The sequence below is a fragment of the Helicobacter sp. MIT 14-3879 genome (assembly GCF_003364125.1).
Map to the genome: position 1 here is coordinate 173015 of NZ_NXLP01000002.1, position 57671 is coordinate 230685.

Consider the following 57671-nt stretch of genomic DNA (forward strand, 5'->3'; position numbering starts at 1 on the left):
TTTATTCCTGTATTTACCCCAAGCATTAAAAAATGTCTTTTTATTTTTGGTGGTTTGCCTATTCTAATTAATGCTTGATTATTAGGAAGTATGTCTTTTCTAGTATAGTCAGGTTTTTTTTCCACTCTTGCTGGACGGCTTTGTTTGTATATTGATGATGGGTGTAGCACTTTTTTCTTTTCTATTGGCTCTGGTCTATCATCTAGTTTTTTATATGAGCTATCATAATTATCTAGTCTATAATAACTATTGGCTCCAAATATATTTATAAAAAAAATACATAATATAAATATAATTTTTATAAAATTCATATTTTATTAAAGTTTCCTTTATCTAAGTGTTACCCTATGTGTTTGGACAATTTTTAGTATTAGAACCTTCTATAATACCACCTTTAGAAATACATATTATAGCACTTTGTCCTCTTCTGTTTAATTCTATCATAATAGGTCCTGTTAGTTTTTTAGGAGGTGTTTTTTGTGCTGAACCAACTTTACAATATGGTATTCCTGTGCCATCAAAATGAATAGCAAATGATTGTGAAGGGTTATATTGGCAGTCTATTGAGATTATGTTTGCAATTGTTGTTTGATAAGTCTCTTGCAATTTTACTTCTTTTGCAAAATTATTTTCACATTCTTGTAAATTTGATAGAGAATACCCACTAAGACAAGCTTTATTTATAGGGTCTCTAGCTATTAAGTCTCCACTATTTGGTATTCCATCAAAGTCATTAGTGTTACCATTTTTTGCTTGATCTGCATAAATTGTATAACTATTGCTTGCACTTGTATTTCCATTTCCTCTATGGAATTGTAGCTGCCATAATCCAGACTTCCAATTTTGGATTTGTGAGCTTATTTTAGCTTGGTCTTTTTTGTCAGGTATATTATCTGACATTGTATAATATCTATCATCGAGTTGTGCTAGGGTTTTTGTGTATTTTAAATTGTTTATTAAATATTCTGTTGCTTGTTTTAGCTCTGTTCTTGGCAGATACCATATAGCCGTTACTGCCATAATACTGATTATAACCATTACAAATATAAGCTCTATCATACTAAACGCTTTTCTCATTCATTCCCCTTTTTTTACTATTTTATTAAGGATAGATAAATTTTAATATATTTTATTAACTTTTTATTTATTTTTATATTAAAAATAATCTATTTTTCATAGCCACATAAATAAAAATTTTATAATTTTTATCATAGAATTAGAACTCTATTTTAAGTTTTTAAGGATAGCATTTTGCTTACAAAAGAAAAATTTATTGAACTCTCTCAAAAATATTCTACTCCTTTATATGTTTATGATTTTGATATTATAAAAGATAATGTCAATGCTTTTAAAAAAGCTTTCTGTGCTAGAAAGTCTATAATTTGTTATGCCTTAAAAGCCAATTCTAATCTTTCAGTTTTGAAATATCTCTCATTGCTTGATTGTGGTTGTGATTGTGTATCTATAAATGAAGTAAAAAGAGCTATTCTTGCTGGAATCCCTAAATATAAAATCATATATAGTGGGGTTGGAAAAAGTGAAAGTGATATTAAAGAGGCTTTAAATTTAGATATTTTGTTTATAAATTTAGAAAGCATTGAGGAAATGTTAAAAGTAGAGCAAATTGCAAAAGATATGAATAAAGAGGCAAGGATTAGTATTCGTGTAAATCCAAACATTGATGCCAAAACTCATCCATACATTTCAACAGGGCTTAAAGAAAACAAATTTGGTGTTGATTTAGATTCTGCAAAAAAAATGTATATTTATGCAAATAATTCTAAATATCTCTTACCCATTGGAATCCATTTTCATATAGGTTCTCAATTATTGGAATTAGAGCCATTAATTTTAAGTGCTAAGAAGGTTGTTGAACTTATTTGGGGGTTATTAGCACTTAAGGTTGATTTAAAATTTATAGATATTGGCGGAGGACTTGGAATTTCTTATGGAAATGAAGAGATTATTGACCTATATTCTTATGCACAAGGAATTTTATCTACATTAAGTGGTCTTGATTTAACAATTATTTGTGAGCCCGGAAGAAGAATAGTTGGGAATGCAGGAAGTTTGGTATCTAGCGTTTTATATGAAAAACAAAATGAAAATAAAAGATTTTGTATAATTGATGCTGCGATGAATGACTTAATTCGTCCATCTTTATATAGTGCAAATCATAGAGTTGAATTCATAAAGTTAGCTTTGACTAATATTGAAATTCCGCCTTTATTGCTAGATTCTACTCCACTACATAGTAGAGCGGATATAGTGGGACCTATTTGTGAGAGCGGAGATTATATTGCTAAAAATGTTGAGATACCAAGAATGAATAGTGGTGATTTAGTGATTATTAGAGATGTTGGAGCTTATGGGTTTAGCATGTCAAGTAATTATAACTCAAGGTTTAAATGTGCTGAAGTTGCAATAATTGATAGCAAAGATAGGCTTATTAGAAAAAGAGATGATTTTAATGATTTAATATCAAATGAAATTGAGTTTTTATAAGAATTATTAGAAGTAAGATAGGGGATTAAATGGCAAATAACCTTAATAATTTAAGAGATGAAATTGATTTAATTGATAATGAAATTTTAAAATTGCTTGATAAAAGAATGGGAATAGTAAAAGAAATAGGGTATTTAAAGCTACAATCAAATACCGCAATATATCACCCAAAAAGAGAGCAAGAAATAATTAAAAGATTAGTAGAATCTAGTAGAGTAAATATTACATCAAGTGGCATAAAAGCAATTTACCAAGAGATATTTGCAACAAGTAGATATTTAGAATTACCAGAGAGAGTTTCTTATTTAGGACCAATTGGGAGTTTTACCCATCAAGTTGCTGTGAATAGGTTTGGACAAATTAGCGAGTATATATCTTCTATAAATATAGAGTCTATCATAAAATCTGTTGCTAATAAAAGCGTAAAATATGGTGTTATTCCAATAGAAAATAATAATAATGGAATAGTTGGTGAGAGTTTAGATTTTTTAGCAAAATATGATGTTAAAATAGTTTCTGAAAGTAACCTACCAATTCACCATAGCTTTGCTTCTAACGAAAAGTTAGTATCAAATATTAAAAAAATATATTCTAAAGATATTGCTTTTGGTCAATGTAGAGAGTTTTTAAACAATTATTCACTTAAAAATGCAGAGTTAATACCTCTGGATTCTACGGCAAAAGCAGCAAGTATTGCCTCTATTGAGCCAAATAGTGCAGCTATTTGTTCAAATATTGCTGCTAGTTTGTTTAACTTGCCAATTATGTTTGAAAATATACAAGATAGCAATGATAATATCACTAGATTTTTTATTATTAGTGATTTTAAGACAAATATAAGCAATAATGATAAAACTTCATTTTGTGCCTTTATCAATGATTCTAATAAGCCCGGAGCTCTTGCAAATTTATTAAATGACTTTAGTAAAAAAAATATTAATTTAGTAAAACTAGAATCTCGACCAATCCATAATACTAAGGGTTTTAGCTATTGGTTTTATATAGAGCTTGAAGGGCATATCGATGAATCTAGTATAAAAGAAATTTTTGAAGAAAAACAAGATAAATTAAAGTGGCTTGGGAGTTATCCAAAAGATATAATTTAAAACTTTGTACTACTTAATAACTATTACTCTAGGCTATCTTTAAAATTTAATTGATTTGAATAAATTTTTTTAAATTTGCTAAATTCTTCTTTTATATCTTTATTTCCATAAAATGTTATAGCAATTGCATTTTGATTAATTACATTTGGCATAGACATTTCTACTAATCCATAGATATGTGCCTCATTGTTTAAATTTGATAGCCTTATAAAGTCAGCAAAAACCTCGCCAATTAAGATAACATCGCTTTTCTTTTGTATTTGAAAATCATTTATAATAAAATTTTGAATATTATTGCATTTTAAAATATTTAGATAATTTCGTATTGCCTTTGGATTAGAGTTTTTAATAAAAGCAGAATCTATATTTACCCCAAACATAAGACTTTTATCATTATTTATTTTATATATATTATTTTCTTCATCTTCATTAATATATGTTGCAAAAAGTGTTAAAAATTCATCCAATCTTTTACTTAAAGATTCTACATCGTTTTTTAGAATCTGTTGAGTTTGTCGTTCATTTTTTAGAGCATCTTGTAATGTTTTGATATTAAATTCTAATTCATCTATATAATCACTTTTTTCAAGCACTTTTATATGTTCTTTTAATTTTATAATCTCTTCTTGCAAGCTTTGATTTTCATAATTTAGTTTTTTATTGCTCTCTCGCAAGTCATTTGTTAGATTTGCTAAATAATTTTCCACTACTTAAATCCCTAGCTAAATTTAATAATTAGAATCGGTTATATTATGTTTAATTTTATGATAAATTTGTCTTATATCAAAGAAAAAGTTAAAATTTATGTTATTTTTATTTTTTAAATTTAACATAAGGAGAATTATTATGGGAAAAAGAGTAGAACACGATTTTATCGGTGAATTAGAAATTGCTGATGATGTGTATTATGGAATTCAAACTTTTAGAGCAGTTGAGAATTTTAATATTTCTCATGACAGATTAAAAAATTTTCCTAGATTTGTTAGAGCATTATCTAGAGTTAAAAAGGCTGCAGCAATGGCTAATTATGAACTTGGACTTTTAGATAAAGACAAAGAAGAAGCCATAATAAAAGCTTGTAATAAGATATTAGAGGGTGGATATTATGAACAATTTGTAGTTGATATGATTCAAGGTGGTGCTGGAACTAGCACGAATATGAATGCTAATGAAGTTATAGCAAATATAGGACTTGAAATTATGGGTCATAAAAAAGGAGAATATCAATATCTTCACCCAAATGATCATGTTAATCTTTCACAAAGCACAAATGATGCTTACCCAACAGCACTAAAACTTGCTTTACATGATTACTTAAGTGATTTAGCGAAAGCTATGGAGCATTTAAAAAAATCATATGAGAAAAAAGCAGAAGAATTTAAAGATATTTTAAAAATGGGTAGAACTCAACTTCAAGATGCTGTGCCTATGACATTGGGAAGAGAATTTAAAGCTTTTGCAGTTATGATAGATGAGGATATTCAAAGAGTATTAGAGACTAGAAAATTAGTGCTTGAGGTAAATCTTGGTGGAACTGCTATTGGGACAGGAATTAATTCTCACCCAGATTATCCAAAGGTGGTAGAGAAAAAATTAAGAGAAGTTACAGGTTATCAATATACTGTTGCTGAAGATTTAATAGAGGCTACTCAAGATACAGGTGTTTATGTTCAAATTAGCGGAGTTTTAAAGAGAGTTGCTACTAAATTATCAAAAGTATGCAATGATTTAAGATTACTTAGTTCAGGACCTACTTGCGGATTAAATGAAATTAATTTGCCAAAAATGCAACCGGGGAGCTCTATAATGCCGGGTAAAGTAAATCCCGTGATTCCAGAGGTTGTAAATCAAGTTTGTTTTTCTGTAATTGGTGCAGATGTAACAGTAACTTTTGCGTGTGAGGGTGGACAACTCCAATTAAATGTATTTGAACCAGTGGTTGCATATAGTTTATTTAACTCTATAATTATGCTTGAGAATGCTATGAATACCCTAGCAGATAAATGTATTAATGGAATTACTGTAAATGAGAAAGTTTGTTCAGATTTTGTTTATAATTCTATTGGTATTGTTACTGCATTAAATCCATATATTGGGTATGAAAAGTCAGCAATTATTGCAAAAGAGGCATTAAATACAGGGAAAAAAGTATATGATATAACTTTAGAGAAAGGATATTTAAGTAAAGAAGAGTTAGATAATATTTTAACTCCACAAAATATGTTAAATCCTCATGTGATTTCTAAGAAATAAATGGATTTTTACTATGAATATTATGTTAATTTTACAAGTAATAGTCCTTTTAGGTGCTATATTTATAGGAATTAGACTAGGAGGTATGGCAATAGGTTATGCAGGTGGTGCTGGTGTCGTTGTGCTATGCCTCATTCTTGGAATGAAGCCGGGTGATATCCCTTGGGATGTTATTTTAATTATTATGTCAGTTATCGCAGCTATTGCTGCAATGCAGCTTGCAGGTGGGTTAGATTATATGATTCAAGTTGCAGAAAGGATACTTCGAAAGAATCCAAAATATATTAATTATCTTGCACCAACAGTTACTTATTTTTTGACTTTTTTAGCAGGCACAGGACATACTGCTTTTTCTATGATTCCAGTTATTGTTGAGGTTGCTAAAGAGCAAAACATTAAGCCCTCTGCACCACTATCTATTGCGGTTGTTGCGTCTCAAATTGCTATTACGGCTTCTCCTGTTAGTGCGGCAGTAGTGTATATGACAGGAGTATTAGAACCATTTGGTTGGAGTTATCCTGCACTTCTTTTAATATGGCTAGTTACTACATTTAGTGCTTGTATGCTAACAGCATTTATTGTAAGTAAGTTTTTTCCTCTTACTTTAAATAAAGATTTGATATATCAAGAAAGGCTTGCAAAGGGTTTTGTAAAAGCCCCTATGGGTGCATCAAATATACAGCTAAAAAAAGGAGCAAAACTTTCTGTTGGAATATTTTTAATTGGAGTTTTTTTGGTAGTAATATATGCTACTTCTATTTCAGATATTGTTAGAAAGCCTATGCTTAATGGTGTTAATAAGTTTATTCCTGTATATATGGATAAAGAAATTGATACTATTAAAAAAGACGCATTAAATATTATTAAACTTGATGATAAAAAACTTTTAGAAGACATACAAAATAAAATTAGTGCTCCACTTGATGAAGCAAAAAAAGTTTTCTTAGATTCTAAAGATACATTTAAAAAGGATAGTTCTTTAATTTTAAACTATAAACAAACATTAGATGCGGCAAGAGTAAAAATTTCTAGTTTAAATCTAGGAGATGAAACAAAAGAGGCAATTTTTCATATAGAATTTAATCTTAATGACTTAAGTGCTAATTCAGAATCTATAATTACAAATTGGATTAAAAAAGATGGCTTTGTAGCAGAAGTTGCAAGTATTATTAAGAGCTATATTGACCCTATTAGATTACCTAGAGATGGTGCAATTATTAGCTTTATGCTTGCTATTGCAACATTTATTGCCATTTTTTGTAAAATAGAAACAAGTAAGCTTTTTGAAGCTAGTACTTTTAAGGCAGGTATGACAGCTTGTGTGTGTGTGCTTGGTGTAGCGTGGCTTGGAAATACATTTGTTGGTGGGTATAAAACACAAATTGGTAATTTAGCAAGTAGTTTAGTTAGCGATTATCCTGCACTATTAGCAGTGGCATTATTTTTTGCTAGTATGCTTCTTTACTCACAAGCAGCTACGGCAAAAGCAATTATGCCTGTTGTTATAGCAGCGCTTGGAATTAATGCAGTTAACCCCAGTGACTCTTATATTATTGTAGCTAGCTTTGCTGCTGTATCTGCACTATTTGTGCTTCCTACATATCCTACACTTTTAGGTGCTGTTCAAATGGATGATACAGGTTCAACTAGAATTGGTAAATATGTATTTAATCATAGCTTTATATTACCGGGTATTATTGCTATTGTATTATCTGTGGCATTAGGATTTTTAGTTGCTTCGTTTTTTTAGGCATAAAGCAGGTATAAGTTATGTTAGAAGTTGATATTTTATTAATATTAATTTTAGTTGCTTTTATTGCAGGATTTGTGGATTCTATTGCTGGAGGTGGAGGAATAATAACTATTCCTGCATTACTACTAGCTGGAATCCCACCTCATTATGCACTTGGAACAAATAAGCTTCAGAGTAGTTTTGGGAGTTTTTCTGCAACAATTCACTTTTATAGAAAAGGGCATTTAAAAATTAAAGAAAATTTGCCTTTTATAATAAGTGTTGGAGTTTTTGCTTCTATTGGAACAATATTAATACAATTTTTTGATGCAAATGTTTTATCAAAATTTATTCCATTTTTATTAATTATATTTTCAATTTATTTTTTATTCTCACCAAAAATAAAAGAGGAAAATTCTATTGCAAAGTTAGGAAAACTAGGTTTGGCATTAATTCTTGGAGTGATTGGTTTTTATGATGGGTTTTTTGGTCCAGGAACAGGGTCTTTTTTAATGTTTGCATTAATTTTATTTGGTGGTTTTGGTATAAAAGAGTCCTTAGCTCAAGCAAAATTATATAACTTTACTACTAATATTGCTTCAGTGATTTTTTTTGCTATTGGTGGTCATATTCTGTATAAAATAGGACTTGCTATGGCAGTAGGGCAGTTTTTAGGTGCATACATTGGTTCTAAAGTAGCACTAAAATATGGAATAAAAATTATAAAGCCATTGGTAGTAATAGTTTCTATATTAGCTAGCATTAATTTATTATCAAAACAATATTTTAATAAATCATTGCTAGAAATAATTATATTTAGTTTTTAATATTACAAAATTCTTTTATCTCATTAACCTTGTCTGTTTTTTCCCAGCTAAATTCAGGTATCTCTCGCCCAAAATGTCCATAAGTTGCAGTTTTTTGATAGATTGGACGCAATAAGTCTAAAGATTCTATAATACCTTTTGGAGTTAGGCGAAATATTTTTTTAACACATTCAGTTAATTTAGAATCTTCAACTTTACCTGTGCCCTGTGTATCAACAAGAATTGAGATAGGCTCAACTACTCCGATAGCATAAGCTACCTGCACTACTGCTTTATCACAAACTCCGCTTGCAACAAGATTTTTAGCTACATACCTTGCTGCATAAGCTGCACTTCTATCAACCTTGCTTGGGTCTTTTCCGCTAAAAGCTCCACCTCCATGAGGACAGCTTCCACCATAGGTATCAACAATAATTTTTCTACCTGTAAGTCCTGCATCACCCTGTGGTCCTCCTATTACGAATTTTCCTGTGGGATTTACAAAGTAGCGAATATTATCATTTAAATATTTTTTAGGTAAAACTTTTTGAACTATCTCCTCAATTACAGCATCTCTTAAATGAATTTGACTAGTTTCTGGGCTATGTTGTGTAGATATTACGATTGTATCAATGCTAATAGGAATACCATCTTCATATCTAACAGTTACTTGTGCTTTACCATCTGGACGTAAAAAAGGCAGAGTTCCATCTTTTCTTTTTAATGCTAACCCTTCAGTTAAACGATGAGATAGCCAAATTGGAAGTGGCATAAGAGATTCTGTCTCTTTGCACGCATAACCAAACATAAGCCCCTGATCCCCTGCTCCTATTTCTCCATCTTCTCTATCAACACCTTGGTTAATATCTGGGCTTTGTTCTCCTATACCATTTAATACAGCGGCAGAGCGGTAATCAAAACCATATAGTGCATCTGTATAACCTATATCTTTTACTACTTTTCTAGCTATTTCTTGCATAGGTGCATATACGTTTGTTTTTAATTCTCCTGCAACTATACAAAATCCATTGCTAACTAATGTCTCACACGCAACTCTAGCGTTATTATCTCTTTGTATTATATAATCAAGCACGGCATCACTAATTTGGTCAGCCATTTTATCTGGATGACCTTCAGTAACAGATTCTGAAGTAAAAAGGAATGATTTTTTCATATATTCACCTTGTATTTATTTTTTTTTGAAATTGTAACATTAAAATACTAATTTTTAATATAAGTTATTAGAAATTAATTTTAGCCTTTTAATTGCTCTAATCTTTCTCTTTTTGTTCCTATCTCTGTGATTTGCACTCCAAAATTTCCATCAATTATTACAACCTCACCTTTTGCAATAACCTTATCATCTACTAATATCTCAAGGGGGTCATTTGCAAGCTGGTTTAATTCTACAACACTTCCTATATCCATAGAAATTACATCTTTAAGTAGCATTTTTTTCTGCCCAATTCTAACTCTAACTTGCATTTTTACATCAAGCAACATAGCAATATTTCTAATTTCAGAATGGTTTAGATTTGTAGATTCTGATTGTTTTTGATTATTTATTTGGTTATCAGAATGTTGTTTTGGGTTGAATTCATTTATTAGATTTTGTGAAAAAAGTATAACAAATTCAGAATGTAAATTATCTAAGTTAAATTTAAATAAGCAACCCTTATCAAAACCATCAAAATTTTCACTTTCTTTTAAAATATCAGCACTAACTACCTTAAATTCCATAATAGGAAGAATCTTTTGTCCCTTTAGTGTTGTAGAAACAGCCCCAAATATATTTGATGTAATTTCTTTTATAGCATCTAAATCATCAGAAGATATGTCAGTATTTGCTACTGTGCTAAATCCATTTCCACCAAGCATTAAATCAGATAATGTAGCAGCTAAGATGCTAGGTGTAATAAATATAATTTGAGATTTTGAATTATTTTCTAAAATAATTTTTATAAAAGGAGTTTGTATTGTAATTTGAGATTTATCAACAATGCTATCATTTATTATATTTGGCTTTCTTCCTGTGAGACCTTCTATTGTGGATATACTTTCACTTTGAATTAGATTTATAAAATCATTCATTTAGCTTGATCCTCTTCTTTTATGTTTTCTACACGATGCTTACGATTGTTTTCTAACATCTCTAAAACTTCTTTTACTTTGTCTTTTTCAGTTTCAATTATATCTTTTATTTTAATTGTTTTTCTATACCTTTGTAGTCCAATTTCACCAATGTATTTATCTCTATCATCAATATTTACTATTATTGTATCATCAGCCACCCTATCTAGTCTAACAATATCTCCAACCCTAAGGTCTAAAATATCTTCTAGTGTTAATTTAGCACTGCCTAACATTGCAGAGACATTTACTAATGCTCCTCCAATTAAAACTTGAAGTTCTTTATTTCTACTTTTTTTAGAGCTAGTTTCACTTAACATTAAATCTCTACTTGCAAGGCGAGAAAGTACAGATTCTAATGATATAACAGGATAGCATATATTCATCATTCCATTACTATGTCCTATTATTATTTCCATTACAACCATAATTACTATTTCATTTTGTGCGACAATTTGAATAACACTAGGAGAGCTTTCTTTAGCATCAACGCTAGGAAAAATCTCTGTTATAGGAGCCCAAGCATCTTTTAGATTTTGCATAATATGACGCAATATAGTATCAAGTAGGCTAAGTTCAATATCGCTAAATTCTCTAGTATTTTCATATGGCTCACCATTACCACCAAGCAGTCTATCAATCATAGGAAAGGCAATGCTAGGATTTATTTCTAAAACTCCACTTCCATCAAGTGGTTTCATAGAAAATACATTAAAACTAGTTGGGCTAGGTAAGCTCATTAAAAATTCACCATAAGTCATTTGATCTACACTATGAAGTTGAATCTCAACAATACTTCTCATAATTGCAGAAATTTGCGAGCTAAGATTTCTAGCCATTTTATCGTGTATTCCACGAAAAGCACGAAGTTGCTCTTTGCTTACTCTATTTGGACGTTTGAAGTCATATAATGTAACTTGTTTTTTATGAAAAATATCACTATTTTCAAGGTTAGACTTATCACTTTCATCATCTTCTACAACCTCAAGTAGTGCATCAATTTCTTCTTGACTTAAAATATCAGCCATTTATATTTCCTACCCTAGAGCGAATCTTTTTGATTACTTCCTTGTGGATTTGAGAGATTCTAGAGCTTGTAATATTTAATATATTGCTTATTTCATTTAGCGATAATTCTTCAAAATAATAAAGTTGTATGATTGTTTGTTCTCTTTTTGATAGTGTTGATAAAACATCTTTAATAATATCTACCAACTCATCTTTTTGCAATTTTTCTATAATATTATCACCACCAATTGCATTATATTGTTCATCTATCGGAATAAGAGAATAAATATCTGATGCAATTCTTGCTTCTTTTATTTTTTTAATATCTTCTCCTAAAATATTTGCCAAATACTCATCACTAGGTTCTTCTTCATATTCATTAAAATATTTTGAAACTTCTTTATCAATTAATTTTATTAACTTTCTGCTTGAACGAGAAACAATATCAAGTTCTCTTAAATAATCAAGCATTGAGCCATAAACACGAGTTTTAGCATACCCCCAAAAAGAATCATTTATAGAACTATCATATCTTCTTGCTAACTTTATCATCTCTTCGGTTCCAATAGATATTAAATCATTTATATCAATGGAACTAGGAAGTCTTTCTTTCAATCTAAAAGCTATTGCACGTAATGCTGGCATATATTGTAACATTAATGAATCTTGAGAATGTTTTAATTCATTAGTGTATTTCTCAAGAGGTTTTTTATCCATATTTATTCCTCTTTTTCATTTATAGAGCTTATGTGCTTTAGATAATTTCTAATGCTAAAAGTTTCTTTCTCTCTTTTATCAAACTCTTTTAAATAATAATTAAGCGTAGAATCTAGTTTTTTGATATTCATCTTTTTTTTCTCATAATCAATAAATTTCATATAAAAAGAGGCAGAGCAAAGAGCTATTAAATAAACTATAACCGTCCAAACAATAGTCCATAATATTATTAATTCAGGTTGATTAAACTTTATAATAGAAGATATAAGTCCTATAAAAAACCCAACAACAATACTAAAACTTATGTAATTATCCTGTCTCAATGTATTCCTTTAGCTAAAAGCGATACAATATATTCCTTATGAATTTATTAAACTTACTTTCATCTAAAAGCATATTTTGTTCCATACTTGAGAGCAAATTTCTTGCAATTATATCAATGCTTGCACTAGGTGGTGATTGTGGAAATAGCTTTGTAAATAATTTTCTTTGCCTATTAGATTGTATGATTAAGTCACTAGATGATATTTTACCTAGCAATTCTAGCGATAGGTTTGGTATATTTTGTTTTGCTACATTTGAGATTCTGTCAAATATTAATTGAGATTCTTTTACACCTCTAGTTTGGTTTATTATCATATATATTTTATCTTTATGCTTGGAAGCTACTTTTATAGAAGCATAAGCATCAGTTAGTGCTGCTGGGTCTGGCATAGTAATTACTATTAGATATTTGCTTACATTCAAAAATGTCTGAACATTTTGATTAATCCCCGCACCTGTATCAATTAATAATAAATCAAGAGAATCTAGAATTTCATTTTGTAAATCCATTTTATCTAAAATATTTAAATCATATTTTAAAATTTCCTCTCCCGTATAACCTGGTATAAGATACAAGCCACTTTCAATATTTATTATTATATCATCTAAGCTTGCATTTCCTTTTAAAACATCTAATAGATTGTATTTAGCATTTACTCCAAAGATTAAATCTAGGTTTGCTAAGCCAATATCTGCATCAAAGATTCCAACTTTATAGCCCATATTCCAAAGAGAATATGCAAGATTTGCACTTATGGTTGATTTTCCAACACCACCTTTGCCGCTTGTAATAGCAATTATTTTAGTTGAGTTATTAGCATTTTTTTCTAATTCGTCTTGTATTAACTTATCTAACCCTGCAGCTTGATTTTTCATCTTATTATCTCATCTCTATTAGGCTTTGAAAATCCATTGATTATACAATCTGCTAAATAGTCATTTCTAGCTACTAAAATGTCTTCTGGGACTTCTTGTCCTATGGTAAAGTAACTAACAGGTTTTTTTGTATCATAAATTAGTGAAAATATATTTCCAAAGCCTTTGCTTTCATCAAGCTTAGAAAAAATCAATGTATCAATATTTAAAATCCCAAAGGAGTTATAAATATCTCTTAAATCTTCATATTTTGTTGTAGCACAAAGCATTAAATTAATATCAATATTGTAATCAGAATTTGCATATCTTTTTAAAATATCTAATTTTTGCTTATCGTGTTGAGAACTTCCAATAGTATCAATTAAAATATAATCACAATATTTTAAATCTTCTAATGCTCTGCTAAATTCTGCTGTATCACTTACTTGATTGATAGATAATTTTAACTTTTTAGCATAAAATGCTAATTGCTCATAAGCTCCTATGCGATAGCCATCAAGGGTGATTAAACCAACTTTATATTTATGTTTCATTGAATAATGAGTAGCAAGTTTTGCAATAGTAGTAGTTTTACCAACGCCAGTAGGACCTACTAACATTACTATTCTTTTTCGCTTCATATCTATATTTTCTGCTCTACAAACTATCATTTTTCTCAAAACTTCCCTAAAATATCTTTTTATTGTATTGCTATTTTCACGCATATTTATAGGCATGAGATTCTGCGATAATTGCATAATTTCATCCAAATGTTCATTTTTCATTCCACTATTTTTACATATTCTATAAATCTCTGCAAATTCGTGTGGTATGCTGTTAGCATTATTTTGCACCCTTACTCCTATGTCATTCCAAAACATATTTTGCAAAAGCTTCATTTTATCATCTAGTTTTTCTATTGATGATTTTATATATTTTAACTCTTTTAGTTCATTAGCATTTACTTTTGCTAACATTTCTCTTGTTTGATGCACGGGATTATATTTAGTTTCTTCGTTGTTTTCTTTATTAATTTCTCTTGGCTCTAGTCTAGCTTTTGTGGGTAGTTGCGCAATTTTTGTAATTTCTTTTACAGCATTAGATAATTCTACATTAATATCATTGTTTAATTTTCTTTTATTCTCTCTTTTCTTTTCTATCTCTCTTTGTGCTATTTCTTCTAATCTTCTTGCTACGCTATTGCTTGGTAAATCATTTTCTTCTTTTTGTGTTTCTTGTTTATTTTCATCTTCTTTTGGAGCTGCAATTACTAATTCATATATACCATTTTCTAGTAGAGTTTTTTTCTTTACTTCTTTTGAACTAACAACAAGCGCATCTTCACCATGTTTTTGTTTTGCTAATTCCATTGCTTCTTTATAAGTTGGTGCTGTATATGTATATAATTGCATATCTTAAAAACCTTTATAGTTAACTTGATATATTAATGGGATTAAAATGCTTTCTCTTTCTTGCCAATGCAAATGAGGTATATTTAGCTTTTTGCTTCTAATAAAGCTATCATTGAAAAATAAAATATCAATATCTAAGATTCTTGGGGCATTTTTGAATGCCCTAATTCTATTTCTGCCAAAGATTCTCTCTAAATAAAAAATTAATCTATAAAATTCTAAAAGATATAATTTAGTGCTAATAAGCATTGTAGCATTATAAAAATCATTTTGTTTTTTATATCCAAATGGAGGATTTTTATATATTGGAGAGGTTGATATTATATTAATATTATTATTTTTATAAAGTTTTCTAAATAGCCTTATAAATGTATTAATAGGATTTTTTAGATTCGCTCCTATGGAAATTATTACTAGATTCTTATGTTTTAATGTTTTTTTCATTGGAAAAAATTTATTGCAGACTATTTCTCTCACCATAATCCTTTTGTAGAATTTAGCACTTATAAAATCTCCGCTTTACCATCTTTTATAACTACCAAGTCTTCAATTCTAACACCAAATTCATTTGGTAGGTAGATTCCCGGTTCTATTGAAAATACCATACCATCTTGTATAAGCATATCACTAGTTGTAGAAATTCTGGGTAATTCGTGTATATCAAGCCCTACTCCATGTCCTGTTGAGTGTGTAAAAAACTTTCCATACCCAGCTTTTTCAATAATACTTCTTGATAGAGCATCAACTTCTTTTGCCTTCATCCCACTTCTTGTATTTTTGATGGCGGTTTCTTGCGCTTTTATCACTATATCATATATTTTTTGGATTTTATTGCTAAATTTTGCAAATTTATCAAAAGTGATATTTTCATCTACAAGGCTTGTTCTAGTCATATCAGAACAATATCTTTTATATTTAATTCCAGCATCAAATAGTAATAAATCACCTCTTTTTAGCTTATCTTTTAAAGGTAAGGCGTGCGGTTTAGCCGCATTTGCATTTAAAGCAGTGATAGGATTAAAACTAAGATTGTTTTTACCTTTATTTTCTAAAATTTTTTTAGCATTAAAATTTAAAAAAATCTCATTAATATCTTTATTTAAGCATTCTTTTCTTAAGAATTTAGCAAATTTCTTAAAAGCCTTTTTGTTTAGTTTTTGAGATTTTTTTATTAACTCTATTTCAAAATCTTGTTTTATAGCTCTAATTTTTTGATGAAAGTTTGGATAAGGAGTTATAGATAATTTTTGGCTTATTTGATTAAAAGATTCTACGCTTAAAGAGGTGGGGTCAAAAGTGATATTTTTGATATTTTTTGCAATTTTTATAAAATCTTTTATTAAATCATTAGATTCAATTATTTCAATATTTTTTATATGTTTTGTAGCTTCCTTTGCTTCTAATGTATATCGACTATCAGTTATAAAATATAGTTCTAAATTATTTTTAAATAATATTGCATTATCACAAGAAAAGCCACATTCATAATACATAGCATTTTCATTACTTGTAAAAAATGTTTTTACTTTCATTTTTGCTCATTTTTCTTTGCTAGATTTATTTCAGTAATTATTTGCATTATAGATAATAGCCCTATATGATAACCAAAAGGTCCAAATCCTGCTATCACTCCTGCACATAGAGCACCTGTTATAGATTTTTTTCTAAAGTCATCTCTAGCAAAAATATTACTTAAATGAACTTCAACTACGGGAATGCCAACTAAAGATATTGCATCTGCTATTGCTATTGATGTGTGTGAATATGCTGCTGGATTGATTAGGATTCCATCTGCTGTGCCTACGCATTCTTGGATTCTATCTACTATTTCTCCTTCAAAATTACTTTGGAAAAATTCAATCTCAAAATTATTTTGTTTTGCTAGGGTTTCTAAATTTTTATGTATTTGTTCTAGTTTCATATTACCATAGATTCTAGGGTCTCTATGCCCTAACATATTTAGATTTGGTCCTTGGATAACAACAATTTTCATAGTAAAACTCCTTTTTATAAATATCAAGGTTTTAAAGATAATTTTAGCAATTTTTACTTTGTATAAAATTATTTCTAATTTTTAAAAGCTTGTAATTAGATTTGTTTTAATGTTATGCCCTGATTCTATAAAATCTCTTTGAAATTATATCAAAATAAACGCTATAAACTGCTAACTAGAATAATTTATTATATTATAATTAAAAACCATTTACCTTTTACTTGCAATAAAACCACGATAAAAATTTGAATAGTCTTTATAAAACTCTATAAATTTATATTTAGTTAAATATTGCTCTATATTTTTTTGGTTATATCCAATTTCACAGCACAAATAACTAGAATCTAATTCTATAATTTTTCTTATTATCTCATCTCCATTTTCCCCGCCAAAAAGTGCAACTTGTGGCTCAAAAGTTAGATTCTTAGGAATTTTGTAATTATTTCTTATATAGGGTGGATTGGAGATTATTAAGGAATTTTCTTTTATCTTTTCTCCATCAAGTAAATTTGTATGGACTAACCTTATTCGATTTTGCAAAGTAGAATCTAACTCTGATTTTAAAACTATGTTTTGCTTTGCAATTTCTAGGGCTTTTTGTGAAATATCACTTGAAGTAATTTTTATATCTTTTTTTAAAAGACATAATATTATGCTAATAACCCCACTTCCAACCCCTATTTCATATATATTTTTAATATTATATTTATCTATTAAATTTATGGATTTTTCTATTAATATTTCTGTTTCAGGACGAGGAATTAGGGCGTTTTCATTTATAAAAAACTCTTGTGAATAAAAGCTAACCTTATTTGTTATATATTCTATTGGGTAGCCATTATTCAATAAATTTATTTGTTTTAATAAGCTATCTAAAATATCTTTGTCTATTACAAAATCATCATATAAATGCAAAAATATTCTATCTTTGTTTAATAGATTTGATAGCAATATTTCACATTCTAACGCACTTCTATTTCTTTTATGATTCTTTTTAGCTAAAGCTAGAACTTCTTTAATAGTCATTTATAATTAAAATTTAATGCTTTTAGCCTATCTAAAAGCGGAGGGTGAGACATATAAAAGAATGTAAAAACTTTATGTGAATATGGAAATGCTTTATTTTCATTGATAAGCTTTACTAAGGCATTCCCTAGGTCAGTCTTATTGGTTAGGTTTGAGCCGAATTCATCAGCTTTGTATTCTGCCTTACGAGAGAAATAATTAATTAATGGCATAAAGTAAAATGAAATTAGAGAGGATATTAAAATTAATATACAAATTTTCATAGAAGCATTGTTTGGGATATTTTCAAATAATGCTTTTGGTAAGTTTCCTGCAATAAAAAATAATACAAAAAGCACAAATCCTATAATAAAAATATTTTTTATTAAATCTTTATGTTTGAAATGTGCTAATTCATGTCCTAATATTGCTAAAAGTTCATTGTGGCTAACTTTGCTTAGTAATGTATCAAATAAAACTACCCTTTTACTTTTGCCAAGCCCTCCAAAATAGGCATTTAACCTACCATCTCTCTTGCTTGCATCCATTATAAAAATACCATTTGCTTTAAAACCAACTTTATTCATTAAATTAGCTATACTATTTTTTAGCTCTTCGTCATTTAGTGGGGTAAATTTATTAAAAAGTGGTGCAATTATTGTAGGATAAATTAGATTTGCAAGTAAAACAATAAATAACATAAGTATAAAACCATAAATCCACCAATTTAAAATATTATCTATTAAGTATATTAATCCAGCACAAATTAACCCTCCAAAAATAATTAGCATTGCAAATGATTTAATAAAGTCTATTATATATAGCTTTATGTTTATTTTGCTAAATCCAAAGCTTTTATCAATAATTAGTGTTTTGTAGGATTCCAATGGTAGATTTAAGATTGTATTAATTGCTAAAAATGTAACTACAATCACTATTTGAGCTGTAAAGATGTTATTAAATACTACTATTTTATTTAGTAATATTAATCCAAGATTAATCCAAAAAATAAATAAAACACCGCTAAAAATTGCCTCTACAATACTAAAGTATTGATTTATCAAGGCATAGTTTCTAGCTGTGATAAAATCTTTTTCATTTAGTATTACAGCTTTGTTATTTGTTTTAATGTGTCCTATTTGAAGCATAGCAATAATACATATTGGAATTGTGTAGAAAAATATAAATATTGCACTTAATATTATCATTTTTTATCCTTTAATTATTAAATTTGTGCTTTTTTAATTGATAATTTGTGTATAAAGATTAAGAATATTATTGAAGCTATTAATGTTATTATAGATAAAATTTGTCCTGTTGAGATACCATAAAAATATCCCATTTGAGAATCTGCTTCTCTAAAAAATTCAACTATAAATCTAGCAATGGAATATAATAGCATGTAATAGCCTATTATTTCTCCTTGAAATTTTACTTTTTTTCTAATAAAAAATAATATTATAAATACACAAAATCCCTCTAAAAATGCTTCATATAGCTGACTTGGATGGACTAATTTATCATTTACTAAGATTCCAATAGGAAGTGTAGTTTCTCTACCTACTAATTCTTTATTTAAAAAGTTACCAATTCTTCCTAGTATATACCCTAAAGGCATTGCAATTGCTGCAGAATCCATAAGTAAAAGAATAGATTTTTTATTTCTTTTTGCACAAAGATAACTCCCTATAATAAATCCAATTACAGCTCCGTGATAACTCATACCACTAATTCCTATAAATTTACCATTTACAAATGGATTAAATATCTCCCAAGGATGTGTAAGAAAATACATAGTATTTGTATCATATATAAGTATATAGCCAATTCTAGCTCCTAAAATAATGCTAATTTCAGCATATATAAAAAAAGATTCTAGTTCTTTGTTTGTTATTGGATATTTATCTTTAATGATAAAATACTTTATTGCAATAAGTGCGATTATTAATCCAGAAGCATAAGCTAAACCATACCAATATACATTAAATCCAAGTATATTAAAAGCTACTCTATCAAAGTTTTCATAAATCAGATTCCATTTATTCATATTCACTACTTAATTTTTCAAATAATTATACAATCTTTGATTAAATTATTTTTGCTTTAAGTTTCTTTAATTTTTATATCAAAAAATTTATTAAACTCTATATTCCTTAAGAAATTATATAGCTTTGAGCTACTAACTACTAGATTAATTTCAATTTTATCAATTTCATAGAGTTTTAAAATATACCCCAAAATTGATGTGTCAATTGAATTTGCATTAATAAAATATAGATTTAGTTTATTATCCTGTAATTCTTTTTTTAGAGTATTTTTAAACTCAATATATTCATTATAACTCTCAAGCTTACCATTTAGTTTTATTTCTTTTATATTATGATTTAATCTAGTAGATATTTCCAAAAGTTCCCCCTAGATGCACAGAATTTGTAATTAAAAATATTGATTTTATAAGAATGTAACATTAATCTTTTATATGATATTCCGCCATATACACTATCTCCTAATATTGGATGATTTATTGAGCTAAGATGTATTCTTATTTGATGTGTTCTTCCTGTGGTGATTACTACTTTAAGAAGAGTTTTTTTTCCATATAACTTTAATGGAGTTATTTTAGTTATAGCACTTTTACCATTTTTAAAATCAATTTTACTTTTTGCATAGTGATTTTTAAATGTAGAAATAGGTTTATCAATAGTTATTTCTTCAGCCACTATTCCAGAAACTAAAGCCAAGTATTCTTTATATACAGCTTTATTTTTAAATTCATCTACTGCTTTATTGTAAAAATTAGAGTTCTTTTTAGCTAATAATATAACACCACTTGTTGGTTTATCAAGGCGATGAAGTAGGGAATAATCACTAAATTTTTGCTCTAAAATTGAAGAATCTACAATATTTGGTTTATTTAATGCAAGTATATTGGAATCCTTAAATAATACCTCAATATCTTCTATTTCTAGTATTTTTAAAGGAATTTTATTAGAGATTATATCGCTTGCACGTATCTTTTTGCCATTGCTATATACAAGCCCAGCATCAAGTAAATTTTTTGCTTCTCTATTTGAGATATTTGACTTTATAGATAGAATCTTATATGCTTTATCATTCATAGATTTTCCTTAAGCTATCTAGCATTAAGTCTAGTTTATGTTTTATTATTTTAGTATTTGAGAGTTTATCCATACTTGATAATATGTTTTGCAATTCTTTGCTTTGAGTGATTTTATAACCTTCTATTAAATCAAATAGAGCGTATTGATTAAAAATATGTATCCCACTAATTAGTTTTGTATTAAAAAACGCACATTCAAATGGATTATGCCCACCTAATTTAACAAAGCTTCCTCCCAAAATTACACAATCTGCAATACTATAAATATTAATTAACTCTCCTAATTTATCAATTAAAATTACTTCATAGCTAGAATCTAATCCATTTTGACTATATCTAGCAGATTTTATGGGATATGTTTTAATCATCTCCCATACTCTTTCAAACCTCTCTGGATGGCGAGGGGCAACTAAGAGAGTGTAATTTTTGTCTTTTTTTGCATTTAAAAAGCTATTAATTATAAGTTCTTCTTCGCCTTGATGTGTGCTTGCTGCAACTATGCAGTCAAACTTGTCTATTTTTTTAGTTATAATTGGCTTAATTAGTGCTTTTATGTTTCCTATAACCTCTATATTTTTTGCCCCAAGAATTTCTAGCTTTTCTTTATCTGTTTCTTGCTGGCATAGAATTTTTTCAATATTTTTAAAAATCTTTTTATAAAACCACATACTTTTTTTATATTTTGGAAATGATTTAGAAGAGATTCTAGCATTTAATAAAATTGTTTTAGCAGCTCTTTTTTTAGAGCAATGAAATAGCATATACCAAAGTTCTGCTTCTAAAACTATTAGCTTTTTTATGGTTTTTGGCAATATAAATGGGATAAAAATCTCAAAAGGAAGATAGCAAATTTGGATATTATTTTTATCACCAAAAAGATATTTTGCCCTTTCATAGCCGGTATTTGTTATTGTTGAGATAATAATTTTAGAATCTATTTTATCAATAAAAGATTGTAGTGAATTTATTTCACCCAAAGAGCAAGCGTGAATCCAAACTTCACCATTAAATTTTATGTTTTTATATAAAAAAAATCTTGCTGGGATTGATTGTCTATATTTTGGCTTTAAGATAGTTAGGATAATTAGAATTGGCAAGATTAGGATATATCCTAAAAATATGCAAATCCAATAAAAAATACCAAACATTATAGAGTTTTATTGCTCTATAAATAGGATTCTACCGCAGTGTGGGCAAGTAACTATGGAATCTGACTTGCTTAATTCTGAAAATACTCTATCATTTATTTTTATATTACAGCCACTACAAGCTTGCTTTTTAACAGGCACTACACTAGTATCTTTAGCCCATTTGCGTATTTTCTCGTAGAAAATTATTATTTTATTATCAATAGTTTTTGCTATTTTATTTTTATTATCAAATATATTATTAAGCTCATCTCTAATTACTGAAGTTTTCTTTTCAACACTAACTTTTGTTTTTTCAATCTCATTTTTTAATTCTTCAATTTTTTTTATATTGATCTTTTCTTTTTCTTTTAGATTTTCAATCTCTTTTTCTATATTTGCTATAGTCTCATTTGCAAATGTTATTTTTTCCTTTGCTAGTCCATTTTCCGCATCAAGGGCTCTTAGCTCTCTTTCACTTTTTGCCATTGTTATTTTTTTATCAATTTGAGATATTTTTTCACTATTTTCTTGTATTAAAAGTTCGTTATTAGAAATATCAACTTTTGCTTTTTTAATATCATTTTTAATATTTTCTATTAAAGATTCTAGACTATTTAGCTCTTTTACTTTTAAATTTAACTCTTCTTCTATCGCAGATATTTCTGGCTCTTTTGCTGAAGCTTCCTTGTCGATTTTTGATATTTGTATTAGGTTTTGTAAGTCTTTATTCATAATCTTAGCCTTTAATGAAATAAAATGGATTTTGTGAATCTAATATTATAGCGTTATAGTTAATGTTTTTCAAATTTTTATATATTAATTCTGCAAAATGTCGTTCAGAATCATAATGCCCCACATCAATAACGCTAATGCCTAAACTTTTTAATTTCATTGCATCGTGATACTTCACATCACCTGTAATAATACAATCAAAATCTTTTATTTTTTCTATTGCATTAAGTCCTGCTCCACAAATAATTGCAATATTTTTTATATAATCTTTGCTTCGTGTTATTTTTAAAACACTTCCCTTTAGTTTTGAATTAAGCATAGTAATTAAAGAATTAAATTTATCTTCAAAATTTATACTGCAAATTAGATTTTGTTTATTTATATTCTCAAAACCTAAAATATCTCTTGCAAAGCTCTCATTTAAGTGGCTTAAATCAAAATTTGTGTGCATAGCAATTAATGAAATATTTTTTTGAATTAGCATTATTATTAAATTACTAGGATATTCATTGAAGATAATCCTATTAAGAGGCTTAAATATAAGTGGGTGATGAGATATTATCAAAGAATCTTTAGTTGCACTATTGATTATATCTTTTGTAACCTCTAAGCACACGAAAATATCTTTTACTTCATTATTGCTATCTCCTATGAGAATTCCACTATTATCCCATGATTCTTGAGTGTTGAATGGTGATATTTCATTTAAATAATTATAAATTTCTTGTATTTTCAAAGATTTCTCCATATTTATAGTTTGTGAATTTTATATTCTTATACTTTAGATTTTTCATATTTAGTATCTTATAAAATATATACACATTTTTGTCATATTGGAATTTATGAGAGTATTAATATGAGACATAGCCAAAATATCTTTTTTAAATTCTTTAAGATTTTAATAATCTCTTTTCTCTATCACTTTCTTGTTCTTTATACATAGTGGCACACAGTTTTGCTAACTCCCTAATTTGTAAAATATAATTTTGCCTTTGTGTAACTGAAATTGCTTTCCTTGCATCTAGTATATTAAATAAATGTGAGCAAAGCATAGTGTAATCATATGCAGGAAGAGGAAGTTTATGTTCTAATATTCTTTTTGCTTCATTCTTATATTCATTAAACATTGAATTTAACATTTTTGTATCTGCTATTTCAAAATGATATTTTGAGAACTCCCATTCACTTTCTTTATGCACATCTGCATAAGTTACTATATTATTATTTGTATTGCTAAATTCTATATCAAAAATAGATTCTTTATTTTGTATATACATAGCAAGTCTTTCTACCCCATATGTAATTTCAATGGGTGTGGGGTAGCAAGAGATTCCTCCTACTTGTTGAAAATATGTAAATTGCGTTATCTCCATACCATCAAGCCATACTTCCCAGCCAAGCCCCCAAGCACCAAGTGTAGGGCTTTCCCAATTATCTTCAATAAATCTAATATCGTGAATTTTTGTATCAATACCTAAAACTTCTAAACTATTTAGATATGTTTCTTGAATATTATCTGGACTGGGCTTTATTATTACTTGAAATTGATAGTAGCTTCCAAGTCTATTTGGATTCTGTGCGTATCTACCATCTGTTGGGCGACGAGAGGGTGCTACATAAGCTACATTCCAAGCCTTAGAATCTAAACTTCTTAGCAATGTTGCAGGGTGAAACGTCCCTGCTCCTGCAGGAATATCATATGGTTGTAACAGCAGACAACCCTCATTTTTCCAAAAATTCTGTAACTTTAATAAAATATCACAAAAACTAAGCATATTATTCCTTTTTAACTTTCATTTGGAACTAAGATACGGCATTTCTTATTTAATTCCTTCAAAACTACATAATCTTCTACTTTTGGAGTATCATCACAACCTATAATTATAGGTTTATTCTCATTTACAAATTTTATAAATTTTTCCTTTATATCAGGCATAAAACTCTTTCTATCATAGAATTCATAGTAGTATGGGAATTTATGTGCTAATACAACATTGTCTTTTGTAAAAAGCAAAGCTAAAAATTGATTTATAGATTCTAATTCTCCATCAAAGATTATCTTTTTATTTGGATGTTTTTCTTCATATTCTTTTAGAGAATCTACTAAACTTATTAGGTAATGTGCCCTATCTTCTTTTAATATTGAGTTTGCATAAGGAGTATCTTTATCCATTCTTATATGATTTATTCTTGTGCTTATTAAAACATTAAAATAATTAATAGCGAGTTTATCTAAAAACTGCACTAATTTTAAATAATTTATTGATAGACACACTATGGCTATTGTAATAATTGAGAATGTTTTTATTCTCTTATCATAAAAAAGAATCATTAAGGCATCAACAAATAGCCAAATTCCTATACCAAATTGCACTCTAATTCTTGCTTCTTCATTAATTGGATAATTAAAGATTATTGTAGAGAGTGTGAGAGTTGCTGCAATCATTTTAATAGAATCTGAATTTAAAATTACTTCTTTTGTAAAATATAATCTGAATGGACGATATATGTAATAAAAGCAGGGTAAAATCACAATAAACCAATATGATAGAAATCTCATAAAAGACCCATTATGCCAATCAGAACCATTTTCTGTATAGTTTAATATGGAAAATAGCACTTTTTTAAGATCTGCATTATATTGAAAAGATGGTTGAGCCATGCCTACTAAATGTGTTAGTGATGAATTTAAAATCTCCAATCCCTCAAATCCATTTCTAAATAATATAAATAATATAAATAATATATTTGCACTAATGAAAGATAATACAATATTTTTTATCATTGATTTGTAAGCAGATTCTGGTATTGCTTTAATATAATATAAAACCATAGGTAAGATAAAGAAGCAAAATACCATAATTAGCCCTTGCTGTCTTAGATAAGGTAATATAAAGCAAATAACTCCTAATACAATTAGTTTATACCTTTTTTTATCATTGATATAAGATGCTAAGAAATATATTCCCATTGCTACAAAAAGCATAATAACATCATTAAACCAAGGTAAATCTCTCCCTTGTTGGGTAAGTAGTAATATTGCAATAGCAAATTTTGCAAATACATTTGGCATAACAAATCTTGCTGTTTTATATACAAAAATATAAGTTATAAATACACATATACCGATAGATATGGATAGATTGATTTGATTAATACCAAATATTTTTAAGAAGATTCCCGTAATTAAAGGTATGAAAACAGAATGTGGAGAATAAAAGTCAATTCCTGGCAGTATTCCATTTGCCGCCATTCCACTAAGATATAAAAAAAAAGCTAAATGATGGTCGTGAATCTCGTCATAGTGAAAAATATTTGCAGCGGCAAAATAGCTTATATAAATCACTATAAATACAATAATCCAAAATACTAAATTTAGCATAATAAGAAATATTGATTTTGCTAAATTGTCATATTCACATAGATTTTTAAGATAGGATTTGAGATTTATCATTTTCTACCTTTTTGTATATAACTTTGGTTTAAAAAGGTTTATTTTATCTAAAAAATATTGCTACTTTAAAGATAATTTAATATAGAATAAATGCAATTTAACAATATAAGGAGATTAAAAAATGGCAATTATAGATTTTGAAGGGAAATTACCAAAGATTCATAATAGTGTTAGGATATTTGATAATACAAGTATTATTGGTGATGTCGAAATTGATGAGGATTCTAGTATTTGGTTTGGCAGTGTTTTAAGAGGTGATTTAAGTAGTATTAAAATTGGCAAACGAACTAATATTCAAGACCTTGTAATAATACATACATATCAAAAAGATTTACAGTTTCCAAATGGTATTGGAGTAAGGGTTGGAGATGATACTACCATAGGGCATAGAGTTACTTTGCATGCTTGTAATATCGGCAATAGATGTTTAGTTGGTATGGGTTCAATTGTAATGGATAATGTTATAGTAGGTGATGATTGTTTTATTACTGCTTTTAGTGTCCTTCCAAAAGGGAAAAAATATTCACCTATGTCATTAATATCTGGCAATCCAGCTAAAGTAGTTAGACCTTTAAGAGAAGTTGAAATAGAAAACATCAAAAGAGAAGCCAAACTTTATATTGACCTAAAAAATAGATATAAATGATATAATTTTAGACTATTTTATAGTGAAGGAGTATATAAATGGGCAGCAATGCTAATAGTTGGAATAGAGGGGAAAGCAGAGGCTTTTATCCAAAATGTTTAACAAAGCCAATAATATTATTTATAATAGTTATAGTTGTATTATTTATTATTTCACTGGTCTTATGCTCATCTTGTAGGGTTGTAGAGGTTAAGTCTCCAGAATTAATTACAATACAAAAAGAAATTATAATTGAGCCAGAAACTACCATACAGAAAGTAGAAGCCATAGCTACGCCAGAACTTAAAGTGGTAGAACCTGTAGTAGATATTATAGAGACAATCAAATCAGAGTTTTTAAATAATGGAATTATTGATGATAGCTTTATTTTAAAAGATAGTATATTTTTTAATAAAAATAGTTCGTTTATGACACAAAAAGAAAGTAGCGATTTAATAAACACAATAAAAGATAAAATTAATTCTGCTAAGCTAATTATTCTTACAGGACACGCTTGTGATTTAGGTAATGCAACATATAATAAATCTTTAATTGAAAAAAGAATTAATCGTGTAGTTGAGGTTGTAAAAAAACAAAACCCAAATATAGAAATAATTACTTCAAATGATGGACAAACAATATCAACAAAAAGAGAAAAAGAACGTAGAGTGGATATATACTTTTATTAATAATATAAAAGAGATTTTTTAAAAAATCTCTCAAACATTTTATGCTAACACAATCAAATAAACCTATTGTTTAAGGCTTTTATAGAATTAAAATATAAATTTCATATTATTATCAAAAATTCTATTTACTTTATAAGCATTCTAGTTATCTTCCTCTTGATTTGTCTCTTCTAATTTTGTTATTTTTAGCTTTTTAATTCTCATTCCATCAACTTCTAAAACTTCATACATAAAATCACTATCAATCACGCTATCTCCAACAATTGGTTCTTTGCCTAAGAGATTAAATACATATCCACCTATAGTTACTTGCTCAACATCTTCTTCTTTTTTAAAGCTTATATTTTCACTTAAGCTATCAATATCAAGCATTCCATCAACTTCATATACATTTTGGCTGATTTGTTTTATTTCATCACTTTTCTTGTCGTGCTCATCTGATATATCACCCATAATCTCTTCTATAATATCCTCCATTGTTAAAAGTCCAGCTGTTCCACCATATTCATCAACAACTAATGCAGTATGAATTTGTTTTTTATTCATTTTCATTAATACACTAGATATAGAGTTATTTTCAGGGACTATTATTAGCTCTCTCACAAGCTTAGATAAATCTTTTTTATTGTTGTTAATAATTGCTTGCAATAGGTCTCTTATATGTATCATTCCTATTATATTATCTTTGCCATCTTTGCAGTATGGGTATCTTGTGTGATTAGTCTCTTTTACAATAGCAATATTTTCTTCATAACTGTTATCTTCAAAAAGACATACTATATCTTTTCTTGGTGTCATTATTTCCTTTGCAGTAGTATCGCTAAAATCAACAGCATTCTTTAATATTTCACTCTCAATAGAATCTAAATATCCACCTTTTAAACTCTCTCCAATAATGATTTTTATTTCTTCATCAGAATGAGCATCATTATTTTTTGCAGGTTCTATTCCTATTCTTTTTAAGAAAAATCCGCTTATCATTTCAAATACTTTAATTACAGGAAAAAATATATTTCTAAATAAGTGCAATGGTCTTGCTACAAGAAGTGTTGCCTTTTCTGCTTTAGCTATGGCTACGGATTTTGGTATTAGCTCCCCAAAAACTATGTGTAAAAATGTTATTAATGTAAATGCAATTACAAAACTAATTGAATGAAGCAATATTGTATTATTTTCAAAGAAACTTGCAAATACTTTATTTAACACTTTTGCAATAGCTGGCTCTCCAATCCAACCCAATGCAAGTGAAGATAGTGTAATTCCTAATTGAGTAGCTGACAAATATGTATCTAGTGATTTTGTGATTTTAAGTGAGAGTTTTGCATTTGCTTTATTTTTCTTAGCTAATTCTTCTAATTTTGAACGTCTAACTTTAACAATCGCAAATTCTGATAAAACAAAAAAGCCATTTAACGCAACAAAAACCAATGCTAATATTATCATTAACAACTGACTCGTCGAACTATCCAAAATAATCCTTTTTGGTGCAATTTTTGATATAAAATAGAGATTATAACCTAAATAATAAAATATTAACTTAAAAATTATTAGAATCTATCCTTAATGATTTTTAAAGAGGTAGATTTATGATTATTATACCAGCAAGGCTTAAATCAACTAGATTACCAAATAAACTTTTGTTACCACTTAATGGAATTCCTATTATTGTCTGTGTTGCAAATATTGCAAATAAAGTAGATAAAAGTATTGTGGCTTGTGATGATGCAAAAATTGTTAAAATATGCAATGAATATGGTGTAGATAGTATTTTAACCAGCTCTAAACATACTAGTGGAACTGATAGATGTGCTGAAGTGGTAGAGAAGTTAGGATTAAATGACGATGAGGTTATAATTAATCTTCAAGGTGATGAGCCATTCATAGAAACTAATATAATAGAAAATCTAAAAAAAACTATGGAAAATAAAAAGAATGAAGTCTTTATGTCTAGCTGCTATAAGATAATAGATTCTAATAAGGCTAGTGATTCAAATATAGTAAAAGTAGTTTTAAATAGCCATTCTTATGCAATGTATTTTTCAAGAAGAAAAATTCCATACGATAGAGACGATATTAAAACAAGTTATTTTGGACATCTTGGAATTTATGCTTTTAGTGCAAAAAGCTTGAGAGAATTTTGTAAATTACCACAATCTCCACTAGAAGAGGTAGAAAAACTAGAACAACTTCGTGCGTTGTGGCACAATAAAAAGATATTTATGTTAGAAGTTAGCACAGATTCTATTGGAATAGATACATTAGAGGATTACCAAAATGCTAAAAATAGAAGTGAACTTTGTTAGGAGGAAAATATGAATATAGTTAAACTAGAACCACTTAATAATGAAATGTTAGAGGAAATTGGATTAGAATGGCATACAGATAGCGATAATACACCATATATTCAAGATGAAGCAATAGGAATTACTAATGATGAGGCAGAGGCATTTTATGAAGCCGGAAATGAATTATATGATATGTTTATTGAGGCAGGAGAATATGTAATAAAAAATAATTTATTTTTTGAGCTTGATATTCCTACAATATTGATTGATACAATCAAGCAAAGCTGGGAAAATGAGGTGCATTGGCATATTTATGGTAGATTTGATTTTGCTGGTGGGATTGATGGCAAACCTATAAAGTTATTAGAATTCAATGCTGATACTCCAACATTACTTTATGAGAGTGCATTAGTGCAATGGGCTTTATTAAAACATAATGGAATGAATGAAGATTCTCAATTTAATAACATATTTGAGGCAGTTAGTAATAACTTTAAAAGAATGATAACTTTAGGAAATGATATAGAACAATTTGATGAGATATATGAGGGTTGGAGTGTATTGTTTTCTAGTATTAGAGGGAATAGTGAAGAGGAGAGAACTACTAGATTTTTAATGGAATGTGCACTGAATGCAGGATTAAATAGTAATTTTTGCTATATTGATGAGATTGTTTTTAATGAAGAAAATGGAGTATTTTTTAATGATAAGCAATATGAATTTTTATTTAAACTACTTCCTTGGGAGATAATATCTATTGATGAACCCGAACTTGCATTAATCATAAATAAAATGATGGAAAATAAAAATACTATTTTTTTAAATCCAGCATATACATTGCTATTTCAAAGCAAAAGAATGTTAAAAATATTATGGGATTTATTTCCAAGTCATCCATTGTTGCTAGAAACTAGCTATGACAAACTGAATAATAAAAAACAAATAGAAAAAGTTTCTTTTGGAAGAGAGGGGGCAAATATAAAAATACTAGATAATAGTGGTAAAATTTTAGAACAAAAAGATGGTGAGTATGGCAATTATAAAAAAATTTATCAAGAATTTTATGAACTAAATTTTTATAATGGATTTTATTATCAACCAAATGTATTTTTTGCTTATGAGAGTTGTGGGCTTGGCTTCCGTAAAGGTGGTGGAATAATGGATAATATGTCAAAATTTGTATCACATTTTATAAAATAATTTTATTTATTTCTTTTTATCAAACCTACAATGTTATCAGCTATCATAGAATGCCCCTCTTTATTTGGGTGTATTTGATCCACCTTTAGACTGCTACTTTTTAGAATCTTTGGCATAGAACTAGATTCTAACAATACATTATATTTATTAGCAATTTCATTATAAATTGGCGATACATTACCAACTATGCTTCCTAATACTCCATCAGGAACGCCAAGTAGAACTACACAGCTTGTTTTTTCTTTAGCTTTTTTTACTATTAGGTCTAAATTTTGTTTTGTCTTTTCTTTGTTAATATTTCTTAAAATATCATTTCCACCTATTGATATAATAATTGCTGCTATATTATTTTTATTTAACTCGCTGTCTATTCTTTGTAATAACCCACTTGTAGTTTCTCCATCAATACCCCTCTTTGTGGCATTTTTATTTAATTTCTTTGGAATTTGGATAGCAAAACTATCTTCATTATTGATACCAAAGCCATTTGCTAAACTATCTCCTATGGTAATTATGTTTGTATTATTTAAGGGACAAATAGATTTTTTAGAAGTTTTTTGATTAAAGAAGAAAAATCCCCCTGCTATTATAATAATAACAAGCAGTAGAATCTTCACAAATTTAATCTTGTTGTTGTCTTAGAAATGAAGGGTAATCTAAGTCTATGTTAGAATAATCTCTATTACCACCCACTACTTTTTTTAGTTTAATTTTTTGTTCAAGCGATTTTATATCTGTATTTTGTGTTATATTTTCTTCTATCTCTGGCGTAAAATCATTTTGTAAAACTTCTTTTTCAAAACCTGTAATAACCAATGTAACCCTTATTTGAGTTGGATTTAAATTATTGTTAAATGACCACCCTTGTTTTAGGTTAGAACCTTTATCTAAATGTTGACTTACCATATCTGCTGCATCAGCTATCCTAAACATAGGATAATTTTCATTTATTTCAAAATGAACTAATGCTCCTTTTGCACCTTTTATACTAACATTATCAAAAAGAGGGGATTCTATAGCTTCTTTAACTGCTTCTATCGCAGAATCTTCTCCCTCTTTATCTCCTATACCAATTAAGCCTAGTCCTTTAAATGCCATAACTGCATTTAAATCAGCATAGTCTATATTCATACCACCATTACTATCACTTAGAATGAAAGATGAAATACCTATTACAGCCTGTGCTAGCACATTATCAACAATTTTTAGGCTATCTTTCATTCCTAAACTTTTATCAATGATTGATAGTAGTTTTTCATTTGGTATTACTATTATAGTATCAACCTCTTTTTTAAGCTCTTTTAAACCCTCTTCTGCTAGTTTTTCTCTATTACTACCTTCGTATGCAAATGGTTTTGTTACAACTGCTATAACCAAAGCCCCAATTTCTTTTGCAGCTTTTGCAACTATCGGAGATGCACCCGTTCCTGTCCCACCTCCAAGTCCTGTAGCAATGAAAACAATCTTAGAGTCTATTAATTCATCTTTGATTTTATCATAGCTTTCTTCAGCACTTTTTTTACCTAGGTCAGGTTTCATACCCGCTCCCAAGCCTCTTGTAGTTTTTTCACCAACTTGAATTTTATTGTGTGCCAACACTGTTTTTAAATGCTGTGCATCAGTGTTTAGTGCTATTAGCTTGATACTATCATGAACTCCGTGAGTTATTAGATGATTTATTGTATTGCTCCCTCCTCCACCTACACCAACTACGCTAATTTTAATTTCATTTATTGGTTGTAATTCTTCTATATTTATTTCCATTTAACCTCCTTCATTTGCCTATAATTAAAACATTTTTTTAAAGAAATCCACAACTTTTTCCGTAACGCCATTTCTCTTTTCTTTTATCTTTTTTATTCTAATATCATCTTCCTTATTTTTTATTACTTCAAGATCTGTTAAATCGTTTTCCTTAACTTCTAAATCTGATAAGTTTGATTTTTGAGAAGAGCGGGCATTTTGAGTATGTTTTAATTTCTTATTAGAATCTAATTCATAATTTGTAAATTTCCCAGAAGCATATAGTATCAAACCAACAGCAGTAGAATAGGAAGCATAGGGTGTATCTCTTGATTTTAGTAATTTAAAAGATTCATTAACTTCTTTTGGCTCAGCTATTCTTATTGGTAGATTCATAAATACACCTTTAGCTAATTCTTTTAGACCATTCATGTATGCCATACCACCGGTTATGACTATACCAGCACCCATATTATTCCTAAGACCACTTCTTTCTATGGATTGTTCAATTATTTGTAATGTTTCTAACACTCTAGAGAATACTATGCTATGCAGTATTTCAAGTGAAACTCTTCTGCTATCGTCAGTATTTGTTGGAATTTCTAGTGTAGAATCCAAGTCTTCAGGTGTTAATTCATTTAATGTTGCATATTTAATTTTTATCATATCAGCTGCAGGTATTGGCGTATTTAACCCTAATACAATATCGTTTGTTATATGTCCAGATCCAACTCCTAGAAAATCATCATATTGCATAGAATTTCCATGGTGTATCATAATATCACAGCTACTTGCACCCATATCAATGCAACCTACCCCCATTTCTTTTTCATCGTTATTAAGTACAGCAATTGATGAAGCATAGGCATTTAAAACTATTCCTATTACCTCTATTCCAGCATTTTTAACTACTTTTTTTAGATTATCTAGTGCTGATTTTTGAACATATACTATATGCGTAGATACTTCCAGCCTAGCACCGCTCATACCAAATGGGTCATCTACATATTCTCTATCATCAAGTTTAAAAAAATATGGCAATACATGAATTACTTCATAATTGCTAGGTATCATTGATTTTGCATTGTATAGGGCAGTCTGCATTACTCTATTTATTTCTTGAATTCCTATATCATTATTTGGGTTATTAATTATCCCGCCCATATTAGTGCTTTTAGTGCAAGCTCCAGATAATGAAATATATGCTTGTGATATGTTTGTCCCTGCCATTCTTTTAGCTTCATTAACAGATTCCCTTATAGCACTACTAGCTTGTTCTATATTTGTTATTGTACCCTTTCTAACACCTCTTGATTGCTGAACTCCAACACCTATTATGTGCGGAGTTCCATTTTTTAGATCTGCAATTAGAGAACATATTTTTGAAGAACCTATATCAATGGCAAGAATTAATTGCTCCACTTTATGAATCCTTTTTGAGGTTATTTATTATTTTGTATTTTTGGGATAAGAACTCAAACATACTTTGTTCTAAAATCATTGTTTTAAAATTATCTAATATTCTTGCATTATAATCATTTTTCAGCACTTTTTGTTCCAAAATATTATATAAAATTACTTTATTTCCAAGTATTACATAGCCATTTTTATCATTTTTATTAAAGATTTCTGCTATTACTTGTTGGCTTTCAAGTTGATTTAAATTTGGGATTGTCTTTTGGCTGTTTATACCATAAAAACCTATATTATTACCTTTAAAAACATTTAATCTAGATTTTGCTTCTTTTATCATAGCCTCTCTTTGTGCTTTTGGGTAATAGTCATTTTTGACTTGCTCTTTTACACTAGAAAACTCCTTTATCTCTTGAGGATTTTCTTTTATGACTTTTACTATCCAATAAGTTTTATCAAGTAATATAGGCTCTATTTTATTGCCTATATTTTGTATGGCATTGATAAGCTCTTTATTATCTTTTTGAGATATTATTGTTTTTTTACCTTCTATCTTAGAGTCTCTTAGCTTCACACTAGTTTCTAAAGCATTTCTTTTTGCTCTCCAATTTTTATAATCATCTTTAATTTGCTCTTTTATTTCATCAAAACTTTTTCTAACACCATTATTTGTATAATTTTGTTGATTTTGCTCATAATATGCTTTTATATCATCTTCATTTGCGTTAATATCATCTATATTATATTTTATCATTTCTACTTCAAAGCTTTTATCTTCTTTATAGGATTCTTTATTTTTTTCATAGAATTCTTTTAGCTCACTATCTGTTATATTTACTTTTATATCTTTAGAATAAATTATTTGTATTGATAATTTATCTTGTAAGTTTATCGGAAGGCTCATTACATCTTTTTCTAGCGGAGTTGCGATAGCAGGAAATGCTGATGAGATTTTTTGAACCAATAATTTCTTTCTAACCATTTCTTCATATTCAAGTGGCTTAATTCTATTTTGTTTTAAAATTTCTTTATAAAGCTCTGTATCAAATACACCATTTTTTTGAAAACTAGAGGTATTGCTAATTTGTTTTGATACCTCTTCATTGCTAATTCTAAGACCAGAATCTAGTGCAAAATTTTCTAATAAAGCTTGATTGATTAGCATTTGTATAGCGATATTTTCTACACCTAGCATATCAGCTTGTTCTTTATCTAATGTTTTTCCTTGTTTTTCTTCATAATTATTTAAAATATTTTGATATTCTAAATTTAGTTCATTAAAGCTAATATTAATTTTCCCTACTTTTGCCACAGCATTTTGAGAAGAAGAGAAGTTATAAGCACCCCAACCTAGCATACCAGCAGCTATAAATGATATTGCACTTATCCAAATAGTTATTATTAAGTACTTTTTGTTTTGCTGCATCCAAGTTATCAAAGATAAATCCTTTATTTAGAAAAAGTTGAAGTATAATTTTGCGATTATATCAAACTAAAGCAAATAAAGCTATATAAAAATACCAAATTTTGAAGGAAACTTATGAATATAGAATTTAAAATAAAAAGCCTAATTTCTAAGGATTTGGAATTTATTTGGCACCCTTGCACACAGATGAAAGATATGCAAAATTTTCCTATTATGCCAATAAAAAGGGGCAAAGGAGTGTATCTATATGATTTTTATGATAAGCCTTATGTTGATTGTATTAGTTCGTGGTGGGTAAATCTTTTTGGTCATAGTAATGATTACATAAACTCTAAGTTAAAAGAGCAGCTAGACTTAATTGAGCACATAATTTTTGCAGGATATACCTATGATGGAATAGCTAATTTTTCTAAGAGACTTATTTCAAAGCTCCCTTTGGATTTAAATAAGTGTTTTTATGGGGATAATGGAAGTTCTGCTGTTGAGATAGCTCTTAAAATGAGCTACCATTTAAATGCTTTTAAAGATAAGTATAAAAATATTTTTTTATCTCTTAATAATTCCTATCATGGAGAGACCATTGGGGCTCTTAGTGTTGGAGATATTGGAATCTATAAAGACATTTATAATAGAATTTTACTTCATAATATACAAGCACCTTTGCCAAAAGATTTTTCGATAGATTCTATTAAACAAGCAATAGAGTCTTTTAAAAATATAATAGTAAATAATAAAAATAATATTTGTGCATTTATTTTAGAGCCACTAGTTCAGTGTGCAGGTGGAATGAATATCTATTCAAGTGAATTTATTAAAGAAGTATGCAAAATTGCACGAGAGAATGACATATATGTAATTTTTGATGAAATTGCAGTTGGTTTTGGAAGAAGTGGAGAGATGTTTGCTTTAGAAGAATGCGATTTTGTGCCAGATTTTTTATGCCTTTCTAAAGGGATTACAGGCGGTTATATGCCTCTTTCTGTGGTGGTTACTAGTGATTTAATTTATAATGCCTTTTATGGTGAATATTCTAGGGCATTTTTGCACTCTCATAGCTACACAGGGAATCCTCTAGCAATATCTTGTGCAAACGCTGTAATGGATATATTTGAGAATGATAATATTATAGAAAATAATAAGATTCTAAGTAAATTTATCTTTGAAAAGTTTTTAGAATTAAAAGAATTTAATATAGTTAGCAATATCCGCCATAAAGGAATGATATTTGCCTTTGATTTAGTAGGGGAATTTGATAGAACTATTAGCCTAAAGTTTGCTAGACTAGCTTTGAGAGAGGGATTGATAATTCGTCCTCTTGGTAAAGTAGTATATTTTATGCCACCATATATTATAAGCAAAGAGCAAGTTTCTTTTGTGATTGAGGGCTTAAAAAACATTCTAAAATCACTATGCTAAAGTATTTTGTTAAAATCTACAAATTTAAAGAATATAATAATGCAAAAAGGAGAATAGATTGCAAAAAGAATATCAATTAAAAGAAATTACTATCCCTATAATGTTTTGCTTTGATAAAAATTATGCAATTCCTCTTGGTAAAGTAGTATATTTTATGCCACCATATATTATAAGCAAAGAGCAAGTTTCTTTTGTGATTGAGGGCTTAAAAAACATTCTAAAATCACTATGCTAAAGTATTTTGTTAAAATCTACAAATTTAAAGAATAAAATAATGCAAAAAGGAGAATAGATTGCAAAAAGAATATCAATTAAAAGAAATTACTATCCCTATAATGTTTTGCTTTGATAAAAATTATGCAATTCCTGCGAGTGTAGCATTCTATTCACTGCTAAAGAATGCCAATAGATTCTATGAGGTAGATTCTACCTACGGGGGGGGGTAGAAACTGCTTGTTCTAAATCTGAATTTAATAATAGAGGAGAGGAGGTAGGTGATTTAAAAACTACTTGTTCTAAATCCACCTTTTACTCTAAGTCTCTTTCTGCTTCTCTTAATCATCTTAATCATTTTGATTCCATTTGTCATTATGAAGGAGGGCAAAGCACGAGCAAAGAATCTCTATTAGAATCTAATGAAATATCTAAATTAGAATCCAAAAAAGAATCTCATTTAAATTCATATCAAACCTCTCATTTTTCTTCGCTATGCAATAAAGCACCTAATGCGAGTGTTTCTTCACTTTCAAGAGTGGAATCTAAGGATTCTACAATGCAAGTTTCCTCACTTGCTATGCAGGTACATAAAGAGAATATTTCATCTTTTGCTATGCAAACTCAATATGACAACATTAAAATTAATAATACAAAGCACAAAAGCACAAACTTAAATCACAAACAAAAAAGTCAAACCTGCTTAGATACCCTAGAACAAAGTTTCAATCCCTTAAACACAAAAGAACAAAACTATGACTTAAATCACACAGAGCAAAACCACACTCTAAATACAGAGCAAAACCACGCCCTAAATACAGAACAAAACCACGCCCTAAATCCCATAGAGCAAAGCCCCACCTTAAACCCAGCAATATTAAGCCCTGCTTTAATAAGCCCCCTAAATCCAAACCTTGATTTGTGTAAGGATTGCTATGATACCACAAAGCACACCAACCACATAAACCCAATAAATCTAACCAACCCAAATAAAGATTGCTATGCCAATCCCACAAGTCAAACAGAGCTAACAAGTCAAACAAGCCCAATAAATCCACCTAACATAAAAGAGCCAAGCTCCCTAAACCCTACAAATAGGGCAAAGCTTTTTTACAAGCTCTATGTTATCCACAATGATGTTTCAGATGATTTTCAGAATCTCTTAATAAAGAGTATCGCAGAGTTTAGCGACTTTGCAAGTTTGGAATTTATTAATGCAAATGATACCTTTAGCACAGAGTGGGAAAGTTTAGGCTTGCAAGCTCATTTTTCAAAAGAATTTCTCTATAAATTATTGCTTGATAGCTATTTTAGAGAGTATGAAAAAATCATTATCTCTGATGTTGATGTGGTCTTTTTGGGCGATGTATCAAGGAGCTTCTTAGCCTTTCAAAGCGATGCTTATATCGCAGGAGTGAGGGCGAATAATCCAGATTGCATATACCCGCTAGAGGGGTGGAAGAGTGGTTATAAGAAGTTTAGTGAGAGGGAGTTTGAGGCTATTAAATATGGCGTTGGTGGGGGCTATTTGATAGCTAATTTAAAGGCTTGGCGAAGAGATGGCTTGGAATCTAAGCTCATTAATTACCTAAAGGCTAATGCCTCTAAGCTTGTCTTAGCCGAACAAGATGTGCTTAATGTCGTGTGCTACCCGCATATTGCGACACTTAGTCCTGCCCATATCGTGTGGAATGGGGCGTGGGAGCATTATGGAGAGCATTGGGAGGGCTACATTCCAGAGGTTTATAGCAGGGAGGAGCTAGATAATGCGAGGCTCTCTCCTATCCAGCTTCATTATATTGGCGATAATAAGCCTTGGAAGAAGCCAAGTGTCCCAAAGAGTGAGATTTGGTATAGCTACCTTGCTAATAGCCCATTTATGAGACTGCATTTATTATCGATAGAGAGGGCGATTATTGATGATTATATCAAAACGACTATTATGTATCGTATAAAAAGGCTATTTAAGACTAAACCATTGTTTATGTTTGATGTGAGATTCTACCTTAAGCTATGCAAAAAAATCTATAAAAAAACAAAGCAGAAACTATCAAGAAAACGATAAAGATTTAATAAAGATTAAGAAATTGCTAAAAATATAAGAAAGCAAGAAAATGCTGGATTTTAAAAGATATAAGGAGTAAAAACTAGATAACACAATTAAAGGATAAATTTATAAGGAATTTAAGAAATATAAGAAAATCAAAGGAGAGATTATGCAAAATATAGGGGAGCAAAAGGCAGAGGAAATATTTTCTAGTGGTGGGGAGTTTTTAGAGATAAGTGATAATATTGTAGTAGATTCAGAGCTTATTTTTAAACAAGAAAATCTAGCTAAAAATCCAAAATTTAGCATTGCCATTCCTACCTACAATAGACTAGATACCCTAAAAGAAGCACTTGCATCTGCATTCAATCAAGACTTTAGAAATGGGGGGCAGAGTAATTCTAGTAATAAAAATAGGGAGAATCTAAGTCATTATGAGATATTAGTAGTTGAGAATACAGATGATTTTAACTCCATATCACAAACTCAAAAATATTTAGAGGAGAATTATAAAAATAAAATCACATATTATAAAAATCATAAGAATTTAGGGCTTTTTGGTAACTTTAACTCTGCTATTGCCCTATCTTGTGGAGAGTGGGTCTGTATCTTGCACGATGATGATATTTTACTTCCAAATTATTTATCAGCTATGAATGAGGCAACAAATAGGGTAGATGAGAATACCTCCCTTATTTCAAGCCGTGCAATCTACTTTGGCAATCTAAGTTTAATAGGTTATGAAAAATATAAAGATTCTAAATTAAAAGCTTTTGTTAAAGCTTATGCCTATCCTTTATTTAGTGTTTTGAAATATCTAAAACATACTTTTATGAAAGGCATAATTTATAAGGTATTGAGGATTAAAACATATAAAAAGCTAGATGTTAGAAGTTGTGATTATGTAGCAAAATACAATCCCTTTCATCCATCAGCACTTCTTCATCATAGAGAATTATTTTTTAAGATAGGCGGTTATAACAATAGATTTTACCCTAGCGATGATTGGTTTTTTCATATTAGATGTGCTAGGCACTCAAAAGTATATCAATTAAATGAATTTTTAAGCAAATATCGCTATTTTAATAATGCTACATTTAATAAAAATACTATGCTTTTAGGTTCTATTGTTGATTATCTTCATTTAAGGGATAATATAAATATTAGCAAACAAATGAAAGATATTTTATTTCAAAAGAGATTAGAGCTTATATCAAAAATAGATGATATAGAATTAAGAGAAAGGATAATTACCTTTATGCAGGTAAAGCCACGAAAATTAAATCTATTAGAAAAGCTAATGTATAAAATATATATAATGAATGATGTAGAGTTGTACAAGGCAGAATCTTAAATTTAAACTTAAGCATAGATTTAAATTTATAGCCAGATTAGTTATTATTAAATTTAAGGATTTAAAAGAATTTTATCCTATCTATCCAAAATAGGATAGATATATTTACATTTTTTCGTGGAAAGTCCTTGAGATTACATCTAGCTGCTGTTCTCTTGTGAGCTTGATGAAATTTACTGCATATCCACTTACACGGATTGTTAATTGGGGATATTTTTCTGGATTATTCATAGCATCTTGTAGCATCTCTCTTTGAAGCACATTGACATTTAGGTGATAGCCTTTATCACTAAAATATCCATCCATTAGATTTACTAAGTTGTCTTGCTGTGTTTTGCTATCATTTCCTAAGGCACTTGGCACTATGGAGAAAGTATTTGAGATTCCATCTTTTGAGTATTGGAAGGGGATCTTTGCTACTGAACAAAAGCTTGCAACACAACCACTAGTATCTCTTCCGTGCATAGGGTTTGCTCCCGGTGCAAATGGCTCTCCTGCTTTTCTACCATCTGGAGTTGAGCCTGTTTTTTTACCATAGACAACATTAGAAGTTATTGTTAAAACACTCATTGTAGGAATAGACTCTCTATAAGTATCGTGCAGAGATAATCTTTGAGAGAAGGCTTTTACTAGCTCTACTGCAATTTCATCGACATTTTCATTATTATTGCCATATTTTGGATAATCTCCTTTTATTTCAAAATCAATTATTAAGCCATCTTCATTCCTAATTGGTTTAACTTTAGCATATTTGATTGCAGATAAGGAATCTGTAATTACTGATAACCCCGCTATTCCCCCTGCCATTGTTCTTATGACTTTCTCATCGTGTAGAGCCATTTGGATTCTCTCATAGCAGTATTTATCGTGCATATAGTGTATTACATTTAATGTGTTAATATAAAGTCTAGCAAGCCAATCTAGGACAATATCTAATTTTTCTCTTACTTCTTTATAATCTAAATACTCTGCTTTAATAGGAGAAATACTTGGTCCTACCTGAAGTCCTGTTTTTTCATCTTTACCTTCATTTATAGCATATAAGAGGGCTTTTGCTAGATTGCATCTAGCACCAAAGAATTGCATCTGTTTTCCTATTTTCATAGGGGATACGCAACAAGCAATACCATAATCATCGCCAAACTCTTCAAGCATAATTTCATCACTTTCATATTGAATAGATGATGTTTTAATACTAACTTCTGCACAAAATTTCTTAAAATTTTCAGGTAGTCTAGTATTCCACAAAATTGTCATATTTGGTTCTGGAGCTGGTCCTAGATTATATAGTGTATGAAGAAATCTATAAGACATTTTTGTAACCATATGTCTTCCATCTACACACATTCCTGCAAGACATTCTGTAACCCAAGTAGGGTCACCTGAAAATAGTTCATCATATTCTGGTGTTCTTAAAAATCTAATCATTCTTAATTTCATTATAAAATGATCCACCATTTCTTGTATTTGTCCTTCGCTAAAAGTTCCATTATTCAAATCTTTTTGTGCATAAATATCTAAGAAAGTTGAGATTCTTCCAATACTCATAGCAGCACCATTTTGCTCTTTTGTAGCAGCTAGGTATGCAAAATATAGCCATTGAATTGCTTCTTTTACATTTGAAGCTGGTTTTGATATATCAAAGCCATAAGATAAAGCCATTTCTTTAAGCTCATTTAGGGATTTAATTTGTTCGCTTAATTCTTCTCTATCCCTTATTGTGTGAGAGTCCATTACATCAGGTATCATTTTCTTTTTAGCTTGTATTTTTTCTTCAATTAGTTTATCCACACCATATAGAGCTACTCTTCTATAATCTCCAATAATTCTTCCTCTACCATAAGCATCTGGTAATCCTGTGATAATACCCACTTTTCTTGCTAAAAGCATTTCATCTGTATATGCGTCAAATACCCCATCATTATGAGTTTTACGATATTTAAATACATTTGCTACATTTGGGTTTTCAGTTTTGTTGTATGCTTTTAGCGATGTTTTCACCATTCTATATCCACCAAAAGGCATAATAGATCTTTTTAGAGGCTCGTCTGTTTGAAGTCCTACTATGCTTTCTAAATCTTTATCAATATATCCGGGCTTATGTGATGTTATAGTTGAGATAATATCAGTTGATACATTATAAACGCCATTTCTCTCTCTTTCTATTTTCATGAGAGAGCAAACTTTATCCCATAGAATTTTAGTATTTTTTGTAGGAGGGCTTAAAAAACTACTATCACCATCATATGGGGTGTAATTTTTAACGATAAAATCTCTTACATTTATTTCATCTTTCCACAATCCACCTTCAAATTCTACCTTAGTAACAAAATTTTCTGCATTACTCATTATATCTCCTTGAAACATTATCTAAATAGTTGTTTAAATTAACTATTTAATATATTATAAGACAATCATCAATAATAAATATTAAAATTAGCTTAAAAAGCTAAAAAAATCTACATAAAAACTATAATTTCTATAAAAACTTTTAAAAAATTATTAAGTTTTGTAAAAACTATATAGATTTATAAATTTTTTAATATATTTTTATTGATAATTAATGTTTTTTATGAAAGGTAATGCTAATTTAAAAATTATTAAATATAATCATTTATACTTTATTAATGCGGTAGCTATTGCATAGTCTTTATCGTGGCTTATTGATATATTTATTTTTTTTACTTTAAATTCTTTTTTAAGATATTTTGTTAATTTTATATTTGGAGAATTGTTAGAATTTTTTTGTATTTTTATATGATGAAAATTTAATCTAGCACCTATCCCACAACCAAAAGCTTTTGATAAAGCTTCTTTTGAGGCATAGAAACCAGCAATTCTTTGTATGTTATAACCATTGTTTGTGGATACTAAATTTATTTCACTCTTATTTAAAAATCTTTGTAAAAATTTTTTTTGATATTTTTTTACTAGATTTTCTATTCTATCTATAGATACTAAATCAATCCCAATCATTGTACTGCCATATCTGTTAGGAATGTATTTCTTATTTTTCCATCTACAAGTATTTCATTAAGTCTTTGTGTTATTTCATCTTTAGTTTTATATCTTCCCCTTGTTGTTCCTATTTCTTCAGCAGATTTTGAGGATAGAATATCAATTATTATATCCCTAATAGGAGCCCTTTTTGATGTTAATTCATTTTCTAATTCTTTTGTAGTCATTTCTAATTCTACATTTACTTTTAAATATCTTCTTCCATTTTGATTTGCTAGATTTACAATAAATTGGTCTAGTTTAAATATAGGTCCTATTCTTATATATTTAGCATTTGTTTGTGTTGTTGGCGTATTGTCTTCTTGTGGTATTGTAGGATTTTGCTGTATTTTCTCTTCTGGTACTTTAACCATTAAATAAAATGCTATTCCTATAGCTATTAAAAGTATCAATAATACTGATATTATAATTATTATAGTTTTGCTCTTGTCTTTTTTTTCTTCTTCCATTAAACTATGCTCCTAAATTTTTTGTGTCATTTTATCAAAAATAATAGCTAATACTAGTCCTTCCGAATCTTTTTTGTTTAATTAAGGTTATATTTTGTATTCCTAGAGCTTGTGGCATATTAAAGCTAGAAATATGTTCAAAAATTATAATTTTATTCGATATATTTATAGTTTTTAGAATCTTAAATATTTCTATATAATATTCTCCGTTGTTGCCAAAAGGTGGGTCAAAATATAAAATATCAGAATCTGTTGCCACTTCCTTTAAAAATAACATAGAATCCTTATTATAAACATTAATATTAAAGCCACTAAAAAGTTTTACATTTTTTAATAGGATTTCAAAACTAGATTTGTTTTTTTCTATAAAAATCACTTTTTTTGCACCCCTGCTTAATGCCTCAAATCCAACACTGCCATATCCTGCAAAAACTTCTAAAAATACTTTATCAATAATAAATTCTCTTAAAGTATTAAATATAGATTCTCTTACTATTGCTTTTGTTGGGCGAGTATGTGAAAGTAAGGCAGAGTGCAAAATCTTTCCTTTTAGACTACCCCCTGTTATCTTTATGCTAGTTACTTTTTTATTTTGCATTATTTCTTTTAATTACTTCATAAAGCCTGTTTGTAAAGTCTTGAACGATATTTTCAATCTCATTTTTTATATCTATATTTTCTTTTTTGTCATTGATAGAATCTATTGAATTCTTTAACATCTCTAATTCATTTAGGTCTAATATATTATTGAATTTATTTGTATCTATACGTTCTATTTCTTTTATTTGATTATTGAATTTTTCTAAATCACTTAGCAAGGATTCTTTGTAAAATGGTCTGATAATATCAGAATCTTCACTAAAACCTATAAGGCATATTGGTTTATTTATTTCGGATGGTATTTCATCTGCTATTATAAAATCACATTCTTCATAATTTGCTATGTGATCTTTAAGATATGATTGTAATGTAGCTTCAAGTAAAATTGAATTTACCAAAATATTTATTTTCATAAATAATCCTTAAATAATATGCAAAGGGTCCATATCTATAATTACAGGTTTATTTTTTAATAGGTGGATTGCTTGTAACATTTCTTTTAAGTTATTAGAGCGAAGTAGCATAAAATACCTCCAATATCCATTTAACTTTTCTATTGGGGCACGATTTAACCCAACTATTTCAACACTTTTATAGGATTCTACTATTTTTTTAGCATTTTGCAAAATACTTTTTGCAGTATTATCATCTTTATTCTGTGAGCTTATGAGGGCTAATTTTGTAAATGGTGGATAGAAATTAAGTCTATTGTTTAGTTCAAAATTTAAAAAATCCTCATAATTATTTAAAAATCTACTAAAAAAATCTTTATTAAAGGTTTGAATATAAACTTCTCCATCATTTTTCCTACCACATCTACCAGAGATTTGATTAAGCATACTTACAGACCTTTCATATGCTCTAAAATCACTACTATTTAATAAATTATCAATTCCAAGAATTGCCACTAATTCTACATTATGATAGTCATGTCCTTTGCTAAGCATTTGCGTTCCAACTAGAATATCAATATTTCCTTTATTAAAATCATTTAAGATTTTTTTTAATTTAGAATTTGTTGTAACTTCATCTCTATCAAAAACTTCAATTCTAATATTTTTAAAAATATCTTTTAGTTCTTTAGCTATTTCTTGTGTGCCAACTTTTAGTGCTTTAAAATTATTTTTACTGCAATTTTTACATTGTGCCTTATTTGTAAAAAATGGCTCACTAAACCCACAATAATGGCAAATAATAGCATTTTTTTTACTATGTAAGCTCATATTTATACTGCAATTTTTACACTTTATCCCACTACCGCAGCTATTGCATAGTAGAATTTTAAAATTCCCTCTTAATGGAACAAAAATAATAGCTTGCTTTTTTTTAACCAATATATTTGATATTTTTTGTACTAATATATTAGTTAAAATCTCTGTGCTAGAGTTAAAAATAATTTTTTTGTTATTATTAAAATATCTTCCCTCAAGTCTAAAAATATCATTATTTTTTTTAAAGTTATAATAACTATTTAGGCTAGGAGTAGCACTTCCTAATATTAATTTAATATTTTTTTTATGCGATAGATAAATTGCACAATCTCTAGCATTATACCTAGGTGATGAGTTTGACTTATAAGCATCATCGTGTTCTTCATCAACTATAATTAATCCTATATTTTCTATTGGTAAAAATAGAGCAGATCTAGCTCCAGCAATAATTTTATAGCTATCTAATTTATCTAAAATATTAGCTTTATTTTTTTTAGTAATTTTTGAATGCCAAATACAAACTAAATCTCCAAAGACATTTTTTAGCCTTTTTTCCATTTGTGGGGTAAGGGAAATCTCAGGCATTAGAAAAATCACATTTTTACCATTTTTTATACACTCTAGCATTGCATATATATATATTTCTGTTTTCCCACTTCCTGTGTCTCCAAATAATAATGTTTTATTATGGCTATTTATAAAATTTAGGGCTTGATTTTGCTTAATACTTAGTTCATTTGGGCTTGTTTTTATTATCCTTGTTGAGTTTATTTTAGATTGATTTTTAGGGGTAAATATTCCATATGATATTCCAAAATTTACACAATAATAATTTGCTATAAATTCTGCTAAAAAAACTTGATTTTCGCTAAATGATAAATTACTAAGTAATATATCCTTACATTCAAAATTAGGCTTTGTTACTTCTCCTATCACAATTCCTAATATATTCTTATTTTTTACTTTTATATTTACTATTTGATATTTTTGTAGTTTAGTATCACTTTTGTATTGCAATGGAGGGATATTTAGCTTAAGTGGGTGTATTGAATAGTATTTCAGTTTTTATCCAATGTTTCTATTTTTTTTATTAAAGTTGAGAGTTTTTGTTCTAATTCAGAATATTCCTGTGTTTTTTGAATATATGCTTTAAGAATATCTTTTATATCTAAATTTTTTTGTGAAAGCAAAGATTGTATTTCATCTTTTGCCTTGCTGTTTATACAAGCAATATTTACTTGCATTTTTCTTCCAGCAATATACAAATCGATACTAAGTCTAGAATCCACTATCTTTTTGCTTCATCTATTCTATTTATTAGATTCTCATAAGAGCGATCTCTTGATGCTAATTCTTCATAGAGTGAGTTTATTTGTCTATCTTTTTCTTGTAATTCACTAATTATAGTGCTATTTTCAAGCCTTAATCGTTCAATTTCACTATTTTGTTCATCTAATTTATTTAATAATTCATCAACCTTTTGCGTAAGCCTCTCTAAAATACTCATAATATTACCTTTTGATATAGTTTGATATAGAAAATATAATGTATAATTGTAACAAAATTTTAAGGTAATATTGTGGGTAAATTTATTTTAAATTCTAATTTTAAACCAGCTGGAGACCAGCCCACTGCTATTAATGATATAACTTCTAGCATAAGTAAAAATAATAGATACCAAATGCTTCTTGGTGTTACAGGTAGTGGCAAAACTTACACTATGGCAAATATTATTGCAAATCTTCAAATACCAACTTTAATAATGTCGCATAATAAAAGTCTTTGTGCTCAACTTTATAGTGAATTTAAAGGGTTTTTTCCACAAAATAAAGTAGAGTATTTTATTTCACATTTTGATTATTACCAACCAGAGGCATATATCCCTAGGAGAGATTTATTTATAGAAAAGGATTCTAGTATTAACGAGGATTTAGAGAGACTTAGATTAAGTGCTACAACATCACTTTTAGCTTATGATGATGTAATTGTTATTGCTAGCGTATCAGCTAATTATGGGCTTGGGAATCCTAAAGAATATTTGGAAATGATTGAAAAAATAGAAATAAATGATAAAAAATCACAAAGAGAATTTTTATTAAAATTAGTTGAGATGGGTTATAGTAGAAATGATTCGTATTTAAAAAGAGGTGAATTTAGAGTAAATGGAGATATAATTGATATTTATCCAGCTTATATTGAAGATGAAGTTTTAAGGGTAGAATTTTTTGATGATGTATGTGAGAAAATATCATTTATAGACTCTATTGATAACAAAGAAATAAAATCATTAAAGTCCTATGTTCTTTATGCAGCAAATCCATTTATCGTAGGACAGAATCGTCTAAAAAAAGCAATAAGCAGTATTGAGAGTGAGTTAGATTCTAGACTCTCTTTTTATACTAAGAATGATAAACAAGTTGAATATATGAGATTAAAATCTCGCACAGAGTTTGATTTAGAAATGATAAAAGAAAATGGAATTTGTAAGGGAATAGAAAACTATGCTAGACATTTGACAGGTAAAAAGCCGGGTGAGACGCCATATTGCCTGCTAGATTATTTTGATGTGAAAGAAAAGCCATATCTTGTAATTGTTGATGAATCTCATGTTAGTTTGCCTCAATTTGGAGGAATGTTTGCAGGAGATAGAAGTAGAAAAGAGGTTTTAGTAGAGTATGGATTCCGCCTTCCTAGTGCTTTAGATAATCGCCCGCTTAATTTTGATGAATTTATATCTAAAGCACCGCATTATCTTTTTGTTTCTGCCACTCCAGCAGATTTAGAGCTAAAATTAAGCAAAGATAATATAGCTGAACAAATAGTTCGCCCCACAGGGTTATTAGACCCAAAATGTGAAGTTAGAGATTCTTCTAAGCAAGTTGAGATTTTATATGATGAAATAAAGATTGTAATAGAGCGTGGAGAAAGGATTATCGTAGGTGCTCTTACTAAAAAAATGGCAGAAGATTTGTGTAAATATTATCAAGAGCTAGGTATTAAAACACAATATATGCATAGTGATATTGATGCAATAGAGAGAAATCATTTAATTAGATCATTTAGGTTAGGTGAATATGATGTGTTAATTGGGGTTAATTTATTGCGTGAAGGGCTTGACTTACCAGAGGTTAGTTTAGTTGCAATTTTAGATGCAGATAAGGAAGGTTTTTTAAGAAGTGAAACAAGCCTCATACAAACTATGGGAAGGGCTGCTAGAAATGTAAATGGTAAGGTTATATTCTTTGCTCAAAAAATTACAAAATCTATGCAAAAAGCAATAGATATAAGCGAATATAGGAGAAACAAGCAAGAGGCTTATAATAAAAAAAATAATATTTTTCCAAAAAATACTAAGAGAAATATTGAAGATGAGCTAAAAATTGAGCCAAAACAAGAAAAAAATATTAAATTAGGCAAGATTCCAAGACAAGAAAAAGATAAGATTATAAAAGAGTTAAGCAAGAAAATGCACGAAGCTGCTAAAAAACTAGAGTTTGAAGAAGCAGCAAGATTAAGAGATGAAATAGCAAAAATTAGAAAATTATAGTTTTTTTAAAGCTCTTGCTAAAAATATTTAAACTTATAAGCTTATTTTAATGCTAAATTTAATCTTTTTAGATATTGGGATTTATATTTATTTTATTATAATTTTATGTAATTTTCATACTTAAAGGCTAAATTATGGAGTTTGAAACTATCATTGGGCTTGAGGTGCATACTCAACTAAATACAAAAAGTAAGATTTTTTGTTCTTGTGCGACTTCATTTGGAGAAGATGCAAATAGCAATGTATGTCCTACTTGCTTAGGTTTGCCAGGTGCTCTTCCTGTATTAAATAGAGATGTTGTTAAAAAGGCAATTTCTTTTGGCAAAGCAATTAATGCAAAGATTAATCAAAATTCAATCTTTGCTAGGAAAAATTATTTTTATCCAGATTCCCCAAAGGCATATCAAATAAGCCAATTTGAAAGACCAATTGTAGAATCTGGAAGTGTTGAAATAGAAATTAATGGAGAAACTAAAATAATAGGTATAACTAGGGCTCACATGGAAGAAGATGCAGGTAAAAATATACACGAGAGTGATTATTCTAAAGTTGATTTAAATAGAGCCTGCACACCACTACTTGAAATTGTAAGTGAGCCTGATATGAGAAATAGTACAGAGGCAGTAGCATATTTAAAAAAACTTCATTCAATAGTTAGATTTTTAGGGATTAGTGATGCTAATATGCAAGAGGGAAGTTTCCGCTGTGATGCAAATGTATCAATACGACCAAAAGGTGATAATAAGCTTTATACAAGAGTTGAGATTAAAAATCTAAATAGTTTTAAATTCATACAAAAAGCAATAGATTATGAGGTTGAAAGGCAGATTGAGGCTTGGAGTGATGGTAAATATGATGAGGAGATATTCCAAGAAACTAGACTTTTTGATGTAAATAAAGGTATTACTAGATCAATGAGAAGCAAAGAAGAAGCAGCTGATTATAGGTATTTTCCAGATCCAGATTTATTAAGTGTAAATATACCTGAAGATTTAATGAAAGAAGGTGAGGCAATACCTGAAATGCCTGATGAAAAGAGAGATAGATATATTAGAGAATATGGTATTAAAATGAGTGATGCTAGTGTTTTAACAAGTGAATTAGAATTAGCCATATATTTTGAGTCTATGATTAATGAGGGTGCTAGTGTTAAAGGTGCAATTACTTGGCTAAATACAGAGCTTTTAGGTAGGCTAAAAGGAGGCAATACATTAAAAGATTGTGGGGTAGATTCTAAGATTTTAGCAACCTTAGTAAAACGTATTGATGAGGGTAAGATTAGTGGAAAAAGCGCAAAAGAAATATTAGATGTTCTAATTTCAAAAAAAGGTGGAGATGTGGATAGCCTAATAAATGAGTTAGGATTAGAACAGGTAAGCAATGATGAAGCAATTATTGACATTATAAGTTCTATTTTAGAGTCTAATAAAGATAAGGTTATTGAGTATAAAAATGGCAAAGATAAGCTTTTTGGTTTTTTTGTTGGACAAGTGATGAAGCAAAGCAAGGGGATAAATCCATCTAAAGTAAATGAGCTTTTGAAAATAGAACTAGCAAAGTAAAAATATAAGCAATTAATTTAGTTTTTAAGATTTAAGTAATGCTAATAAACTTTATTTAATCTTTAAGTTTTATTAGATTATAATCTAAATCTTCGGCTTAAGGTTTAAGCAAGCAGCCTCTTAGTCTTTCATTGCTGTTATTACTACTTTAAGGAATGTTTATGAAATTAGCAGTTATGCCTATAATTGCAGGTGTTGTTTTTGGTATTCTTGCTCCTATTTTAGTTTATTTTGGAAATCCGGGTAATATGGGTATTTGTGCGGCGTGTTTTACTAGAGATATTGCGGGAGCTTTAAACTTACATCAAACTTCAATAGTTCAATATATCCGTCCAGAAATTATTGGATTAGTTTTTGGCTCAATGCTATCAGCATTTATATTTAGAGAGTTTTCTCCTAGAGCAGGCTCATCTCCTATTGCAAGATTTACTCTTGGATTTTTTGCTATGATTGGGGCATTAGTGTTTTTGGGTTGTCCTTGGAGAATGATTCTTAGGCTTAGTGCAGGTGATTTAAGTGCTATTGCTGGGTTATTTGGGCTTATTTTTGGAATCTTACTTGGTATATTTTTTCTAAAAAGAGGTTTTTCGTTAGGTAGAAATAGACCAACTAGCAAAATTATTGGTTTTATATTTCCTATTTTTACATTGATTTTATTTGTTTTACTTATTTTAGGAATGCTAAATCCCAATTCTTTTATCAAGTTTTCTATAAAAGGTCCGGGTTCTATGCATGCACCATTTTTAATTTCTATCGCTTTTGGACTTATTTTAGGATTCTTATTTCAAAAATCTCGTTTTTGCACCATTGCTGCTATTAGAGATTTAATAATTTTAAAGGATTCTCATATCTTTCAGGGTTTAATTGCACTTTTTCTAACAGCATTTTTAACTAATCTAATATTTGGATTTTTTCATTTAGGGTTTGAAAATCAACCAATAGCACATAATGATACTTTATGGAATTTTTTAGGAATGCTACTTAGTGGCATAACATTTACTTTAGCTGGAGGTTGTCCTGGTAGGCAATTAATACTAGCAGGAGAGGGAGATAGTGATGCTGGTATATTTGTATTTGGATTACTTATAGGAGCAGCTTTTGCACATAATTTTGCTTTAGCAAGCTCTCCTAGTGGAATAGGAACAAATGCCCCTCCAGTTGTAATTTTTGGAATTATATTTTGTATATTTTTAGGTTTTTTTGCAAAGCAAAGTAGATAGTTGCAAAGAGAATGTTTGAAAGTAAGAGAAAATACTTAGAGCAATAGTGAGGTAATTATGATAGAGTTAGATGTAATGGGCTTATCTTGACCTATTATGCAATTAAAAGAATTATTAGATAAAAATGAGAATGAAATAAAAGTAATTTGTAGTTGTGGTAGTGCGAGTGATAATAAGTGATAATATAAAAAGATTGGCACCTAGATTTTAAATATAATGTGGAATCTATAAATAATGATGATGGCACACTAACTTATATAATAAAAAATAAATGATTTATCTTGATAATGCTTCTACTACATTTCCCAAACCTCAAATAGTTAGTAAAGCTATATTTGATTTTATTCAAAATGTAGGTGCAAATCCAACTAGAGGTTCTTATGAGAGTTCTTTGCAATCAGACAGAATTTTATATTTAGCAAGAAAATCTCTAGCAAATATGATAGGTTTAAAAGATTTTAAGAGAGTATTATTTACACTAAATGCTACTATGGCTATTAATATGGTGCTAAATGGTATTTTAGAACAAAATGATATTGTAGTTACTACTCAAATGGAGCATAATTCAGTAAAAAGACCGCTTAATTATCTAAAAGAAAAATTAAATTTAACAATTGAGATTCCTTGTAATAAATTTGGTGAGATTGACTTAAAAACTGCAAAAGAAATGATGAAACATTCAAAACTTCTTGTTTGTATGCACACAAATAATGTAATAGGGAAAATTATAGATATTGATATTTTAAGTGAGATTGCAAAGAGTAGTAATACTTTATTTTTACTTGATGTAGCACAAAGTATTGGCATTATTCCTTTAGAAGATATAATGCAGAGAAATTTTTTAGCAATTAGTGCCCATAAGGCTTTGTATGCTCCTATGGGAATTGTTGCTTTGGCTATAAGTGATAGTTTTGATTTTTCTAAATTAAATTCTTTAATTCTTGGCGGAAGTGGTAGTGTAAGTGAGAGTGAATTTCAGCCTTTATTTTTGCCAGATAAATTTGAGAGTGGAACTCCAAATATGCTTGGTATTGTTTGTCTTAAAGCTAGCTTAGAGTGGCTTAAAGAAGTAAATATTCAAAATATTTATAAACATGAGCAAGAATTAAAATCTATTTTAATTTATAAATAAGTTTAGAAAAATATATTAAAATTTATCATACAAATGGCGAGAGTATAGGAATTTTATCTATTGATATAAGCAATAAAAGTATTTCTGATGTTGCTCAAAGGCTTGATTTGGACTTTGGAATTTGTATTAGAGTGGGGCTTCATTGTTCTCCTGTTACACATAAAGTAATTGGTAGTTTTCAAAAAGGTGGGACTATTCGCATAAGCCCTAGCTACTTTACTACTAAAAATGAAATATATGATTACATTAGATCATTGAAGATTATTGCACGAGGTTAAGTTGGTAAAAGGTTATATTATATTTTATACAAGTGCAGATGTTTTTGAGAGTGAGAGTATTTTAAATTTAATTACAGAAGTTAGTATAAAATTAGTTTCTACTCCAAGGAAATTTTCGAGTGATTGTGGAATTTCTATTTATTTTGAATGCCAAGACAATTTAGATATTATTAATATGGCATTAGAAAATATTGAATATGAAATTAAAATTTTAGATTAATAATCTTTTAGTGTTTTAAAAATAGAATCTATTACATATTCTATATCGCTATCTTGCATTTTTTGATGGCAGGGGATGGAAATTTCTGCATTATAAAAATCATCAGCATTTTTTATATTACTATAATCTTTATATAAGCTAAATTGATAAATTGGTTTATAATGAACCTGAACCCCCAATCCCATACTTTGAAGTTTTAAAAAAATCTTTTTTTTATATTTAAAAAGGCTTTTATCTAGTAAAATAGGATAGAGATGGTATGTCGATTTAATATGCTTTGGAATCTCTAATATACTAAATTTATCATTATTTTTAAAAGCATTATTGTAGATTTTAGCAATCATTCTCCTTTTTTTTAAAAAAGATTCTACTTTATTTAATTGAGAGATTCCAAGGCTTGAAGCAACATCACTTAGACGAAAGTTATACCCTATATTCTCAATATCGCTATCCCAAAGCTTTTTTTTCTTTACTCCGTGAGATCTAAGGAGTTTTGCTTTATCATAGAAAGATTTATTATTTGTAGTTATTGCGCCACCTTCAATAGTTGTTATAGGTTTTAGTGCGTGAAAGCTAAATATACTCATATCTGCAAATTGTCCAATTCTTTTACCCTTGTATTCACCACTAAAAGAGTGAGAACTATCAGATATAAAGTATAATTTATTTTCTTTGCAAATCTTTAATATTTCATCTATATCTACACTATTTCCAGCATAATCAATACTTACAATAGCTCTGGTTTTGTTTGTTATATGCTTTGTAATACTTTTTGTATCTATATTTCCTATACTATTAATTTCGCAAAATATGGGTTTAATTTGATTTTCAAGCATCATATTAGAAGTAGCACAAAATGTAATAGGAGTAGTTATGAATTCTTTAAGTTTTGGCAAATCTAATGAATTTATAATTTTATATGCCACATTTAGTGCAGAAGTTGCAGAGTTAAATGTTATTGCATATTTTGCACCTACAAAGTTGGCAATCTTTTGTTCAAAAGCACCTACCAAGCTTCCTTGTGTTATGTATTCTTGCTTTAATGCACTCAATACAGCCTGTAAATCATCATCTTCAATATATTGTGTGCTATATGGAATCATTATGCTAGAAGAGAATCTATTTTAGATGCTAAAGTTTTTATATTATGGGCTTTAGAGAAAAGAATGGCATTTTGGATAAGATAATTTTCTAGATTCTGTTGCTTATAATCTATAATATCTATATTTGATTTTATAGATTCTAATGAAGCATTTATAAAGTCATATTCATTTTTTAAGACTTTTTTGAAAGAATATAAATCTTTTTCATCATTTGGTATTAGGTTTAATATCCTATTTGCATCAAATAAGGTGTTGTTATAATCATCTTGTAAAATAGTATGTGGTGCAAATATTTTATTTCCTAAAAATGTAGCATTGTTTAATTCTATCTTTGCTTGTTCTAATGATATAGTATTATTATCTGTAATGTTTTTAATGGTCTGTGCAGCTAGTTGTAGAATCCCAATAGTATTGTTTAATCCTTTTTGTTTTAATGATGAATAGCCATTATTTATAATTTCTTTGTTTAGTAGAATATTCTTTTTTTGCGTATTTTTACTTGAACTAATTATTTTATTGATTGAGTTAAAATCATTAGAATCTATTTTCATTTTTAAGCCTTAAAATATTTATTTTAAGGCTTCTATAGCATTTTTTGTTCCAAATATTTAGTATGTATTTTTGATTTTTGAAAATCCTCATTCTCCATCATTTTAATATGAAATGGAATAGTAGTTTTTATACCCTCTATTTTAAACTCTTTCAAAGCTCTTTTCATTCTAGCAATAGCCTTATCTCTAGTCTCAGCCCAAACTATGAGTTTTCCAATCATAGAATCATAAAACATAGGCACACTATATCCTGCATAAGCATGTGTATCAATTCTTACATTACCTCCACCTGGAGCAATCCATTCTGTTATCTTACCAGGGGAAGGATAGAATTTCTCTGGATCTTCTGCCGTAATTCTACATTCAATTGCATGTCCTCTAAATATAATTTCATCTTGTTTTGGTAAGTTTTTGCCTTCAGCTATATTAATCATAAGTTCAATTAAGTCTAAACTACTTACCATTTCACTAACAGTATGTTCTACTTGAAGTCTAGTATTCATTTCCATAAAGTAGAAATCTTTTTTATTTTCATCTAATAAGAATTCAAAAGTTCCAGCACCTTCATATTTGATGTATTTAGCCGCTTTTATAGCAGTCTTTAAAAGTCTTTCTCTAACTTCAGTTTCTAATATTACTGCTGGGGATTCTTCTATTAATTTTTGTTGTCTTCTTTGTACAGAACAATCCCTTTCTCCTATATGTATCACATTTCCTTTTTTATCTGCTAGTATTTGAACTTCTATGTGTTTTGGATTTTTAATAAACTTTTCCATATAAATAGAACCATCGCCAAATGCACTTATAGCTTCAGATTCTGCTGCTAGAATTGAATTTTTTAGATTTTCTTCATTTTCAACTATTCGCATACCTCTTCCACCACCACCTGCTGCGGCTTTTATAATAACAGGATAACCTATTTTTTTAGCTATTTTTTGTGCATCTTTATAATCTTTTATGGCGCCATTACTTCCTTCAATTACAGGAATTCCTGCCTCTTTCATAACATCTTTTGCTTTGCTTTTATCACTCATTAATGCCATTACACTTTGGCTTGGACCTATAAAAATTATATTATGATTTTCACAAATTTCTACAAAATTTTGATTTTCACTTAAGAAGCCATATCCTGGGAAAATTGCATCAACCTTAAATAATTCAACAACTGTTATTATTGCTGGTATATTTAGATAACTATCACTAGATTTCGCTCCCCCTATACATATTTTTAAATCAGCAACATCTAGATAATGTATATCTTTATCAGCAGTAGAATATATTACCACAGCCTCTTTGCCCATATCTTGTATAGTCCTAATAGCTCTAAGTGCAATTTCCCCACGATTTGCTACCAGGATTCTATTAATTTTTTTCATTTATATTTTCTCTACTAAAAATAATGGAGCATTAAACTCTACGCTTTGAGCATCTGATGCAATTATCTCAATAATTTTACAATCAAATTCTGCTTCAATTTCATTCATTATTTTCATAGCCTCAATAATAGCTATTGTCTGACCTTTTTTTACTTTGTCTCCAACATTTACATATGGAGCAGAATCTGGAGACGGAGCACGGTAAAATGTCCCAACCATCGGTGAAGTGATTGTCTCTGTGTTATTAGATGAGGCTATTTTTTGTGGCTCTTTTGGTGTAGCTTGTGTTATTTCTATTTCTTTTGGTATTTCTTGTGTGATATTTGTTACAGGCACTTGAATTTGATTTTTTGTTAATTTATTAGAATCTTTTTCTAATGTGATTTCAAAGTTTTCATTTGTAATTTTAAGTTTAACAGAATTAGAGCTATCAAACATTTCTAATAACTTTTTTATTTCTTGTATATTCATAAGAAAGCCTTTTTTCTAAAATTTTAAAAATGAGTTTTGTATAATAACACAAAAAATATCAAAAAAAGGTTTATAATGGGATTAAAATCTGATAAATGGATAAAGGAAATGTCATTAAAAAAAGATATGATAAGCCCTTTTACATCATCACAAATAAGAAAAGGAGTTATAAGTTATGGCGTTAGTAGCTATGGATATGATATTCGTGTAGCAGATGAATATCAAATATTTACTAATGT

At 28.6% G+C, this 57671-nt stretch carries 61 protein-coding genes (2 of these 61 running past the window's edge); 21 read left to right on the forward strand and 40 right to left on the reverse strand.

Annotated features, from left to right (window positions below):
- Together CQA44_RS02270 and CQA44_RS02275 are read right to left on the reverse strand one after the other, a co-directional pair.
- Positions 1-311, reverse strand: the start of a protein-coding gene (locus CQA44_RS02270; protein ID WP_115545657.1) for a hypothetical protein. It extends 421 nt beyond the left edge of the window; the window shows 311 of its 732 coding nt (coding positions 1-311); the start codon lies at positions 309-311; its stop codon lies beyond the left edge, outside the window.
- 34 nt (positions 312-345) lie between these two features.
- Positions 346-1077, reverse strand: a complete 732-nt coding sequence (locus CQA44_RS02275; protein WP_115545658.1) for a Tfp pilus assembly protein FimT/FimU — start codon at positions 1075-1077, stop codon at positions 346-348.
- A 174-nt stretch (positions 1078-1251) separates the two neighbouring features.
- Between CQA44_RS02275 and lysA the strand changes: the two genes are divergently transcribed.
- Together lysA and CQA44_RS02285 are read left to right on the forward strand one after the other, a co-directional pair.
- Positions 1252-2505, forward strand: coding sequence for a diaminopimelate decarboxylase (gene lysA, locus CQA44_RS02280; protein ID WP_115545659.1), 1254 nt, complete (start codon positions 1252-1254; stop codon positions 2503-2505).
- Between the two features lie 29 nt (positions 2506-2534).
- On the forward strand, positions 2535-3611 hold the full coding sequence (locus CQA44_RS02285) for a bifunctional chorismate mutase/prephenate dehydratase (protein ID WP_115545660.1): 1077 nt from the start codon (positions 2535-2537) through the stop codon (positions 3609-3611).
- A gap of 23 nt (positions 3612-3634) precedes the next feature.
- Here the strand turns inward: CQA44_RS02285 and CQA44_RS02290 are convergent, their stop codons facing one another.
- Positions 3635-4318 (reverse strand): hypothetical protein, encoded by a 684-nt coding sequence (locus CQA44_RS02290; RefSeq protein WP_115545661.1) that lies wholly within the window; start codon positions 4316-4318, stop codon positions 3635-3637.
- A 139-nt stretch (positions 4319-4457) separates the two neighbouring features.
- Here CQA44_RS02290 and aspA point away from each other — a divergent pair, with 139 nt between their 5' ends.
- Genes aspA through CQA44_RS02305 form a run of 3 tightly spaced genes read left to right on the forward strand, consistent with a single transcriptional unit; the run spans position 4458 to position 8423 of the window.
- On the forward strand, positions 4458-5864 hold the full coding sequence (gene aspA, locus CQA44_RS02295) for an aspartate ammonia-lyase (RefSeq protein ID WP_115545662.1): 1407 nt from the start codon (positions 4458-4460) through the stop codon (positions 5862-5864).
- 13 nt (positions 5865-5877) lie between these two features.
- Positions 5878-7614: an anaerobic C4-dicarboxylate transporter gene (locus tag CQA44_RS02300; protein ID WP_115545663.1), complete on the forward strand. Its 1737-nt coding sequence runs from the start codon at positions 5878-5880 to the stop codon at positions 7612-7614.
- A 20-nt stretch (positions 7615-7634) separates the two neighbouring features.
- The gene (locus CQA44_RS02305) at positions 7635-8423 is read left to right on the forward strand and encodes a TSUP family transporter (RefSeq protein ID WP_115545664.1); all 789 of its coding nucleotides are present in this window, start codon (positions 7635-7637) and stop codon (positions 8421-8423) included.
- On the opposite strand, the gene metK is transcribed toward CQA44_RS02305, so the two are convergent.
- The 20 genes from metK to CQA44_RS02405 all read right to left on the reverse strand — a co-directional run bounded on the left by metK (position 8413) and on the right by CQA44_RS02405 (position 26283).
- Entirely contained in the window at positions 8413-9576 is a 1164-nt protein-coding gene (gene metK, locus CQA44_RS02310) for a methionine adenosyltransferase (RefSeq protein ID WP_115545665.1), read from the reverse strand. The two genes, CQA44_RS02305 and metK, sit on opposite strands and share 11 nt — an antisense overlap.
- Before the next feature lie 80 nt (positions 9577-9656).
- The gene (gene fliY, locus CQA44_RS02315) at positions 9657-10493 is read right to left on the reverse strand and encodes a flagellar motor switch protein FliY (RefSeq protein ID WP_115545666.1); all 837 of its coding nucleotides are present in this window, start codon (positions 10491-10493) and stop codon (positions 9657-9659) included.
- Positions 10490-11560 (reverse strand): flagellar motor switch protein FliM, encoded by a 1071-nt coding sequence (gene fliM, locus CQA44_RS02320; protein WP_115545667.1) that lies wholly within the window; start codon positions 11558-11560, stop codon positions 10490-10492. The genes fliY and fliM overlap by 4 nt, the downstream gene beginning before the upstream one ends.
- Complete coding sequence (locus CQA44_RS02325) at positions 11553-12257, reverse strand: RNA polymerase sigma factor FliA (protein ID WP_115545668.1); 705 nt, start codon at positions 12255-12257, stop codon at positions 11553-11555. The genes fliM and CQA44_RS02325 overlap by 8 nt, the downstream gene beginning before the upstream one ends.
- Before the next feature lie 2 nt (positions 12258-12259).
- Positions 12260-12580, reverse strand: a complete 321-nt coding sequence (locus tag CQA44_RS02330) for a hypothetical protein (protein ID WP_115545669.1) — start codon at positions 12578-12580, stop codon at positions 12260-12262.
- A 13-nt stretch (positions 12581-12593) separates the two neighbouring features.
- A complete protein-coding gene (locus CQA44_RS02335) occupies positions 12594-13457 on the reverse strand; it encodes a P-loop NTPase (protein WP_115545670.1) in 864 nt (287 codons plus the stop codon).
- A complete protein-coding gene (gene flhF, locus CQA44_RS02340; RefSeq protein WP_115545671.1) occupies positions 13454-14848 on the reverse strand; it encodes a flagellar biosynthesis protein FlhF in 1395 nt (464 codons plus the stop codon). Before flhF ends, CQA44_RS02335 begins: the two co-directional genes overlap by 4 nt.
- 3 nt (positions 14849-14851) lie before the next feature.
- Entirely contained in the window at positions 14852-15328 is a 477-nt protein-coding gene (gene folK / locus CQA44_RS02345; protein WP_115545672.1) for a 2-amino-4-hydroxy-6-hydroxymethyldihydropteridine diphosphokinase, read from the reverse strand.
- A gap of 23 nt (positions 15329-15351) precedes the next feature.
- Positions 15352-16380, reverse strand: a complete 1029-nt coding sequence (locus tag CQA44_RS02350; protein WP_115545673.1) for a M24 family metallopeptidase — start codon at positions 16378-16380, stop codon at positions 15352-15354.
- A complete protein-coding gene (gene aroQ / locus CQA44_RS02355; RefSeq protein WP_115545674.1) occupies positions 16377-16841 on the reverse strand; it encodes a type II 3-dehydroquinate dehydratase in 465 nt (154 codons plus the stop codon). Before aroQ ends, CQA44_RS02350 begins: the two co-directional genes overlap by 4 nt.
- 210 nt (positions 16842-17051) lie before the next feature.
- Positions 17052-17867 (reverse strand): HemK/PrmC family methyltransferase, encoded by an 816-nt coding sequence (locus CQA44_RS02360; RefSeq protein ID WP_115545675.1) that lies wholly within the window; start codon positions 17865-17867, stop codon positions 17052-17054.
- Positions 17864-19054 (reverse strand): M48 family metallopeptidase, encoded by a 1191-nt coding sequence (locus tag CQA44_RS02365; protein ID WP_115545676.1) that lies wholly within the window; start codon positions 19052-19054, stop codon positions 17864-17866. The genes CQA44_RS02360 and CQA44_RS02365 overlap by 4 nt, the downstream gene beginning before the upstream one ends.
- A gap of 17 nt (positions 19055-19071) precedes the next feature.
- Positions 19072-19893 carry a prolipoprotein diacylglyceryl transferase gene (gene lgt / locus CQA44_RS02370; RefSeq protein ID WP_115545677.1) on the reverse strand — a complete coding sequence of 274 codons (822 nt, stop codon included), beginning with the start codon at positions 19891-19893 and terminating at the stop codon, positions 19072-19074.
- A 56-nt stretch (positions 19894-19949) separates the two neighbouring features.
- Entirely contained in the window at positions 19950-20252 is a 303-nt protein-coding gene (locus CQA44_RS02375) for a hypothetical protein (RefSeq protein ID WP_115545678.1), read from the reverse strand.
- Complete coding sequence (locus tag CQA44_RS02380) at positions 20231-20965, reverse strand: RNA pseudouridine synthase (RefSeq protein WP_115545679.1); 735 nt, start codon at positions 20963-20965, stop codon at positions 20231-20233. The genes CQA44_RS02375 and CQA44_RS02380 overlap by 22 nt, the downstream gene beginning before the upstream one ends.
- Complete coding sequence (gene waaA, locus CQA44_RS02385; RefSeq protein WP_115545680.1) at positions 20958-22115, reverse strand: lipid IV(A) 3-deoxy-D-manno-octulosonic acid transferase; 1158 nt, start codon at positions 22113-22115, stop codon at positions 20958-20960. Before waaA ends, CQA44_RS02380 begins: the two co-directional genes overlap by 8 nt.
- Positions 22116-22124: 9 nt before the next feature.
- The gene (locus CQA44_RS02390; protein WP_115545681.1) at positions 22125-22829 is read right to left on the reverse strand and encodes a zinc ribbon domain-containing protein; all 705 of its coding nucleotides are present in this window, start codon (positions 22827-22829) and stop codon (positions 22125-22127) included.
- A 4-nt stretch (positions 22830-22833) separates the two neighbouring features.
- Positions 22834-23565 carry a Nif3-like dinuclear metal center hexameric protein gene (locus CQA44_RS02395; RefSeq protein WP_181881742.1) on the reverse strand — a complete coding sequence of 244 codons (732 nt, stop codon included), beginning with the start codon at positions 23563-23565 and terminating at the stop codon, positions 22834-22836.
- A 154-nt stretch (positions 23566-23719) separates the two neighbouring features.
- On the reverse strand, positions 23720-24604 hold the full coding sequence (gene glyQ, locus CQA44_RS02400) for a glycine--tRNA ligase subunit alpha (protein ID WP_115545683.1): 885 nt from the start codon (positions 24602-24604) through the stop codon (positions 23720-23722).
- 11 nt (positions 24605-24615) lie between these two features.
- Positions 24616-26283 (reverse strand): glycosyltransferase family 39 protein, encoded by a 1668-nt coding sequence (locus CQA44_RS02405; protein WP_115545684.1) that lies wholly within the window; start codon positions 26281-26283, stop codon positions 24616-24618.
- Between the two features lie 121 nt (positions 26284-26404).
- On the opposite strand from CQA44_RS02405, the gene CQA44_RS02410 reads away from it, so the two are divergent.
- Positions 26405-26929, forward strand: coding sequence for a gamma carbonic anhydrase family protein (locus CQA44_RS02410; protein ID WP_115545685.1), 525 nt, complete (start codon positions 26405-26407; stop codon positions 26927-26929).
- 38 nt (positions 26930-26967) lie between these two features.
- Positions 26968-27597: an OmpA family protein gene (locus tag CQA44_RS02415; protein ID WP_115545686.1), complete on the forward strand. Its 630-nt coding sequence runs from the start codon at positions 26968-26970 to the stop codon at positions 27595-27597.
- A 141-nt stretch (positions 27598-27738) separates the two neighbouring features.
- Here CQA44_RS02415 and CQA44_RS02420 read toward each other — a convergent pair whose 3' ends face one another.
- A complete protein-coding gene (locus CQA44_RS02420) occupies positions 27739-29040 on the reverse strand; it encodes a hemolysin family protein (protein WP_115545687.1) in 1302 nt (433 codons plus the stop codon).
- Between the two features lie 143 nt (positions 29041-29183).
- On the opposite strand from CQA44_RS02420, the gene kdsB reads away from it, so the two are divergent.
- A complete protein-coding gene (gene kdsB / locus CQA44_RS02425; RefSeq protein ID WP_115545688.1) occupies positions 29184-29900 on the forward strand; it encodes a 3-deoxy-manno-octulosonate cytidylyltransferase in 717 nt (238 codons plus the stop codon).
- A gap of 9 nt (positions 29901-29909) precedes the next feature.
- A complete protein-coding gene (locus CQA44_RS02430; RefSeq protein WP_115545689.1) occupies positions 29910-31082 on the forward strand; it encodes a glutathionylspermidine synthase family protein in 1173 nt (390 codons plus the stop codon).
- Between the two features lie 2 nt (positions 31083-31084).
- On the opposite strand, the gene CQA44_RS02435 is transcribed toward CQA44_RS02430, so the two are convergent.
- The 4 genes from CQA44_RS02435 to CQA44_RS02450 are packed head-to-tail and all read right to left on the reverse strand — an operon-like array spanning position 31085 to position 35676.
- A complete protein-coding gene (locus CQA44_RS02435) occupies positions 31085-31699 on the reverse strand; it encodes a GDSL-type esterase/lipase family protein (protein WP_181881743.1) in 615 nt (204 codons plus the stop codon).
- Between the two features lie 4 nt (positions 31700-31703).
- Positions 31704-32846 (reverse strand): cell division protein FtsZ, encoded by a 1143-nt coding sequence (gene ftsZ / locus CQA44_RS02440; RefSeq protein ID WP_115545691.1) that lies wholly within the window; start codon positions 32844-32846, stop codon positions 31704-31706.
- 24 nt (positions 32847-32870) lie between these two features.
- Complete coding sequence (gene ftsA, locus CQA44_RS02445; RefSeq protein WP_181881744.1) at positions 32871-34247, reverse strand: cell division protein FtsA; 1377 nt, start codon at positions 34245-34247, stop codon at positions 32871-32873.
- Between the two features lies 1 nt (position 34248).
- The gene (locus CQA44_RS02450; protein ID WP_115545693.1) at positions 34249-35676 is read right to left on the reverse strand and encodes a peptidylprolyl isomerase; all 1428 of its coding nucleotides are present in this window, start codon (positions 35674-35676) and stop codon (positions 34249-34251) included.
- Between the two features lie 102 nt (positions 35677-35778).
- On the opposite strand from CQA44_RS02450, the gene CQA44_RS02455 reads away from it, so the two are divergent.
- From CQA44_RS02455 to CQA44_RS02470, 5 genes are all read left to right on the forward strand, one after another.
- A complete protein-coding gene (locus CQA44_RS02455; RefSeq protein WP_115545694.1) occupies positions 35779-37080 on the forward strand; it encodes an adenosylmethionine--8-amino-7-oxononanoate transaminase in 1302 nt (433 codons plus the stop codon).
- A gap of 58 nt (positions 37081-37138) precedes the next feature.
- Positions 37139-37315 carry a hypothetical protein gene (locus CQA44_RS12460; RefSeq protein WP_181881745.1) on the forward strand — a complete coding sequence of 59 codons (177 nt, stop codon included), beginning with the start codon at positions 37139-37141 and terminating at the stop codon, positions 37313-37315.
- Between the two features lie 58 nt (positions 37316-37373).
- Complete coding sequence (locus CQA44_RS02460) at positions 37374-37526, forward strand: glycosyltransferase family 8 protein (RefSeq protein WP_115545695.1); 153 nt, start codon at positions 37374-37376, stop codon at positions 37524-37526.
- A 326-nt stretch (positions 37527-37852) separates the two neighbouring features.
- Positions 37853-39358 (forward strand): glycosyltransferase, encoded by a 1506-nt coding sequence (locus tag CQA44_RS02465; protein WP_115545696.1) that lies wholly within the window; start codon positions 37853-37855, stop codon positions 39356-39358.
- Positions 39359-39509: 151 nt separating this feature from the next.
- Positions 39510-40694, forward strand: coding sequence for a glycosyltransferase family 2 protein (locus CQA44_RS02470; RefSeq protein WP_115545697.1), 1185 nt, complete (start codon positions 39510-39512; stop codon positions 40692-40694).
- 105 nt (positions 40695-40799) lie between these two features.
- On the opposite strand, the gene pflB is transcribed toward CQA44_RS02470, so the two are convergent.
- The 8 genes from pflB to CQA44_RS02510 all read right to left on the reverse strand — a co-directional run bounded on the left by pflB (position 40800) and on the right by CQA44_RS02510 (position 47479).
- Positions 40800-43043, reverse strand: a complete 2244-nt coding sequence (pflB, locus tag CQA44_RS02475) for a formate C-acetyltransferase (protein ID WP_115545698.1) — start codon at positions 43041-43043, stop codon at positions 40800-40802.
- 261 nt (positions 43044-43304) lie between these two features.
- On the reverse strand, positions 43305-43670 hold the full coding sequence (acpS, locus tag CQA44_RS02480; RefSeq protein ID WP_115545699.1) for a holo-ACP synthase: 366 nt from the start codon (positions 43668-43670) through the stop codon (positions 43305-43307).
- Positions 43667-44161: a flagellar basal body-associated FliL family protein gene (locus tag CQA44_RS02485; RefSeq protein WP_115545700.1), complete on the reverse strand. Its 495-nt coding sequence runs from the start codon at positions 44159-44161 to the stop codon at positions 43667-43669. The genes acpS and CQA44_RS02485 overlap by 4 nt, the downstream gene beginning before the upstream one ends.
- Positions 44162-44195: 34 nt before the next feature.
- On the reverse strand, positions 44196-44759 hold the full coding sequence (gene rsmD, locus CQA44_RS02490) for a 16S rRNA (guanine(966)-N(2))-methyltransferase RsmD (protein ID WP_115545701.1): 564 nt from the start codon (positions 44757-44759) through the stop codon (positions 44196-44198).
- The gene (locus CQA44_RS02495) at positions 44749-45174 is read right to left on the reverse strand and encodes a hypothetical protein (protein ID WP_115545702.1); all 426 of its coding nucleotides are present in this window, start codon (positions 45172-45174) and stop codon (positions 44749-44751) included. Before CQA44_RS02495 ends, rsmD begins: the two co-directional genes overlap by 11 nt.
- A gap of 9 nt (positions 45175-45183) precedes the next feature.
- Positions 45184-47034: a primosomal protein N' gene (locus tag CQA44_RS02500; protein ID WP_115545703.1), complete on the reverse strand. Its 1851-nt coding sequence runs from the start codon at positions 47032-47034 to the stop codon at positions 45184-45186.
- Entirely contained in the window at positions 47031-47261 is a 231-nt protein-coding gene (locus tag CQA44_RS02505) for a hypothetical protein (RefSeq protein ID WP_115545704.1), read from the reverse strand. The genes CQA44_RS02500 and CQA44_RS02505 overlap by 4 nt, the downstream gene beginning before the upstream one ends.
- Positions 47261-47479, reverse strand: a complete 219-nt coding sequence (locus CQA44_RS02510; protein WP_115545705.1) for a hypothetical protein — start codon at positions 47477-47479, stop codon at positions 47261-47263. Before CQA44_RS02510 ends, CQA44_RS02505 begins: the two co-directional genes overlap by 1 nt.
- A 72-nt stretch (positions 47480-47551) precedes the next feature.
- Here CQA44_RS02510 and uvrB point away from each other — a divergent pair, with 72 nt between their 5' ends.
- The 6 genes from uvrB to CQA44_RS02535 all read left to right on the forward strand — a co-directional run bounded on the left by uvrB (position 47552) and on the right by CQA44_RS02535 (position 53931).
- Complete coding sequence (uvrB, locus tag CQA44_RS02515; RefSeq protein WP_115545706.1) at positions 47552-49519, forward strand: excinuclease ABC subunit UvrB; 1968 nt, start codon at positions 47552-47554, stop codon at positions 49517-49519.
- A 134-nt stretch (positions 49520-49653) separates the two neighbouring features.
- On the forward strand, positions 49654-51081 hold the full coding sequence (gene gatB / locus CQA44_RS02520; RefSeq protein ID WP_181881747.1) for an Asp-tRNA(Asn)/Glu-tRNA(Gln) amidotransferase subunit GatB: 1428 nt from the start codon (positions 49654-49656) through the stop codon (positions 51079-51081).
- 155 nt (positions 51082-51236) lie between these two features.
- Positions 51237-52301 carry a YedE family putative selenium transporter gene (yedE, locus tag CQA44_RS02525; protein WP_115545708.1) on the forward strand — a complete coding sequence of 355 codons (1065 nt, stop codon included), beginning with the start codon at positions 51237-51239 and terminating at the stop codon, positions 52299-52301.
- Positions 52302-52572: 271 nt separating this feature from the next.
- Positions 52573-53433: an aminotransferase class V-fold PLP-dependent enzyme gene (locus CQA44_RS02530; RefSeq protein ID WP_258864875.1), complete on the forward strand. Its 861-nt coding sequence runs from the start codon at positions 52573-52575 to the stop codon at positions 53431-53433.
- A gap of 65 nt (positions 53434-53498) precedes the next feature.
- The gene (locus CQA44_RS13140) at positions 53499-53711 is read left to right on the forward strand and encodes an aminotransferase class V-fold PLP-dependent enzyme (RefSeq protein ID WP_258864879.1); all 213 of its coding nucleotides are present in this window, start codon (positions 53499-53501) and stop codon (positions 53709-53711) included.
- A 1-nt stretch (position 53712) separates the two neighbouring features.
- On the forward strand, positions 53713-53931 hold the full coding sequence (locus tag CQA44_RS02535; protein WP_115545709.1) for a DUF3343 domain-containing protein: 219 nt from the start codon (positions 53713-53715) through the stop codon (positions 53929-53931).
- On the opposite strand, the gene pseC is transcribed toward CQA44_RS02535, so the two are convergent.
- Genes pseC through accB form a run of 4 tightly spaced genes read right to left on the reverse strand, consistent with a single transcriptional unit; the run spans position 53928 to position 57432 of the window.
- Complete coding sequence (gene pseC, locus CQA44_RS02540; protein ID WP_115545710.1) at positions 53928-55034, reverse strand: UDP-4-amino-4,6-dideoxy-N-acetyl-beta-L-altrosamine transaminase; 1107 nt, start codon at positions 55032-55034, stop codon at positions 53928-53930. The genes CQA44_RS02535 and pseC overlap by 4 nt on opposite strands.
- Entirely contained in the window at positions 55034-55585 is a 552-nt protein-coding gene (locus CQA44_RS02545; protein WP_115545711.1) for a hypothetical protein, read from the reverse strand. Before CQA44_RS02545 ends, pseC begins: the two co-directional genes overlap by 1 nt.
- Before the next feature lie 32 nt (positions 55586-55617).
- Positions 55618-56961, reverse strand: coding sequence for an acetyl-CoA carboxylase biotin carboxylase subunit (locus CQA44_RS02550; protein WP_181881748.1), 1344 nt, complete (start codon positions 56959-56961; stop codon positions 55618-55620).
- Positions 56962-57432 carry an acetyl-CoA carboxylase biotin carboxyl carrier protein gene (gene accB / locus CQA44_RS12465; protein WP_181881749.1) on the reverse strand — a complete coding sequence of 157 codons (471 nt, stop codon included), beginning with the start codon at positions 57430-57432 and terminating at the stop codon, positions 56962-56964. It lies immediately after the preceding gene.
- Positions 57433-57507: 75 nt separating this feature from the next.
- Between accB and dcd the strand changes: the two genes are divergently transcribed.
- On the forward strand, positions 57508-57671 hold the 5' portion of the coding sequence (gene dcd / locus CQA44_RS02555; RefSeq protein ID WP_115545712.1) for a dCTP deaminase. 394 nt of this gene lie beyond the right edge of the window; the window shows 164 of its 558 coding nt (coding positions 1-164); the start codon lies at positions 57508-57510; its stop codon lies off the right edge, out of view.

Excerpts from the sequence above, each read along its gene's own strand:
- CQA44_RS02285 (WP_115545660.1), top strand. The coding sequence starts at position 2,535 with ATGGCAAATAACCTTAATAATTTAAGAGATGAAATTGATTTAATTGAT.
- CQA44_RS02360 (WP_115545675.1), bottom strand. The coding sequence starts at position 17,867 with ATGACTATTAAAGAAGTTCTAGCTTTAGCTAAAAAGAATCATAAAAGA.
- CQA44_RS02465 (WP_115545696.1), top strand. The coding sequence starts at position 37,853 with ATGCAAGTTTCCTCACTTGCTATGCAGGTACATAAAGAGAATATTTCA.
- rsmD (WP_115545701.1), bottom strand. The coding sequence starts at position 44,759 with ATGCAAAATAAAAAAGTAACTAGCATAAAGATAACAGGGGGTAGTCTA.
- folK (WP_115545672.1), bottom strand. The coding sequence starts at position 15,328 with ATGGTGAGAGAAATAGTCTGCAATAAATTTTTTCCAATGAAAAAAACA.
- acpS (WP_115545699.1), bottom strand. The coding sequence starts at position 43,670 with ATGATTGGGATTGATTTAGTATCTATAGATAGAATAGAAAATCTAGTA.
- CQA44_RS02485 (WP_115545700.1), bottom strand. The coding sequence starts at position 44,161 with ATGGAAGAAGAAAAAAAAGACAAGAGCAAAACTATAATAATTATAATA.
- waaA (WP_115545680.1), bottom strand. The coding sequence starts at position 22,115 with ATGTTTGGTATTTTTTATTGGATTTGCATATTTTTAGGATATATCCTA.
- CQA44_RS02530 (WP_258864875.1), top strand. The coding sequence starts at position 52,573 with ATGATTTATCTTGATAATGCTTCTACTACATTTCCCAAACCTCAAATA.
- metK (WP_115545665.1), bottom strand. The coding sequence starts at position 9,576 with ATGAAAAAATCATTCCTTTTTACTTCAGAATCTGTTACTGAAGGTCAT.
- CQA44_RS02405 (WP_115545684.1), bottom strand. The coding sequence starts at position 26,283 with ATGATAAATCTCAAATCCTATCTTAAAAATCTATGTGAATATGACAAT.
- accB (WP_181881749.1), bottom strand. The coding sequence starts at position 57,432 with ATGAATATACAAGAAATAAAAAAGTTATTAGAAATGTTTGATAGCTCT.
- CQA44_RS02325 (WP_115545668.1), bottom strand. The coding sequence starts at position 12,257 with ATGGATAAAAAACCTCTTGAGAAATACACTAATGAATTAAAACATTCT.
- CQA44_RS02390 (WP_115545681.1), bottom strand. The coding sequence starts at position 22,829 with ATGAATAAAGACTTACAAAACCTAATACAAATATCAAAAATCGACAAG.
- CQA44_RS02550 (WP_181881748.1), bottom strand. The coding sequence starts at position 56,961 with ATGAAAAAAATTAATAGAATCCTGGTAGCAAATCGTGGGGAAATTGCA.
- CQA44_RS02420 (WP_115545687.1), bottom strand. The coding sequence starts at position 29,040 with ATGATAATATTAGCATTGGTTTTTGTTGCGTTAAATGGCTTTTTTGTT.
- pseC (WP_115545710.1), bottom strand. The coding sequence starts at position 55,034 with ATGATTCCATATAGCACACAATATATTGAAGATGATGATTTACAGGCT.
- fliY (WP_115545666.1), bottom strand. The coding sequence starts at position 10,493 with ATGAATGATTTTATAAATCTAATTCAAAGTGAAAGTATATCCACAATA.
- CQA44_RS02380 (WP_115545679.1), bottom strand. The coding sequence starts at position 20,965 with ATGAATGATAAAGCATATAAGATTCTATCTATAAAGTCAAATATCTCA.
- yedE (WP_115545708.1), top strand. The coding sequence starts at position 51,237 with ATGTTTATGAAATTAGCAGTTATGCCTATAATTGCAGGTGTTGTTTTT.
- aroQ (WP_115545674.1), bottom strand. The coding sequence starts at position 16,841 with ATGAAAATTGTTGTTATCCAAGGACCAAATCTAAATATGTTAGGGCAT.
- kdsB (WP_115545688.1), top strand. The coding sequence starts at position 29,184 with ATGATTATTATACCAGCAAGGCTTAAATCAACTAGATTACCAAATAAA.
- CQA44_RS02430 (WP_115545689.1), top strand. The coding sequence starts at position 29,910 with ATGAATATAGTTAAACTAGAACCACTTAATAATGAAATGTTAGAGGAA.
- pflB (WP_115545698.1), bottom strand. The coding sequence starts at position 43,043 with ATGAGTAATGCAGAAAATTTTGTTACTAAGGTAGAATTTGAAGGTGGA.
- CQA44_RS02495 (WP_115545702.1), bottom strand. The coding sequence starts at position 45,174 with ATGAAAATAAATATTTTGGTAAATTCAATTTTACTTGAAGCTACATTA.
- glyQ (WP_115545683.1), bottom strand. The coding sequence starts at position 24,604 with ATGCTTAGTTTTTGTGATATTTTATTAAAGTTACAGAATTTTTGGAAA.
- flhF (WP_115545671.1), bottom strand. The coding sequence starts at position 14,848 with ATGCAATTATATACATATACAGCACCAACTTATAAAGAAGCAATGGAA.
- gatB (WP_181881747.1), top strand. The coding sequence starts at position 49,654 with ATGGAGTTTGAAACTATCATTGGGCTTGAGGTGCATACTCAACTAAAT.
- CQA44_RS02275 (WP_115545658.1), bottom strand. The coding sequence starts at position 1,077 with ATGAGAAAAGCGTTTAGTATGATAGAGCTTATATTTGTAATGGTTATA.
- CQA44_RS02335 (WP_115545670.1), bottom strand. The coding sequence starts at position 13,457 with ATGAAAAATCAAGCTGCAGGGTTAGATAAGTTAATACAAGACGAATTA.
- CQA44_RS02300 (WP_115545663.1), top strand. The coding sequence starts at position 5,878 with ATGAATATTATGTTAATTTTACAAGTAATAGTCCTTTTAGGTGCTATA.
- CQA44_RS02415 (WP_115545686.1), top strand. The coding sequence starts at position 26,968 with ATGGGCAGCAATGCTAATAGTTGGAATAGAGGGGAAAGCAGAGGCTTT.
- lgt (WP_115545677.1), bottom strand. The coding sequence starts at position 19,893 with ATGAATAAATGGAATCTGATTTATGAAAACTTTGATAGAGTAGCTTTT.
- CQA44_RS02455 (WP_115545694.1), top strand. The coding sequence starts at position 35,779 with ATGAATATAGAATTTAAAATAAAAAGCCTAATTTCTAAGGATTTGGAA.
- CQA44_RS02305 (WP_115545664.1), top strand. The coding sequence starts at position 7,635 with ATGTTAGAAGTTGATATTTTATTAATATTAATTTTAGTTGCTTTTATT.
- ftsZ (WP_115545691.1), bottom strand. The coding sequence starts at position 32,846 with ATGGAAATAAATATAGAAGAATTACAACCAATAAATGAAATTAAAATT.
- CQA44_RS02470 (WP_115545697.1), top strand. The coding sequence starts at position 39,510 with ATGCAAAATATAGGGGAGCAAAAGGCAGAGGAAATATTTTCTAGTGGT.
- CQA44_RS02365 (WP_115545676.1), bottom strand. The coding sequence starts at position 19,054 with ATGATAATATTAAGTGCAATATTTATATTTTTCTACACAATTCCAATA.
- CQA44_RS02410 (WP_115545685.1), top strand. The coding sequence starts at position 26,405 with ATGGCAATTATAGATTTTGAAGGGAAATTACCAAAGATTCATAATAGT.
- aspA (WP_115545662.1), top strand. The coding sequence starts at position 4,458 with ATGGGAAAAAGAGTAGAACACGATTTTATCGGTGAATTAGAAATTGCT.
- CQA44_RS02510 (WP_115545705.1), bottom strand. The coding sequence starts at position 47,479 with ATGAGTATTTTAGAGAGGCTTACGCAAAAGGTTGATGAATTATTAAAT.
- fliM (WP_115545667.1), bottom strand. The coding sequence starts at position 11,560 with ATGGCTGATATTTTAAGTCAAGAAGAAATTGATGCACTACTTGAGGTT.
- CQA44_RS02350 (WP_115545673.1), bottom strand. The coding sequence starts at position 16,380 with ATGAAAGTAAAAACATTTTTTACAAGTAATGAAAATGCTATGTATTAT.
- CQA44_RS02545 (WP_115545711.1), bottom strand. The coding sequence starts at position 55,585 with ATGAAAATAGATTCTAATGATTTTAACTCAATCAATAAAATAATTAGT.